The sequence below is a fragment of the Pedobacter terrestris genome (assembly GCF_052343045.1).
In the GTDB taxonomy this organism is placed as follows: Bacteria; Bacteroidota; Bacteroidia; order Sphingobacteriales; family Sphingobacteriaceae; genus Pedobacter.
The window spans coordinates 978,554-1,036,224 of sequence record NZ_CP180264.1; the positions used below are offsets into that span (position 1 = coordinate 978,554).

Below are 57,671 nucleotides of genomic sequence, written 5' to 3' on the forward strand. Positions count from 1 at the left end.
CACCTAAAGCCATACGCACATATTTACGACCCAGCGCCTTCGCGATAGATTTTCCTAATGAGGTTTTTCCTACGCCCGGAGGGCCAACCAAACATAAAATCGGTGCCTTCATATCGCGTTTTAATTTTAAAACGGCCAGATACTCAATAATACGTTGTTTCACTTTTTCTAATCCGAAATGGTCTTTATCTAAGATGCGTTGTGCACGTTTCAGATCAAAATTATCTTTAGTAAATTCACTCCAGGGCAAATCCAGCAATAATTCCAGGTAGTTTAATTGTACGGAATAATCTGGCGCCGCCGGGTTCATTCTTCCAAGTTTATCCAATTCCTTATCAAAGTGTGCAGCAACTTCTTTAGACCATTTTTTCTTTTTTGCTTTTTCCTGTAAAGCATCGAATTCTAAATCTGCAGAGCTTCCACCCAATTCTTCCTGAATGGTTTTTAATTGTTGATTCAGGAAATAATCGCGTTGTTGTTTATCCAAATCGGTACGAACCTTAGATTGAATTTGATTTCTCAATTCAAGCATTTGCAACTCGACCATCAAAAGTTCCATTACTTTCTGTGCTCGATCGGGCAAACTGTCCATTTCCAGGATTTTTTGCTTATCGGCCATTTCGGCATTCATATTTGAAGAAATAAAATTGATCAAAAATGAATTGCTTTCAATGTTTTTTAGCGCAATACTTGCCTCCGTAGGGATGTTTGGCGAAAGCTGAATAATCTGTGCAGACATTTCGCGTATAGACGCGATCAGGGTTTTAAAATCCTTATCTGTCTTGTGTTTTTGTTCCTCGAATTTTTTAACAATTGCTTTAATATAAGGTTCGTTCTGAACTTCTTCTACTAAACTAAAACGTTGCTTCCCTTGGATGATCACCGTTGTATTTCCATCGGGCATTTGCAACAACTTAACGATGTTTGCAATGGTTCCAACGGGGTTTAATTGCTCAAAAGTTGGATCTTCTATAGACACATCTCTCTGAGAAACTACGCCAATAATCTTATTGCCTTTGTAAGCTTCTTTGATCAGTTTGATTGATTTATCCCGTCCAACGGTAATTGGGATGACTACGCCGGGGAATAAAACGGTATTTCGCAAAGGCAGGATGGCCAAAATTTCGGGCGTTTCTTCATTGTTCATTTCGTCCTCATCTTGTTGAGACATCAATGGAAAAAATTCAGTATCCTCGTTTATAATTGGCATTGCAGAATTGAAATCAAATATATCTTGTTTACTCATTATCACATTTTCTCTAACGACAAACTGGCAGTATTATCGTACACACATTGTTTAAATTATAATTAAGGTAATAAATTCAACTCTTGTGCCAAAATGAAAATAATATAAACCTTATGTTAAAACGGCAGAAAGAATTTATTTTTAATGCCGCATCATAACTTTGATGTATTTACGTTTTAGCTATTGATTTCGTATGCATTAAACGCTCATATCGCCTAAATTGTAAACGGATTCTGACTTTTTTATATCAAAATGCATGAAAATCCAATTGATGTATTAGATTTGTTAAAACTTAATATTCATACATGAACTATTTTAAAAAATCCATTTTAGGATTAATCATTTTTTCATCTACCGGAAGTTTTGCTCAAAACAACTATGATAAGAGCATGGCGGCGATGATGAAAGGAGATTATAAAACTGCCGTGACCCAATTAGAAAAAGCTGATGCAAAAACTCGTGACGATGCTAAAGTTTTGAAAATGTTGGGCTACTCTTATTTCCAGAATGGCGATTTTGAAAAATGTATCAGTACCTATACCAGGTTGATTTCTCTCACTCCAAATGAAGTTTCAGCATATTATTACAGAGGAAAAGCCAGATTAAATGTGGCAAATGACCCTAAAGAATCTTTAAGTGATATGCGCGAAAATTTTTATACTTCGGCAATTAAAGATTTTACCAAAGCGATTGAAATAAGTGGAGATGAAGATACTCAGATGCTTCAAAACAGAGGTTTAGCCTACAAAGATTACGCAATATTTAAGTCGTATAAGGCAAAAAAAGGTGCGGAAAGAACTGCCTGCATCGCCTTGTTTAACAATTCAATAGCTGATTTCCAGAAATTACTAACCTTGCAGCCGGTGCGAAAAGATATTATCGATTGGATAACCTACGATAAAGCGCAGATTGCTACTTTAAAATAAAAAAACTCCCGAAATTATTCGGGAGTTTTTTTTATCACTTGATTTCTGCAGAAATAACATATTCTCGCGGTTTTAACAACCATATATTCTGTTGTTTCTTAATGCGGTAAAATTTTCCGGATGTATAACTCAATGTATCTGTGGAAGTATAAAGCAAATTTTTATTCTGGATAATCAATTGAATCCGATCTACGGTATCGTTGTTTACATGCACAAGAAGCTCGCGAACTGGAATTTTAATATTCTTGGTGCGATATACTATTGTAGAATCCGTTTTTGTAACTGAAAATTCTCCTTGCCAGGCGGTTTTGTTGATGTCGTTGTTGGAGAATGCACTTAATTCTTTTGTCCAATCCTGTACAACCAGTTCTTTTTTCTCTGTAGAACCATTCACAGATACAATTTTCACTACACTAACTTTTCGTTTGTTTAATGCGCGGCTTTGTTGGTCAAAGTAAGCTTTAACATTAAAATACGCAGGTTTTTCAGCAGACTTGTTATTGCCCGGATTAGGCGTACAAGACGCAGCAATCAGGGCAATACACAAAAACAAAATTGGTTTTTTACACATTATACCAAAATGTTTCCAGTCATTTCTTCAGGGATAGCAACGCCAAGCAATTTGAGAACGGTAGGTGCAATATCGCCTAGTTTTCCGTCTGCGATTGAAGAATAATCTTTATCAATCAAAATGCAAGGAACCAGATTGGTGGTGTGGGCTGTATTGGCAGAACCATCACCATTAACCATATATTCAGAGTTTCCATGATCTGCAAGAAGGATAAAAGAATATCCGTTTTCCAAACCTTTGGTTACAACAGTTTCAGCACATCTGTCTGCAGTTTCTACCGCTTTTATCACCGCAGAAAAAACGCCAGTATGGCCCACCATGTCTGGGTTTGCAAAATTTAAACAAATAAAATCTGCCCAACCGGTTTCCATCTCGGCGGTAATTGCATCTGTAATTCCCTGTGCACTCATTTCCGGTTGCAAATCATAAGTTGCAACTTTTGGAGAAGGAATTAAAATGCGTTTTTCATTCGCAAATTCCGCTTCGCGGCCTCCGGAGAAAAAGAAAGTTACATGAGGGTATTTTTCTGTTTCTGCAATGCGGATCTGATTTTTATTATTTGCAGCAAGAACTTCGCCTAAGGTTTGTGTTAAATCGTCTTTAGTGAAAATTACATTAACTTTTTCAAAATTTTCATCATAAGTAGTCATTGTAACGTAGTACAAAGGCAATTTATGCATGTCTTGTTCAGGGAAATCTTTTTGGGTCAAAGCAGTTGTTATTTCACGGCCTCTGTCGGTACGGAAATTAAAACAAATCACTACATCATCAGGCTGTATGGTAGCAATTGGCTCGCCGTTGCCATCGGTTACAACAACAGGATTTAAAAATTCATCTGTTATACCCTCATCGTAAGATTTTTGAATGGCTGCAATTGGATCAGTTGTTTTTTCTCCAACAGCTTTTACCATAACATCGTATGCCTGTTTAACACGTTCCCAACGGTTATCCCTGTCCATTGCATAATAACGGCCAACCAAAGTAGCCAGTTTTGTAGTAGAATGCTGAAGGTGATTTTGTAGATCGGTGATGAAACCCAACCCAGAATTTGGATCGGTATCACGGCCATCTAAAAAAGCGTGAATGTAGGAGTTGGAAACTTCTGCTTCATTCGCTGCATCGCATAATGCTTTTAAATGTTCAATATGTGCATGAACGCCACCGTTAGAAACTAAACCAATAAAATGTACGGATTTGTTGTTCTTTTTGGCGTAATCAAATGCATTTAATAAGATTGGATTGCGGTGCAATTCTCTATCGGTAATTGCTTTATTGATCCGGCCAAGTTCCTGATAAACGACGCGTCCGGCGCCCAAATTCATGTGGCCCACTTCAGAGTTTCCCATCTGTCCGGCAGGTAAACCCACAGCTTCTCCAGATGCTTCCAATTTTGAGTTTGGATATTTTTCCAATAGGGAATCGAAAAAAGGTGTATTTGCTGCAAAGGCGGCATCAGACTGATCCTGTTTACCATAACCCCAGCCATCTAAAATTAGGAGTGCTACTTTTTTATCGTTTATCATGTTGTAAAACTAAATTTATTCAAACAGCCAAAACATTTTTGGGATTTTGCCTGTTCTGTTCATCGATTAAGCAAATATAGGCGAATTGAAGTTTATACAAATTAAGATTTCCTTTTTTTGATAACCTAATGGCATAATTTGTGTTGGTGATTGTTTGTTAAAAAGCAAAAATGATCCGTAGCCTATTTCTACTTGTTGTCAGTTTTTCGTCGATTCTTCCGTATAAAGCCTTTCAGGCCGATATTATCGATGATTTATCCTCTTATTTTCGTGCAGGAAATGCAAAAGAAATTGCCAAAAACTTTTCGTCATCTATAGAACTGATCATTATTGACGAAGAAGATGTCTACTCAAAGGCACAAGGAGAACAAATTTTGAGAGATTTTTTTGTTAAACATCCACCAATTAAAACCAGTATTTTTCATAAAATAAATGCCAATCCCAATTATCGTTTTGGGGTTGTGTTAATGAGCACGGCTAAAGAGACTTTTCGTGTTTCCATTACGATGAAAAAAAACAACAATCTTTTCCAGATTACGGAACTTCGGATAGAAAACGCTAAAGAGTAAACCGATATAGATTTGCCTTATGGTACAATACAATTGTCAGCTCGTAAATAATTGTTATTTTTGGAGCAAATTCATGCCGTTTTGAACATAGAACTTATAGATCAATTTATAAAAAATGCCCTTGCCGAGGATCTAGGCGATGGTGATCACACCTCATTATCTACAATTCCGGCCGATACGAAAGGAAAAGCACAACTCATCATTAAAGAAGATGGAATCCTTGCCGGTGTAGAGCTGGCGATTGAAATTTTTAAAGTTGTGGATGAAAACCTTGTGGTAGACGTATTACTTTCAGATGGAACAGCCGTGAAAATAGGGGACGTTGCACTGAAAGTTTCAGGTTCTACACATTCTATTTTAATTGCAGAACGCTTGGTGCTAAATTGTATGCAAAGGATGAGTGGAATTGCGACAAAAACCAATTATATTGTTGCTCAGTTGTCCGGCTATAAAACACAGATACTTGATACCAGAAAAACAACACCTGGTTTACGTTATCTTGAAAAATGGGCCGTAAGAATTGGTGGAGGTGTAAATCATCGTATTGGGTTGTATGACATGATTTTGATTAAAGATAACCATGTTGATTATGCGGGAGGAATTGCGAATGCCATTCTTTCGGCGCAAAAATATCTTGCCGTTCAAAATAAAAATCTTCAGATTGAAATAGAAGTTAGAAATCTGAAAGAACTTAATCAAGTACTCGAAATCGGAGGTGTAGACCGCATTATGCTGGATAACTTTAGTTTTCCAATGCTTCGCGAGGCAATACAACTGATTGCTGGGAGATTTCTTACAGAAGCATCAGGCGGAATTACGGAAGAAAATGTTGCAGAATATGCTGCTTGCGGGGTAGACTTTATATCTATGGGTGCCTTAACCCACTCTGTTAAAAGCTTAGATATGAGCTTAAAAGCATTCTAACTGAATTTTCTCTTAAAAATGAAAGCTTATTTTTTGTATCATTGTAGGCTATGGTCACGGTTTATTCTTTAAGCGCTTTACTGCTCGCTTACCTTTTTGGATCAATTCCAACGGCCGTTTGGCTTGGCCAGGCTTTTTACGGTATTGATGTAAGAGAATACGGTAGCGGAAATGCCGGCGCAACCAACACCTTTAGGGTCTTGGGTAAGAAAGCCGGAATAACTGTAATGGTTATTGATATTGCCAAAGGATATACAGCCACAACTCTGGCTGCCTTTATTGGATTATCTGTCACCGGCCCACAGAATTCTGCACAATTTGTAAATTATGAGCTGGCTCTGGGCGTAACAGCAGTAATGGGCCATCTTTTTCCGGTATTTGCCGGCTTTAGAGGCGGGAAAGGCGTTGCAACGCTGTTTGGGATGATTTTGGCCGTTAACTTCCCAGCCTCCATGCTTTGTGTACTGGTCTTTGTAGTCGTGTTACTCATTACCAAATATGTGTCGCTCAGTTCTATTTGCGCAGGTTTCACTTTTCCACTCAGCATCGTTTTCATCTTTCATTCTTCCATAAAATCAGAAGTATTGTACGGCATGTGTGTATGTGTTTTAATTTTAGTGACGCATCAGAAAAACCTGGAACGTTTGCTAAAAGGCAAAGAATCTAAAGTCTATCTGTTTAAACGCAAAGACAAAACGCAGTAAAATAACACATCTAAAAACATATCTTTCTGTACGCTGTTTACTCTTCAGTTTGATATACCGATTACTAATCTATTAATTAATTTTATATGAAAAAGGTTCTTTTTACAGCCAGTTTAGCCGCTGTTTTACTGTTTAATTCATGCTCTACTGTTCCCTTAACAGGCAGAAGCCGACTGGATTTGGTTAGCAATGATCAGGTTTTGCCCATGGCTTTTCAGGCGTATGATACCTTTTTAACAGAAAATAAAACGGCTGTTTTGCCTGCATCAAATGCTCAGGCATTAAAGGTTAAAACGATTGGAAGCAGATTGATCACAGCGGTAAAATCTTATATGAACCAAAACAATTATGCAAATCTGATTGCGGATTACCAATGGGAAGTTAACGTGGTTCAAAATAATGAAAAAAATGCCTGGTGTATGCCAGGAGGGAAAATTGTAGTGTACACCGGAATTTTGCCTGTAACCCAAGATGATGCAGGTTTAGCCACTGTGATGGGGCACGAAATTGCACATGCTATCGCCGGTCACTCCGCAGAGCGCATGTCGCAAGAAATGGTTGCTCAAGGTATTGGCGCAGCCGGCGGTGTTGCATTATCCAAAAATCCAAAAGCGCAAGGGGTGTTTAACACGCTTTACGGTGTTGGAAGTCCAGTTGCGATGCTAAAATTTAGTCGCAACCAAGAATTGGAAGCCGATCGATTGGGTTTGATTTTTATGGCAATGGCTGGTTATGATCCTGCAACATCAGTAAATTTCTGGAATAGAATGGCTTCTGCATCTGCAGGTGCACAAAAACCAGCAGAGTTTTTAAGTACACACCCGAGTGATGCTACCCGAATTGCTCAAATACAGAAATATTTACCAGAAGCAACACAATACTATAAAAAGTAAGGTTTAGGTTTGTGGTTCAGAGGTGTAAAGTTATGCATTATGCAAAAGCTTTACACCTTTTCTATTTACCAGGAAATAGAAAACTTAAACAAATGGTCATTACTTCGTATCAACTATAGTAGCATTTTTGGAAAACTATCTATGCGCACAGAAGTTTTTATTAATGAGCTAACACTTGCATAATTGCACTCGCTTTAACCAAACATTCATCATATTCTTTCTCTGCGTCGCAAGCATATGTTATTGCTCCACCTACCTGAAACGACAAGTATTTTGCATGTTCATTATATAAAATACTTCTGATAATTACATTGAAATCGAAATCTCCCTCCGGAGTGATGCACCCAAAAGAGCCGGAATACACACCTCGTTTGCTGGCTTCATATTCTTCAATTAACTGCATTGCCCGTAATTTTGGCGCGCCAGTCATTGAACCCATAGGAAAACAATTTTTTATAGCATCTATGAAATGAATTTCGGGATTGATTGTACAGGAAACCGTAGAAATAAGTTGATGCACCTGAGGGAAACTATATACGCCAAAAAGTTCGTCTACTTTTACGGTGCCTTTCAGGGCGGATTTTGTTAAATCGTGGCGAACCAAATCTACAATCATTACATTTTCTGACTGCTCTTTTGGATCATTTCTAAGTTCTTCTTTTACACGCTCATCGTCTTTTGCGTTATAACCTCGTTTAATTGTTCCCTTGATGGGTTGCGAAATTAACTTTTCTCCTCTTTTACAAATAAACCGTTCTGGTGTGGCCGAGAGTATGTATTTGTGGTTAATTTTAAAATATCCCGAAAATGGCGTAGGGGAAAGCGCATTTAAAGCTTCATAAGTGGCCAATGGATTGATGTTTGCGTGCTCTGCAAAAAACTCCTGGCAGAAATTTACTTCATAAATATCCCCTTTTAAAATATGGGCCTTGAGTTGATTAACACAGTTTATATAATTGGTTTTGGATAATCGCTGCTGTACATTAACCGGTTTGTGTTCTTCAACTTGTTGAATTTTTGTTGATCTGATTTCGTCCAAAATGGAATTATTTCCCTTCAGGATGTTTACTTCATCATTTTTGATCGCAATAACATATTTAGGCGAAAAAAAATAGAGATCTGGAAAGTTGAGGTGATCCCGATTTCCGGAGGTGAGTGCTTCTGTTTCATTTTTCAGGTCGTAACCCATAAAGCCAAAAATCCAGGTTTGCTGCGCATGATAAAAAGCTTTGAGCTCTTCAAAAGCACGGCCGGAATTGCTGCGGAGCTCTGCAGATACGCCAGCTGCAATCAAATAATCATAACTGGAATATGGATCGTTATAACTGTTAGAATCTAAAATGCAGCAGACTTCAAATTGATTTGCCCAAGCTATAGCCTGCTTTTTAAATGTCTGTATTGATGCTGGTTTTTCCAAGAGGCTGCAAATGTAAATAAAGCTTAGCTCATACGAAAGTCAAAACGTAGAAGCTTTGCAGTGCTTCTTTTGTTTTTAGTAAGAAGTGAAGTCATTTAACCCCGACATACGCGGAAACCCGCCGGTTTTTTCCGGCGCTTACAACATTGCGGGACTACCATTTCACATTTCCATTACTTTTGTTTTTCAAATTTTAACCTAAGAAATTCTGATCACAAAAAAAAAGCAACCCAAATTGGATTGCTTTTTCACTTGATTATGCATGTAAACACACTTAAATTAATTCAATTCTAGAGTTTGTGCACGATCTGGTCCTACAGAGAGGAAACGGATTGGAACTTCCAATTCTTGCTCCAGATACTCGATATATTCTTGCAGTTTTGCCGGAATCTGATCTACACCAGTAATTTTTGTTACATCTGTATTCCAACCTTCAAACGATTTTAAAACCGGTTTTGGCTGGATTGAAATAATGTCGTAAGGCATATAATCGATAGTTTCTCCATCATATTCGTAATGCGTACAAACGTTTATGGTGTCAAATGCATCAAGAACATCTGCTTTCATCATAATTAATTCTGTAACACCATTTAACATAATGGCATATTTCAATGCTGGAAGATCAATCCATCCGGTACGACGGGCACGGCCAGTTGTTGCACCAAATTCGTGTCCAACTTTACGTAAAGTTTCACCAGTTTCATCGTCTAGTTCTGTTGGGAAAGGTCCGCCACCAACACGTGTGCAATAAGCTTTGAAAATACCATAAACTGCACCAACTTTATTTGGGGCAATGCCTAAACCTGTGCAGGCGCCGGCAGTTGTCGTATTGCTTGAAGTCACAAAAGGATAAGATCCAAAATCTACATCTAACAATGTACCTTGCGCACCTTCTGCCAGTACTTTTTTGCCTTCTTTTAAATATCCGTTTACGAAATGCTCGCTATCTACGTGTGGGATGGTTTTAATAAATTCAATGGCTTCAAAAAATGCAGCTTCCTTTTCAGAAAGATCATATTCAAACTCGTAATGAGAAAGAATTTCAGTGTGTTTTTCTACCAATTTAGCGTAACGTTCCTTAAAATCCGGAAGTGTAGTGTCGCCAACACGTAAGCCATTACGGCCAGTTTTGTCCATATAAGTTGGTCCGATACCTTTTAAAGTAGAACCAATTTTATTTTTACCCATTCTGGCCTCATTTGCAGCATCAAGCAATTGATGTGTAGGCAAAATAAGGTGTGCTTTGCGGGCAATAACGAGTTTGCCGGCAGCAATTGGATCGTGCCCGGCATTTTTAAGATTGTCTAGCTCTCGTTTTAAAATAATGGGATCTATTACTACACCATTACCGATAAGGTTCATGGTTTTTTCATTAAAAATTCCCGATGGAATAGTATTTAATACAAATTTTTTGCCGTCAAATTCTAAAGTGTGACCAGCATTCGGGCCACCTTGAAAACGGGCAATAAGGTCATATTTTGGACTCAGAACATCAACGATTTTTCCCTTTCCTTCATCGCCCCATTGCAGGCCGAGAAGTACATCTACTTGCGTCATTATTAAAAAATTGGCTGGTTTTATTGTTATAGATTTAATTTGCTTCTAGCTTTTGTGCTGCACTTTCGTGTACTTTACGGGCAACGCTGCAATCTGAGCAGAAACCGTAAAGGTTTAAAGAATGGTGTTTGATATCGAATTTCAGTAAATCGCCAACCATTGTTTGGATTTGGTGAATGCGCGGATCGCAAAATTCTACCACTTTACCACACTCTATACAGATCACGTGATCGTGTTGGCGGTAACCGTAAGACTTTTCAAATTGCGCCATATTTTTTCCAAACTGGTGTTTGGTAACCAAATCGCAAGATACCAGTAGCTCTAACGTATTGTATACGGTTGCTCTACTTACACGATATTTTTGGTTTTTCATATGGATATATAAGGTTTCCACATCAAAGTGATCATTCCTTGAATATATTTCTTCCAAAATTGCGAAACGCTCCGGTGTTTTTCTGAGGTTTTTATTTTCTAAATAAGCTTCAAAAATCTTGCGGACGAGCTCATTTGTTTTTTGTTCTGACATAGCTTTTAAACTCCTTTCAAAGGTATGTAAATTGTTTGATTCTTATACTGTTCAATTGTTTAAATGTTGTAATAAGTCGGAAAGTCTGAAGTTGGAAGTCAGAACTACGATGCTTAATCGCTTACGTATTAAGCTTGAAATCCTGAGGTCCGACTTCGGATTATGGAGTTTCCGACTACTTTATGCATCAAAACGGGTAACACCGGTTACGCCCCGAACTTTTAGTAAATTGTTGACCAGATTTTCTAAGTGTTCCGTGTCATTTACAAATATCATGATAGAACCTTCAAAAATTCCTTCGTTTGTATCTACAGTGATTGACCGCATATTCACTTTAAAATCATTAGAAATTACCTTTGTAAGGTTGTTTATCAATCCAACATCGTCAATACCTACTATGCGGAGACCGGTTAAGAAAGTCAGTTCTTTTTGTTTGTTCCATTTTGCCTTCACTACGCGATAACCATAATTGGCCATTAATTGCGTGGCGTTAGGACAATTTGTACGGTGAATTTTTATGCCGTCGCTAACTGTGATAAAACCGAAAACATCATCGCCAGGAATTGGATTACAGCATGCGGCCAGCGTGTAATCAATTTTCTGCATATCTTCTCCAATCAGCAAAATATCCGATTCGGAACCTTTAATTTTGCTTTTGATTCCGTCTACAGAATTATCCGGACGTTCGAGAACTCTGTTTTCTACTTCTTTCTCTGCAGATAAATATTCTTTAATATCCTTTAGCTCAATTTTGCCAAGTGCAACGTTGATGAAGAGTTCTTGTGTAGAAGGCAGCTTGAAATAGTAGCTAATTTTGTTCAGATTATCGGTGTTGTATGTAATTTTTAGCGATTTAAGCTTACGCTCTAAAATCTCTTTGCCAGTTTCGGCTATTTTTCTCTTTTCTTCTTTTAAAGACGATTTAATTTTTGATTTGGCTTTCGCCGTAACGACAATATTTAACCAATCTTCTTTAGGCGTTTGTTTGTTAGAGGTGATGATTTCTACCTGATCGCCGTTTTGAAGTTTGTATGAAATTGGTACCAGTTTGTGGTTTACTTTCGCACCAATACAGGTGGCCCCAACATCTGTATGAATTTCGAAAGCAAAATCTAAAGCAGTAGCGCCCAAAGGCAATTGTATAAGCGCACCTTTTGGTGTGAAAATGAAAATCTCATCAGAGAAAAGGTTCATTTTAAAATCGTCCAGAAAATCCAATGCGTTGGCTTCCGGATTGTTCAGCATATCGCGCACTTTGTGTATCCATTGATCCAGACCATTATCGTTGCTCGATTCTTTGTATTTCCAATGCGCAGCGAAACCTTTTTCTGCAATTTCATTCATCCTTTGCGTACGGATTTGTACTTCTACCCATTGTCCGCGCGGGCCCATCACGGTGGTATGTAAACTCTCATAGCCGTTACCTTTTGGTGATGAAACCCAATCCCGTAAACGATCGGGATTTGGTCGGTATAAATCCGTTACAATAGAGTAAGCTTTCCAACAATCTGCTTTTTCATTTTCAGGAGGACTGTCCAGAATAATCCGGATGGCAAAAAGATCGTACACCTCTTCAAAAGGAATATTTTTCTTTTTCATTTTGTTCCAGATGGAATGGATGGATTTTGGCCGGCCATACACATCAGCAACCAAACCTTGCTCATGAACAATTTCGTCTATAGGTTCTACAAATTTTTTGATAAACAAATTCCGCTCTGCCTTTTTCTCATTTAGTTTTTTTGCAATAAATTTATAGGTATCGGGTTCCAGATATTTCATAGAAAGATCTTCCAATTCTGATTTTATTGCATATAAACCCAATCTATGAGCCAGCGGAGCGTAAAGATAAATCGTTTCTGAGGCGATTTTCAATTGTTTGTGGCGCGGCATAAAATCCATCGTCCGCATATTGTGTAAACGATCGGCCAGTTTAATCAAAATTACCCTAACATCATCTGCCAGGGTAAGTAGCATTTTTCTGAAATTTTCTGCCTGAAGTGAACTGTTGGTGTCAAAAACACCAGAAATTTTAGTTAATCCATCAATAATTTTGGCAGTTTTTTTGCCAAATTCGCGTTCTATATCTTCTAAAGTAATGTCAGTATCTTCTACAACATCATGAAGCAATGCACACACAATTGAGGTTGTGCCCAAACCAATTTCTTCTGCAGCAATTTGTGCAACGGCAATGGGATGGTATATATACGGTTCGCCGGACTTGCGGCGCATATCTTTATGGCTTTCCAAAGCCATGTCAAATGCTTTACGAATTTCTTTTTTATCGCCTTTCTGCAAGGTCGATTTGCTGGCCCGCAATAAAGCCCGGTATCGTTTCAGTATTTCCTGCTTTTCCGCCTCTAAATCAATCACTAACTCTGTTTTCATTTGTTTTTTTTGCGTAAAAAATTGCGTGTTTTGTCGTAATTAAACCTATATTAGATTTGTTGAATGACTAATATATGAATTAACACCTAACTTTGTAAATTATAAATTTATGAAAATTAAAGGGCTCTTTTTTCTGTGTATTGTAATGATTTTTGCAGTAAAAGCAAAATCACAGGAAGTTGTTGGCCCTGTTTTTCCTAAACTGGGAAAGGCGGATACCATTCGAGTTGCTTCAACAAATGATCACGGTGAAATGATTCCTTGGATGCAGCTGAGCGATGTTACCATTAATGCACCACACTTATTCAAATCGCCTGCAGAAAGAGCAGCATTTAACCGTTTGCGCTATAATGTTTTAAAAGTTATGCCTTATGCTTTATTTGCCAAACGTAGATATGAAAAATTGGAGCAGGATTTAGCATTGACACCAGAAAAGAAACAACAAAAAGCATTGGTTAAAGAATGTGATCGCGAAATTAAAGACATGTTTAACCGCGAAATTAAAGAACTGACCATTACACAAGGTCAAATATTAACAAAATTGATTGACCGCGAGGTTGGACGTACCACATATGATATCGTTAAACAAACTAAAGGGGGTTTCACAGCCTTCTCTTTACAGATTGTTGCACGTGTTGTAGGCCATAATTTAAAAAGTACTTACGATCCGAATCAGGATAGGGACATAGAATCCATTATCCGTACTTCGGGATATTACCAATAAAAATGCAGGAAACGATTCCTAACATCTATCCGTTTAAAGTAAAAAAAGTAAATGGAGAGGAGCAGCCTTTGTCGGCATACAGAAATAAAGTTTTATTAATTGTTAATACAGCTTCAGAATGTGGTTTTACACCGCAACTGAAAGAATTGCAGCAATTGAAAGAGGAAATTAACCATCCGGATTTCGAAATTTTGGGTTTTCCAAGTAACGACTTTGGAAAACAGGAACCGCTGGAAGGTTCTGATATTCAGCAGTTCTGCGAAATCAATTACGGCGTAGAATTTCCGGTTTTTGGAAAAATTATGGTCCGCGGTGCACATACGCATCCATTATATCAGTTTTTGAGCGAGAAAAAGCAAAATGGAAAACTCAATTCCAAACCCAAATGGAATTTTCACAAATATCTGCTCAACAGAAAAGGCGAACTTCAGGATTTCTTTTATCCTTTTACCAAACCTCTAAATTCCAGAATCAAAAAAAACATTCAGCGTTTGCTGAATGAACATGCACAATAAACACAAATGAAATTAGATATTTTAGTGATCGCGGTTCATCCCGACGATGCTGAGCTTTGTTGTTCAGGAACAATTTTGAAACATATTGCTCAAGGTAAAAGGGTTGGAATTGTAGATCTCACGCGTGGCGAACTGGGTACGAGAGGTACAGCGGAAACCCGCGATGTTGAAGCCGCAGATGCCGCGACAATTTTAGGTTTGTCTGCCCGTGAAAACTTAGGCATGAGAGATGGCTTTTTCCAAAATGACGAACAACATCGCCTCGCAGTGATTAAGGCTATTCGTAAATATCAACCAGAAATTATTCTAAGTAACGCGCTTTATGATCGACATCCAGATCATGGTAGGGCAGGCGATCTGGTAAATGATTCTGTTTTTTTATCTGGTTTACCCAAAATTGTAACGGAAGTAAATGGAGAAATTCAGCAAGCCCATCGTCCGCGATTGCTGTTGCAGTTTATTCAGGATTCTTACATTAAGCCAGATATAATTGTAGACATTACAGATCACATGGAAACTAAAATTGCATCCATAAAAGCGTATAGAACTCAGTTCTATAATCCAGATGTAGAAGGGCAGCAAACCTATATCTCTTCGCCAGAATTTTTTGAATCTGTGATTGGGAGATCGCGCGAATTTGGTAAAAGCATCGGTGCAAAATATGGTGAAGGTTTTACCTCACGGAAATTGCTGGGTGTAGACAGTTTATTTGATCTTCGTTAATTCAGCTTGTAGCCTGAATATTTTGAATACAATCTTCGTATTGTAAACAGTAAATGCATGTTAGGCGTTTTAGATGGCGAAATTATATCAATCGTCTAAGACGCCTGAGTGTTTTCGTTTTGTTTTCTCCGTTTTTATTATCGAAGCAAATTTAATCCAGGTGTTTTGAGTACTCAGAATCGGTTAATTGCCTGAATACGTAAAACGAACAAAAACACGCCTGATTTGTTACTCTCCAAACGAATAATAATGGCGAGTATATTTTCTTCTCTTAAAAATGCATACAACTTATTTAAACATGTAGATTTTGATAAGTTAGAAGCCCTGTCTAAAAAGGTTGATCTTCCTAAGATGGTTGAAACCATTTCTAATCTGGATGAAAAGCAAATCAACGGAATGATGAAAATGATGGGCGGATCAGGTAAAAAGAAAGAGCTTCCTCCGATAGAAGGGGATTTTTATCATCTTGGTGATGAGGCGTTAAGTGAAGAAGATCGTGATCTTCAGCTTAAAGTACGTGCTTTCTTAGAAAAAGAGGTGAAGCCAATCGTCAATCACTATTGGAACCGGGCAGAATTTCCCTTCGAGATTATTCCTAAACTTGCTGAATTGAACATCTGCGGATTAACCTATAAAGGTTATGGTTGTCCGGGTAAATCAAATTTGATGGAAGGGATTTTAGCTATGGAAATGGCGAGAATAGATACATCTTTGTCTACCTTTTTTGGTGTTCAAAGCGGTTTGGCCATGGGGTCTATTTACATTTGCGGATCTGAAGAACAGAAACAACAATGGCTGCCTTTAATGCAACAATTTAAAATTATTGGTGCTTTTGGCTTAACAGAACCTGAAGTAGGATCTGCTGCTGCCGGGGGATTAACAACTACCTGTAAAAAGATAGGCGATAAGTGGATATTGAACGGACAGAAAAAGTGGATTGGAAATGCCACTTTCGCAGATATTCTCGTGATTTGGGCACGCGATGAAGACAGTAACGAAGTGAAAGGATTTATCGTTAAAAAAGACAATCCGGGTTTTGCTGTAGAGAAAATGGAAGATAAAATGGCGCTCAGAATTGTTCAAAATGGTTTGATTACCTTAACGAACTGTGAAATTGAAGAATCAGACCGATTGCAAAATGCTAATTCATTTAAAGATACTGCCAAGGTATTGCAAATGACAAGAGCTGGTGTTGCCTGGCAAGCGGTTGGCTGCGCGCGTGGCGCTTATGAAAATGCATTGGATTATACGCGTACACGCAAACAATTCGGCAAACCAATTGCTTCTTTCCAATTGATTCAAAATCATTTGGTAGAGATGTTATCCAATTTAACCGCAATGCAAACGCTTTGTTATCGTTTATCGCAATTACAGGATCAGGGCTTATTGAAAGACGAACACGCATCTTTAGCTAAGGTATTTTGCTCTTTACGCACGCGCGATGTGGTGAGCAAAGCAAGAGAAGTAATGGGTGGAAACGGTATATTATTGGAATACAATGTAGCGCGTTTTGTTGCAGACGCAGAAGCCATTTATTCTTATGAGGGTACTAAAGAAATCAATACACTAATAGTTGGAAGGGCGATTACCGGATTTTCAGCATTTGTTTAATTAATTATTGATTCATTCGTAAATTGGTTCATTTGTCATTAGTTCATTTGCTCTTCACTAATGACAAAAGAACATTTTTTCACCAGTTTTGAAATAATGAACCAATTCCCTAATGAACTAATGAACAATTCTGGAAGTCTAGAGAAAATGAACTAACGGCTTGCGAAGACTTTTTTATTAAAGGCAACCTGACTCATCGCACTTTTTTCATACAAGGCAATGCAGGATGAATTGAAGCTCGGATCGAAATTTACATCACCGGGCTGTAAATTGGTAGGTACGCTTTTTCCTTCCATAAAGAAATAGACTTTTGTATTTCCATATTTTGTATGCGGCATTAAATTGCCATAAGCTTCAATTTCCGGCCAAACAGAATCTTTAACGGTTACTATATAAATTCTTTGTACCGGGCCAGTATTATTGGCATTGCGGTATTTTGCTACCTCTTTAAAACCAGCTTTCATATCGCTTACAGACGTTTGATTGAAAGAACTTCTGATCATAAAAAATACTAGCACTAAAACTGCCACAAGACCAATATAGAAGACAGGTTTTTTATTCATGCCTACAATAAAGGCAATATTTTTTCCATAACCGTCAATCCCTCGTCAATATGTTTTTGTTCTATACAAAGCGCTGGGCGGAAACGTATTGTGTGGGCGCCACAGCCTAAAAACATTACGTTTTCTGATAAGCCTTTGTCTATAAATGCATTGCGCATCTGCGTTGTAGGGAAATCAAACGAACAGAGAAGTCCTCTTCCGCGTACATTGGTCATTTGATCAAACCGCAAACTCAGTTGGTGCAGATTGTCTTGCAGGTATTGGCCAACCTGTGCGGCATTTTGGCAAAGGGCATCTTCTTCAATAATCTGCAGAATCTGTGTTGCACGAACCATATCCACTAAATTTCCTCCCCAGGTAGAGTTGATTCTGCTGGGAACTTTAAATACATTTTTTTCAATTTGATTCACTTTATCACCAACCAGAATGCCACAAACTTGCATTTTCTTTCCAAAAGCCAAAATATCTGGGCGAGCTTTTTCACTAAAATGCTGATGACACCAAAATTTTCCGGTTAAGCCAACTCCCGTTTGTACTTCATCATAAATTAAAAAAGCATCATTCTCATCTGCAATAGATTTCAGCTGGATTAAAAACTCTTCCCTTAAATGATTGTCGCCACCTTCAGATTGTATCGGCTCAATAATTATGGCGCAAATATCATCTTTATGCTCAGCAAAAGCCTGTTTAACCTGCGCGATAGAAATTTCTTCTGTAGAGATTGCTTCACTCAGATTTTCTCCTTCCAACGGAAATTTTATCCTCGGAACGCTTACTCTCGGCCAATCAAATTTTGCAAACCATTTTGTTTTGTCTGGCGAAGTATTGGTTAAACTAAGCGTATAACCCGAACGACCGTGAAAGGCTTTTTCAAAATGCAATACTTTAAAACCTTTTTCTTCTGTATATCCTTTTTCAAAGTTTTTCTGCACTTTCCAATCCATCGCTACTTTCAATGCATTTTCTATTGCGAGGGTTCCACCAGCAATAAAGAATGCATGTTGCATATAATCTGGCATACCAAAATTTGCAAAGTTATCTACAAACTGAGCATATTGTTGGGTATATACATCAGAGTTTGATGGATTTGCCATTGCCGCCAAGAGTAGGTTTTTTTTAAATCCTTCATCGTTGATCATTTTCGGATGATTGTAGCCCAATGGAACCGACGCGAAACAGGTAAAGAAATCAAGCAAAGTACGGTTGTATTTAGAATCGTAAATATATGCACCGTTACTTTTTTCGATATCATAGGTGAGGTCGAATCCATCAGCCAAAACATGTTTACTTAAAGAGGCCTTAACTTGATTTGCGGGTATGTTTAATTGATACATAAACTCGGATTTGGTATAAATCAAATTTAATAAAATTGCCCTAATTTTAAAATTTAAGCGGTTTTTGTACTGATCAAGGGTAAAATATAGGTTTAAACTGTTTAAAGCTATATTTCACTTTTTTTACTGTATTTAGGCTTTAATGAATCTCTTTGTTTTCTGGATAATATTTTAATCGAGCGTAATAACTTGTCTTGTAATGGTATATTCTGAGTGTTTTGCATTCCCGAAAATTCAGATGTTGTCCCTAAGCATTTTGTCTGTCTTATGGTTATAGTAAAACGCAGTTTTTTTGTGTAAACAATTCTATACTGTACAATATATTTGTGGGTTTGAGAACACAAATATTTGAGGTCCCAAATGGACGCGCACCGGCAATTGGTGGAATGGTTATATCCAGCTAAAAAGGGTATTCAGAACATAGCTCCGCTTATTTTAAAATGGAATTGGTAGTGGCAAAGCGCAAATTCTGTTCAGATTTGATCCAATATCACAATTTATAAAAGCTTTATCAAACTCGATTTTCTAATCTGGTTGCGCATATTGAAAATATGATTTTGTTAAAAATTGTAGAAATGTAATCTTATGTAAATCAACCCGGTACATCGATGTTGAGGTTGAATCTAAAATATTCTTTTTTATTCCAATGATTACGGATAACCGATATTTTCTAAGACAGGAAAAATCAATTTTGCTTAACAATTCTCCGCTTTTTTTAGTTTTAGGACAGTTACCTATCTACTTTTCTTTGTCAATAGCGCTTTATGCCCAAATTAGTCCTTTTGAGGCAAAAAACAGTTGGTTTTGACTTTTATCAAGACCAAAAAAATGTACCCATATACATAAGCGACAAAAAAAGATAATTTTGCACTGTTCTAAAATATTAGAGTCTATTTCTATAAGTATAAGTAGGTTTTGGTTGCGGTGCGTAGCCTGAAACGACTGAGGGTAAACATGAATTTGTTTGCCCTTTTTTTGTATCTTGTAAAAAAAAATATTATGTTATTATTTGCTGCACCTCTGTATTTTGTTGCTTTTGTTGGATGGTTACTATATTCTGCACTGATTAAGAAAAACCTAAAAAGCAATATGCAAATGGTTTATTTCGGCTCAGCTTTTAGTGTAATTTGGTTGGTTATTTTGGCTATATCAATATTGTAATTCCTTTGATACATCTTGTTTTGGAGTTTGGTATACTTGCTTAATGCAGTTATTTTTTAGCAATTCTGAGTTTGGCTGTTGTAGACAGATGCTGAATATTTCAAAACATTGATTGCAAATTCTGGTTATTTCTGTATCAATTAAAAAGCCATTTTACAGGCTTTTGATTGGCAATCATTCACCAGAAAAAACAAAACAATGAAACATTATGATGCGGTAATTATTGGAGCAGGCCAGGCTGGCGTTCCTTTGGCAAAAAAACTTGCCGAGTCCGGGAAAAAAACCGCTATTATAGAAAAACGTCAGATTGGAGGCACTTGCATTAATGATGGTTGTACGCCCACCAAAACCATGATTGCTGCTGCGCGCAAAGCATATCAAGCCGCAAATTCTGCAGATTTGGGCATAGAAGTAGACCAGATTCGGATCAATTTCAAAAAAATAAAAAAACGTAAAGATGATATCGTAGAAAAATTTAGAGCCTCGGCAGAAAAGGGTTTGAAAGAAACCAAAGGTTTGCACGTTTATATGGGAACGGCCAGCTTCAGCGGGAAAAAGGAACTGTTGGTTGTGGATGAAGAGGGGGCAGAAACCCAACTGAGTGCAGATCTGATTTTCATCAATACAGGAGCAGAAACAATAATTCCTGAAATAGAAGGTATCGAAAAAATCAACTATTTAACATCTACCAGCATTCTGGAACTTAACGAAGTACCTAAACATTTGCTAGTTGTTGGCGGCAATTACATCGGATTGGAATTTGGTCAAATGTTTAGCCGCTTTGGAAGTCAGGTTAGTATTCTCGAAAAATCATCGCGCATTGTTGCGAAAGAAGATGAAGATGTTTCCGCATCTTTAACCGATATTCTAAAAGAAGAAAAAATAGAAATCCTGACGGGTGTAGAGATCAAAAGTGTAAAGCAATCAGGTGATCATAAACTGAGTCTGGAATACACCTCGAAAGAGAAAACAACTGAGATACAAGCCAGTCATATTCTGCTTGCCGTTGGCCGAAAACCGCAAACAGCGCATTTGGGATTGCAGAACTGCGGCGTTAAGACCGATGATCACGGACATGTTTTGGTAAATGACCGGTTGGAAACAAATGTAAAAGGCATTTATGCATTGGGCGATGTTAAAGGTGGCCCAGCTTTTACCCATATTGCTTACAACGACTATACTATTGTATACAGAAATTTGATAGAAGGTAAAAATTATTCTATTCATGATCGGCCGGTTCCATATTGTATGTTTACCGATCCGCAATTGGGCAGAATTGGTCTGTCTGAAACCGAAGCTAAAGCGCAGAAAATAAAATATAAAGTAGCTGTTTTACCGATGGAAAATGTAGCCAGAGGTATTGAAACAGGCGAAACAAAAGGCTTAATGAAGGCGATTGTAGATCCCGAAAGCAAAAAAATACTGGGCGCTGCGGTTCTTGCTGCCGAAGGCGGAGAGGTGATGTCAGTTTTACAAATGGCAATGGAAGGTGGTATCACTTACGATCGGATTCGGTATTGCGTTTTTGCTCATCCTACATTTTCCGAATCGCTGAACAATTTGTTCATGTCAATCGAAGATTAATTTATGATTCAACTTGAAGAAGTTTCTAAACATTTTGGACAAATTAAAGCAGTAAACAACGTTTCGTTTACGGTTGGCCGTGGCGAAACACTTGCTTTACTTGGCACCAGCGGATGCGGTAAAACCACAACCTTAAAAATGATTAACAAACTTATCGAAGCAGATAAAGGGGAAATTTATATCGATGGGGAAAATACCAATACCCGAAATGTATACGAATTGCGCAAAGCGATTGGTTACGTAATGCAGGGCGTGGGTTTGTTTCCTCATTACAACATTGCAGAAAATATTGCCGCGGTAGCGAAGCTTTACAAATGGGAGAAAACGAAAATTGCCAACAGAACCCACGAGTTGATGCACAAGTTACGCCTTCCAGAAAATTACCTTACACTTTATCCAAACCAATTAAGCGGCGGGCAACAACAACGCGTTGGATTGGCCAGAGCGTTGATGGTGAATCCGCCAATACTTTTAATGGATGAACCCTTTGGCGCACTCGATAATGTTACGCGCGCTAATATTCATGCAGAATTTAAAGCTTTGGAGGAATTGAGACAGAAAACCATTGTAATGGTTACGCATGATGTTCAGGAAGCTTTTGAACTTGCCGATAGGATTTGCTTAATGGATAAAGGCCAGGTTGTACAAATTGGTACGCCAAAAGAGCTGCTGTACCAACCAGAAAATGATTTTGCGCGGCAGTTTTTAGACAATCAGCGTTTATCGCTTGAATTTAAAATTATCCGCCTTGCGGATATCTGGCCGTTTTTAGAAGTGCCGGCACATCATAATTATACTGAAATAAGCTTAGGGGGCGAAGACAGTGTTTGGGATGTATTGGAGCAATTGAGAGCATCTCAAAACCCCGAACTTACCGCAGTTGATGCTTTTGGTGCAAAACGAATGATCTCATTTTCTACCATTGCAAATGCCTTTAACACTTATCAAACCCAGATGAAAGATGAATGAGAGCAGCCAATCTTTGTGGGCTTTTATGGAAAGCCAGTCTGATAAGCTGATCAATCAAACTTTACAGCATATCGGGCTTACTTTTATTTCGCTGCTTTTTGCTGTGGCCATTGGTTTGCCTTTAGGTATTTTAATTGCCCGCCGTAAAAAACTGGCTGGCGTTGTACTTGGTTTTGCTGGTGTATTACAAACCATTCCGAGTATTGCATTACTAGGCTTTATGATTCCGGTGTTGGGCATTGGCGCTAAACCCGCAATAGTTGCATTACTAATTTATGCGTTGTTGCCCATTATCCGCAATACGTTTACGGGTATAACCGGGATAGATCCAACCATTATTGAAGCTGCAAAAGCATTGGGAATGAACCGTTGGCAGGTATTGTTAAAGGTTGAAATACCCATTGCTATGCCGGTTTTATTGGCCGGTATAAGAACAGCAACAGTAATTAATGTAGGCGTTGCAACACTGGCATCTTACATTGCTGCGGGTGGTTTAGGCGAATTTATTTTCGGTGGCATTTCACTCAATAATACCAATATGATTTTGGCCGGTGCAATTCCGGCGGCATTGTTGGCCGTAATTCTCGATGCGCTTTTGGGTTTTATTCAGAAAATGGATTTCAAAAAGCTTAGAAAAATACTATTTGCGTTACCTGTTACATTATTGGTGTTTGGTGGGTTTTATCTCATTCCTGCAGCTTACCATTCTGGTCTTACTGCCGGTTTTACACCAGAATTTATGGGTAGACAAGATGGAGATTTGGGATTAAAATCCGTTTACGGATTAAAAATTAAAACCATCGTAATCAGCGATGCCGTGATGTATAAAGCAGCATACTTAAAAAAGCTAGACGTAATCAGCGGGTATTCTACAGATGGCCGCTTAAAAGCTTTCGATCTTACAATTTTAAAAGATGATAAAGGTATTTTTCCTCCGTATTATGCTGCACCAATTGTTCGCGAAGCAAGTCTTAAAAGATTCCCGAAGCTGGAAGGTATTCTGAATCAGCTGGCCGGAAAAATTACCGATTCAATAATGACAGATTTGAATTATCGTACAGATTATCTTCACCAAAATCCAGAGCGTGTTGCCATGGAATTTCTAAAAAATACAGGATTGTACAAAGCCAGTAAAAATGGTAAAGGCGCAATTGTACGCATTGGTTCAAAGATTTTTGGCGAACAATACATCCTTGCAGAAATATATAAAATGTTGATTTTGGGCAACTCAGATTATCAGGTATCTACAAAAACCGGGCTCGGCGGCACCAAAATTTGTTTTGATGCTTTAGTGAACGATCAGATTGATTTTTATCCTGAATATACGGGAACCGGCTTATTGGTGTTGCTAAAACCCAATCCGAAATTATCCGCTACTTTAGCGCACGATAAAAATAAAACGTACAGGTATGTATCTCAGGAATTTCGCAATAAGTTCAAAATCAAATGGTTGTTGCCAATCGGTTTTAATAATGCATATGCATTAATGATGCGCCGAAAACAATCAAAAGAACTAAATGTTAATACCATCACAGAACTTAAGAACCATCTAGATCAGAACTGATGAATCTCGCACAACAATACAAAACAATAAGAAAACATTCTGAAGAAATTTGCGCTCCTTTACAAACCGAAGACTATGTTGTGCAGCCGGTCGTAGATGTAAGTCCGCCGAAATGGCATTTAGGGCACACCACCTGGTTTTTTGAAACTTTTATTTTGCAACCTTACGCATTTGAATATCAGGTGTACAACGCAGATTACAGTTACGTTTTCAACAGCTATTATGAAGCGGTAGGCAATCGCGTAATCCGCACAGATCGGGGCAATTTAAGCCGTCCCAGTGTAAATGAAATTTACCAATACCGTGCGTATGTTGATGCAGCAATGCTCGCATTTCTGGAAGAAGAACCGGTTGATGATGTGCGCGAACTTTTAGTTCTTGGTTTCAATCACGAACAACAACATCAGGAATTGTTGTTAACTGATATAAAATATATTCTCGGCAATAATCCACTTTTTCCTGCATACGATGCATCATTTGCGGAAAATAAAAAAACTGAAGACCAGGAAAAAACAATGATTGCGGTTGATGAGGGCATTTATGAAATTGGTTATAACGGCAAAGATTTTTGTTTCGATAATGAATTAAACAGGCATAAAGTTTATCTACATGCATTTTCAATTTCCGCTTCTTTGGTAAGCAATGCAGAATTCGTCGCGTTTATTGAAGATGGCGGTTACCGCGATTTTAGCCTTTGGCATTCTGAAGGTTGGAGTTGGGTAAATGAAAATCAGATTGCTGCGCCTATGTATTGGTATAAAATTGATAATCAATGGTACCAATACACTTTTGCCGGTTTGCAGCCTGTGGCGCCAGAGCAAGCGCTTACGCACATCAGCTATTACGAAGCGTATGCATTTGCCTCGTGGAAAGGCATGCGTTTGCCTACAGAGTTTGAGTGGGAGGTTTCGGCAGAACGCTTTAATTGGGGTGAACGATGGGAGTGGACGGAAAGTGCTTATTTACCTTATCCGGGTTTTAACAAAGCGCCCGGTGCCATTGGCGAGTACAACGGAAAATTTATGGTCAACCAAAAAGTACTGCGCGGTGCTTCTGTTGCAACGTCCGCAGGACACAGCCGCAAAACATACAGAAATTTTTTCCATCCACAACTTAGATGGCAATATACAGGCATACGCCTCGCTAAATAACAAAACAAGATGAGCACCTTAATTACAGAAACGCCGGCAGATAACAAAACAAAATTTCTGGAAGATACCTTGCAGGGGTTGCGCGCTACGCCAAAAACAATGCAGTCTAAGTATTTTTATGACGAAAAAGGCGATCAGATTTTTCAGCAGATTATGGATATGGAAGAATATTACCTAACCAACTGCGAAATGGAAATTATGCAAAATCAAGCCGGTCATATTGCAGAAGTTATTGCAGCCAATGGCGATGCATTTGATCTGATTGAGCTTGGCGCGGGCGACGCAACAAAATCTGTTCATTTGCTAAAAGCACTGCTAGAAAAAAAAGTTCAATTTACGTATTTACCGATCGATATTTCTGCACATGTTATTTCAGATTTAGAAGTTACTTTGCCAAAACAACTGCCAGAACTGGATATTTTTGGCCTGAACGGCGATTACTTTGATATGCTGGAACAAGCCAACCTGCGATCTAACCGCCGTAAAGTAGTGTTGTTTATGGGCGCAAATATTGGAAATATGACTGTGGCAGAAGCCGAAGTCTTTTGCGAACAGTTGCGGGCTGCTTTATCTGTTAACGATACGCTTATTGTAGGTTTCGATCTGAAGAAAAATCCACAACAAATTTTGAATGCATACAACGATCAGAGAGGAATTACTCGTGCATTTAACCTCAATTTGTTGCAGCGCATGAACCGCGAACTGGAAGCCAATTTTGAACTGGAACATTTTGAACATTACGCGACTTACGATCCGGCTTCTGGTGCTTGCAAAAGTTACCTCATCAGTTTAAAACAGCAGACCGTAATAATTTCTGGCGAAGTGTTGCATTTTGCTGCGAATGAATATATATTCATGGAAATATCGCAAAAGTATGATCTGTCAGATATTGATGCGCTGGCCCAAAAATCGGGCTTTAAGCCAGCACGGCATTTTTTTGATCGCCGCAATTATTTCGTAGATGCCATTTGGGAGGTGCAATAAATTAGCACTTCCCGTCCAAAACATCAATCAATTTCTGTACGTCTGTATCTGTATTGTAGAAATGGAAAGAAAAACGTCTAAATTCTCCTCTCGGAGTATCTAAAATTTTGGCGCGTTGGATTTTTTCCACCATTTCCTGATTTAGCCTAATGCCCATGATCGCAGAATGTGCATCGCGCTTCAATACATAATCCGCAATATATCCTCTATCATTAAGCGCAATTCTCGCCGTTTTGGAAATCTCTTGCGTATGTGCTTCAATTTTATCCAGTCCAATCGCATTTAGGTAATTCAAACTTTGGTTTAAAGTACCATAATTTAAGGTATCCATGTGTCCGGGTTCAAAGCAAAGCGATAAAAATTCGCGACCAGCTAAAAATGGTGCAGAAGGCAAAGCATTATTTTTCTGGTTAGTATAAAGGTAATTTCTAATGCTGTCTGATATAAAAACATAGCCGTTTCCGTAACCACCAAGCAACCATTTATAGCTGCTGCCAACCAATGCATCTAAACCACTTTTTTCAAAATCAAAAGGGCAAGTACCAATAAGCTGTGTACCATCTGCAATGAGCAGTAATTCTGGGAAACTGGTTTTCAGTTGTTGAATAAAAGCCGGGCTAATCCGTATTCCACTGATGTATTGAACCATGCTGAAAGCAAAAATAGTCGGTTTGTATGTTTCAATGGCCGAAATGATATTGGTTTCCAATTGTTCATCAATATCAATCTCCTTAAAATTCAATCCCATACTGGTAATAGGAAAACTAAGTGACGGATAATCTTCTTTAAGAATTAAAAAACGATGGTTTTCTTCAAGTCCGTTAAGTAAGGCATTAAACCCAAAAGAAAAGTTGGGCACAAGAAACGTGTTTTGAATTTTTACATTAAATAATGACGAAATATTGATTCTTGTTTGTTGAATTTGCTGAGCGCAATCTAAACGGAAGATACTGGCTTGATTTAGAAATTCTGCATCATGTGCAGTTCTCCATTTCGCTATCGTATTGGATAACAGTCCGGAACTTGCGGTATTGAGGTAGGTATATTCTTTTAAAATTGGAAATTCATCAGTGTATTTCATGCCCAAAAGTAATAGAAATATCGATAAAGCTGCATCAGGGTTAGCAAACTTAACAGCAATTGAAGTGTTTAATCTAAAACGATTTAAAATCAAGCTATGAAAACATCCGCAGAATTATTGATTGCCGAATTAAAGAAATTACTAAATGGTGGCGGTGCGCACGTAGGTTTTAATGAGGCCGTAAGAGGTTTAACATTGGAACAGGTTGGGCAACAGGTTCACAATTTGCCATACAGCATCTGGCAATTGGCAGAACACATTCGTATTGCACAGTGGGATATGCTTGAGTTTAGTAAAGACGGAAATCACCAGTCGCCAGAATGGCCGGAAGGATATTGGCCAAAAGAGCTTGCCCCAGAAAATCAGGAAACCTGGGAAAAAACCTTAAAAGTGATTGATCAGGATCGAGCAGCATTTATTCATCTCTTGGAAACTTCTGATCTTTATGCAGAAATTCCGCATGGCAGCGGACAAACTATTTTGCGCGAAGCCCTGCAAATTGCCGATCACAATGCATACCATATTGCCGAAATTGTAGTTGCACGCAGGCTTTTGGGCATTTGGAAATCATAAATTCATTCTTAAATCAAAAACGTTATGTTAAACGAATCAAAAGTATTCAGCTCGTATTCTGTTGATGATATTCGGCAGGCTAAAGATTTTTATGGCCGTATATTGGGTTTAAATGTGCAAGATGATCCGATGGGTATTTTGCAAATTCATTTCGCCAATGGCGTAATTTTGATGATTTATCCAAAACCAGACCACATCGCGGCTACCTTTACAGTTTTCAACTTTCATGTAGAAAACATTGAAAACACGGTAAACGAATTGATTACTAAAGGAATTAAGTTTGAGCAATACAATAGCGAGTATATCAAAACTGATGAGAAAGGCATATCTCGCGGCGATCAAGGCCCAAATATCGCGTGGTTTAAAGATCCTGCAGGTAATATTTTGTCGGTTTTAGAAAGTAAATAATCCTAAAAAATTACGTTTGGCCATCAGAAAATTTCTGATGCTGGCTTTGCTATTATTTACTTTCTGTTTTTTTATCAAAAAAAATGAAAAGAAATTTGGCCTTTTTGAATTAAGAACTATATTTATGCAACCGTTTGCATAACCAAATATTTTTTACTTCATTTTATGTATTTATTAGGAATAGATGTTGGTACATCCTCCATTAAAGTTGCAGTTGTAGATGTCAGTACGCAAAAAAGTGTGGCTACAGCACATTATCCCGATCGGGAAGCGGAAATAAAATCATTGAAAAGTGGTTGGGCAGAACAATCGCCAGAAGATTGGTGGCACTCGGCACAACAAGCCATTTTAAAATTAAATGCATCTGGTAAGTTTGATCCCAAAGATATTTGTGCAATTGGAATTTCGTATCAAATGCATGGATTGGTTGTGGTAGATCAAAATCAGCATCCACTGCGCGATAGCATTATCTGGTGTGATAGCCGTGCGGTGAATATTGGACAGCAGGCATTTGAACAAATTGGAGCGCAGAAATGTCTGTCGCATTTACTCAATTCTCCGGGCAATTTCACTGCATCTAAACTGGCTTGGGTAAAACAGAATGAGCCAGACGTGTACCGAAAAATTGATAAAATAATGCTTCCTGGCGATTTTATTGCAATGAAACTGAGCGGATCTGTCACCACGAGTATTTCAGCACTTTCTGAAGGTATTTTCTGGGATTTCAAAAGCAATACAATTTCTGAAGATGTAATGAATTATTATGGATTGGATACCGCGCACATTCCCGAAATCAGACCTTTGTTTTCTGTTCACGGAGAACTGAAGTCAACGGTTGCCAATGCTTTAGGTTTAAATCCTGGTATTCCAATCGCATATAAATCTGGCGATCAGCCCAATAACGCACTTTCTTTAAATGTGTTAAAACCAGGTGAAGTGGCAGCAACCGCCGGAACATCTGGCGTAATTTACGGTGTGGGCAATACGCTGCTATGCGATCCGCAATCGCGCGTAAATACCTTTGCACACGTCAACTATACAGAAAAAAATCCATATACCGGCGTACTCTTGTGCATAAACGGAACCGGCAGCATGTACAGATGGGCCAAAAATAACTTTGCGCCAAATTTGTCTTATCAAGAAATTAATCAACTTTCTGCAAAAACAGTTTATGGCAGTAAAGGATTAAAAGTGCTGCCTTTTGGGAATGGCGCAGAACGCATGTTAAACAACCGGTTTACCGGTGCGCAATTGCTCGGTATAGATTTGAATGTACATCATCAGCCAGAAATTTTTAGAGCCATACAAGAGGGAATTGCATTTTCTTTTCGCTACGGACTGGATATTATGCGCGAAAATGGAATTGAACCGAAAGTAATCCGGGCCGGAAAAGCCAATTTGTTTTTGAGTGATGTGTTTGCGCAGACTTTTGTTGATGTAACAGGTGTGCCAGTAGAATTGTATGACAACGATGGCAGTATTGGAGCAGCAATTGGTGCCGGCATTGGTTCTGGTATTTTTAAAAATGCCGAAGAGGCTTTCTCTAGCCACGAAAAACGCGCTGAACTGGAACCAAAAACCGGAACCGGCTATGAAGAAATATACCAGGATTGGAAAAAAATATTGTTAAATGAATTAAGCTAAAACCATGACAAAAGTAACCACAGGTACAACAGAATTTTTTAAAGGAATTGATCAAATCCAGTATGAAGGAATAAAAAGCGATAATCCGCTGGCTTTTCGCTGGTATGATGCAGAGAAAATTGTGGCCGGAAAAACCATGAAAGAACATTTTAAATTTGCCTGTGCGTACTGGCATTCTTTTAATGCAAATGGAAGCGACCCTTTTGGCGGCGCAACGCATGTTTTCCCTTGGGATGAAAAAAAAGATGCCGTAGAACGCGCAAAAGATAAAATGGATGCTGCATTTGAATTTATGAGCAAAATGCAGTTGCCTTACTATTGTTTTCATGATGTGGATGTGGTGGATTATACAGATGATATTCATGAAAATGAAAAAAGATTGGCAACACTGGTTGCATATGCCCAACAGAAGCAGGCTGAAAGTGGAATTAAATTGCTTTGGGGTACTGCCAATCTTTTTAGCCATAAACGGTATATGAATGGTGCGGCCACAAATCCAGATTTTCATGTATTGGCGCACGGTGCGGCACAAGTTAAAGCTGCGCTTGATGCAACAATTGCACTTGGTGGAGAAAATTATGTTTTCTGGGGTGGACGAGAAGGCTATATGAGTTTGCTCAATACAAACATGAAACGCGAACAAGAGCATTTGGCCAAGTTTCTGCACACTGCAAAAGATTACGCCCGCAAACAAGGCTTTAAAGGTACTTTTTTCATTGAACCAAAACCTTGCGAACCTACAAAACACCAGTATGATTATGATGCCGCAACAGTTAAAGGGTTTTTGCAACAATTTGACTTGTTAGATGATTTTAAACTTAACCTGGAAGTAAACCACGCCACTTTAGCCGGCCATACGTTTCAGCATGAACTGCAGGTGGCAGTAGATAACGGGTTACTGGGTTCTATTGATGCAAACAGAGGAGATTATCAAAACGGATGGGATACAGATCAGTTCCCGAATGATATTAATGAACTTACAGAAACCATGTTGATTATACTTGAAGGCGGCGGATTTAAAGGCGGAGGCGTAAATTTTGATGCCAAAATCAGAAGAAATTCTACAGATCCGGCAGATTTGTTTTATGCCCACATTGGTGGGATGGATATTTTTGCACGTGCCTTAATTACTGCCGATGCTATTCTGCAGCAGTCTGATTACAAAAAGATAAGAACGGATAGATATGCTTCTTTCGACACCGGAAAAGGTGCCGAATTTGAACAAGGGAAACTTAGTTTAGAAGATCTTCGCAATTACGCAGCGGAAAAAGGTGAGCCAGCTGTAATGAGCGGGAAACAGGAATATTTAGAAAATCTTATCAACAGGTATATTTAGTGAATTAAAAATCATCCGGCAGGATAAAAATCACCGGATGATTTTTATATTATTGCAGCTCATAACCGTCGCTTCTTGAAGAAAAAAACTACCATATATGATATTGCGCAAGAACTTAATGTTACTGTTTCTACAGTTTCCCGTGCGTTAAGTGGTTTTCCGGCCATAAGCGCGGCCACACGCAGCGCAGTTTTTGAAGCCGCAAAAAGATTAAATTATAGTCCGAATAAACTGGCGTCTGCGTTAAAATCTGGTAAAACATATACCATTGGTGTTATTGTTCCGTCGGTAGAGGCGCACTTCTTTGCATCCATTATTCACAGTATTGAAGAAACATTGAAAATTAACGGTTATCGGATAATTCTATATCAATCTAAAGAATTGTTAGAAAATGAAATTAATGGAGTAAAGACACTTATGGAGGCGCAAGTAGACGGAATTATGGCTTCTATGTCATTACAAACCGATGATGTTGCACATTTTCAGGAAGTGATTGATGCGCAAAAACCATTAATCTTGTTCGATCGTATTAACCAAACGTTACAAGCGCCAACCGTTACGTTGAACGATTACAGTGCTGGTTATCTGGCTGCAGAGCATTTAATAAATAGAGGTTACAAAAATATTGCCTTGTTAACCACCAAAAACCAGATCCGGGTTTTTGCCGAACGTTTACGCGGATTTAAAGACGCTTTGCTGAACAACCATTTAGTTTTAAATCAAGATTGTGTTGTTTTTGAAGGTCTTTCTATTGAAGATGGTATGCATCAAACTGAAAAACTTCTGAAAAATAATCCAGAAGTAGATGCCATTGTTGCCGCCGATGATTTTACAGCGCTTGGCGCCATTAAAAAATTACGCGAATTAAAAAAATTGCCGCCAGAAATTGCCGTGATTGGTTTCGCAAATGAAGCCTTCGCCGAGCACATTACACCAGATTTATCTACGATAAACCAATTTCCGGCCCAAATTGGCGAGGCCTGTGCCGAAATGTTTATGAATATGATTACAAGTGAAAAGCCATATGAACAGATTCGCCACATCGTCATTGAACCGCAGGTAATTGCCAGAGGTTCAACCAATGGAAAGCCTGGTTAATTTCCTTGTTTTGCAGCTTCTCCAAGCGTAACAAAGTGCTTTTCATTAAACTCAAATGTGGGATCAAAGAAATTTAATCTGGTTTTTAAATGGCTTTTAGTGCCCAGGTTTCTCTAACTTTCCCAGTACTTTGAATTTGTTTCATCCACTTTTTCAGCATTTCTGGATGCACATACTTTAAAGACGACAGCTGGTGCCAAACCGATGTTGCTTTGGTTACCAGTTTAAAACCTTGTTCAAGAAAGAACTGTTCAGCTGCTTCAAAACTGTCAAATTTATTTTCTTCAACGTGATGATTGGCCAGGAATTGGTTAAAACTGTCGGGAATCCGGCTTTCGTAAATCTCTTTCTTTATGTAAATGTCCGCTGTAATCCAATAGCCATTTCTTTGCTTCAATTCCTGATGAATAATTGCGCACAGCTCCTTTTTTTCTTCCAGATTTAAGTACATCAGTAAACCTTCGTTAATAATGCTCAAGCGTCCGGCGGGCATTAAACGCACCGCTTCAGCAAAAGCATTTTTATCCAATGCATTTAAAGCTTGTGTTTCAAGTATACCTTTAAGATGAAGATGTTCCTGTTGGATGAAGTTTTGGATTAAATGGCTTTTATCGGCAATTACGGGTGGAAGATCGGTGTCGAGGTAAAAAATATTCGGATTATTTATGGCCATGTTAAGTCCGCGGAAAGAGAAACCAGAGGATATTTCAAGAATATTCAGGCTTCCTGAAGCAAATAAAACACTATCGAGCGATAGATATCGGCTTTCAAAATGGATCAGACGTTTTAGAAACAACTCATCAAATGGCTCATTTTTCAGATCAATTTCGCCAAATATTATCCGGGCAGCATCTGCCATAAACGGAATATTGGTTAACGCTTTTGTTAATAAAAGAGCCTTCGCCGAAGGACTGATCGAACTAAAATCCCGATTCATGTTTGTTGTTAATCCATCAAAAGTAATATAAACTCAATAAAAGCAAAATACGGGATAAAATTTGTACATACTTTTTAATTTAATATTTTGAATATATAGCTTAATTCTGCTTAGTCGAATATTCCTAGCTTAACAATATCAAAAATTGGTTTATCGGTTTGATCAATAGGTATTGAATTGTACCCAGTTGCTAACTTCGGATTTGTTCATCCCAAAAACAAAGTCTAAGAAGTACAATTCTGCGCTTTGCAAATCATGATCGCTAATGGTGCGCAGCATCATTTATGCGCATGAGGCTTACATCCCCAAAAAATTATAAATGTTGGATATTAAATTCAGAAACTTATGCTTAAATAAATTTTTTGTTTGCTCAATTTCAATGCGCACAGTTAATAGGGGAAAATGATGTGTGTTTGGGCAAACGCCTGTTCAGGCTATAATCCCATCAACCAAAAATTTATCTACTCAAATGAAAAATATCAATACAAGAATACTTATCCTTCTATCGTGCATGTTTGTAATGGCCTGCGCACAACTTGGCTGCAAAAAGTCAGAAACTTCAGAAAGTTTGCCTTTAAACGGTGCAATAGCGGCAACGAATGCACAGTTAGTTGCATATAAAAATACACCACATCAACTTTCGGTAGGTTTTTACCGCACCTGGCGGGATAGAACGGTTTCTGGAAATGCAAACGACCCTATTATGTCTGAATTGCCTGATAGTTTGGATATTGCAATTGTATTTACGGCATATACGCCAGGTAATTCGCCGTACTGGACAGCCTTAAAAAATGAATATATTCCGGCATTACATGCCAAAGGGACCAAAGTAATTTATACCGGAAGTATAGGTTTGTTGGAAGGCGCAACCAGCGATTCTGCAGGTTATGCAGCAACGGCACAAGCCATTTTGGCCCGCGTAGCCGAATACAATTTCGATGGATTTGATATTGATATTGAACGGCAGGTTACAGGAACAGAATTGCAGGACTTGGCCGGCGTATATCACGAATTGTCAAAATACCTTGGGCCAAAATCTGGCACAAGTAAACTATTAACTTTTGATACCAACCAAAGTGGTACCAATAATCTGTTTAGGCAAATTAATACAGAGCTTAATTATGTATTTTTACAAGCTTACGGAAGAAATGTATCTTCGCTGCAAACCACCTGGGCAACATTTGCGCCTTACATCAGGGCTGATCAGTTCTTAATCGGCTTTTCTTTTTATGAAGAAAACGGCTACCCTAGCAATTATTGGAATGATGTGACTTATCCGCAAAACGGAACGGGAAGAGCGTATGATTATGCAAGATGGCAGCCCACAGGAAGTCGGAAAGGTGGCGTATTTAGTTATGCAATTGATCGCGATGCACCGCTTTCTTCATTCAATGACAATAACATTATTACACCAAATTTTCGGGTTACAAATGATTTGATTAAAGTTATGAATCCTTAATTATCCAATTTAAGGTATGCCGCAATGTTATTTGCCGCATACCTTAAATCTGGGCAAACTTTTCTTTCATCCCTAAAATTCCCATTAAGCCGCCGGTATGTATTGCCAGAATTTTAGCATCTGGTTTTAGAATTTTTTGCACTTGCAGGTCTGAAATGGCATAAAACATTTTCGCTGTATATACCGGATCAATTAGGACTCCGGTGGTTTTAGCAAAGTTTTTTATAAAAGCAATCAGCTCTTGAGTTGTTTTTGCATATCCTCCGAAATGATAATCCAGGTGCAGTTCAATATCGTCGCCTAAAGGCAAATACTTTTCTATTTCTTCGCCAATAAAAGAACCACCTTTTAATACAGGCACAACGTGCAATTTTGTTGACAATCGCTGGGTACGTATGCCAGCCAATAAACCTGCGGCAGTTGTACCGGTTCCGGCTGCGCAAAAGATGTGATCAAATACCTCTGGCAATTCTTCTATAATTTCTGCACAACCAACTGTAGCTTCAAAAGATGCGCCACCTTCATCAATAAAAAAAGTATCCGGATATTTGCCGAAACGATTGTTATAAAGTGCATGTTTATCGCGATAGCTGTCCCGATCAACAAAAATCAGTTCCATTCCAAAAATGCTGCACATGCTTAACATTTCATTTACAACGCTTTCGCCACGTATAAAAGCTGTTGCACGCAAACCGCTTTTACTGGCCGCCGCCGCAGTAGCAAGTACGTGATTGGAATATGCACCGCCAAATGTAACCAGATGTGTTTTTTTCTGTGCATTGGCAGCTGCCAGAAGATACTTCAACTTTCGCCATTTATTGCCAGAAATAAACGGATCTATAGTATCATCCCGTTTTACGAATAGGTTTGAAAAGGGCGAAATGATAAGTTGCTCAACAGCACTATTTAAATTTGTAAACACATCCAAAAATAAAAAACACTTGATAAAAACTGGTAAATAGTAAAACTTATTGTCCGGTGCCAAAGGCAATACCAGCGTTTACCAGATTGTATTTCGCTGCGGTATATGAACTATAAAATTTAAAAAAACCAAATTTTAGCTGGAAACCAATACTGGCGCGTACGCCATCTACGTCGGTTTGTTTTACCGAAATTGGATCTATGTACGTTGCGGAGGTTCCGTTACCGGTATCAAATCTGTAAGTGCCCAATGCGCGTAGATCGGTTTGTGCATTTTGATAGCCAATACTTGCAAAAGGTGTAAAAAAAGCAATTTGTTTAGATACAATTGCATCAACATTTACTCCATTAAATTTGGCGCTAATACGTTGATCGGAGTTTGCAGCATTATCAATATTGATCGGTAAATGGTATTTATATTGTGTAAAACCACCGGCAATGGCAATATCAACCGGCACCAATTTTTCTGTAGCACCTAAAATGAGTGGCAAAATTTCTACTTTAGCACCAACACCAATCATGGATAAATCGCCAAGATCGCTTCCTAGTTTTATCTTCGGCATTGCCCTTAAGGTAATATCTATATTTTTGGGTAAGCCAAGTGTTGCCTGTATTTGGGCAGAAGGCACAACATGAAAACCTAAACCTTGTGGTAAGTTAAAAAATGTTGTAGTAGGTAAGCCATTACTTGTATATACTTGCATGCGCGCGCCTTCTGTATCGTTGCCAAAAGCGGTTGGTCCAACAGAGCCAGAGCCTGTTGCCGGCCGTATATTTTGCAAACCCAATGTATTTACATCATAAGAACGGTTGCCTTGTGGTACAAATGCCGTTCCTGCAGAAACGCGAACCTCAAAACGCAGAAAACCTTTGGATTTTGCCGTATTGGTCCAGCCATCTGAAAGGCCGACGCCAAGTCCTTTATACAAAGGATCAAAGTAGGCATTGATTAATTTTGTGGCATCTTGCGGCCCGGATTTGAATAATGCACCTACATCGGTTTGTGCCATTACACCATTCGCTAATGTCAACATGCTGATCGTCAGTGTGGTGTTTAAGATCCTTTGATTTCTCATAGAAGTTAGATGTTGGATTAAAGAATATAAATAAATCGTTGCCTGGTAATTTAAAATGACAACAAAACATACATCTAAAAGTTTATTTTTGCAGCATGGAAAATGTGGTTGAATTGCAGGAATCGGAAGAGCAGGAATTGTATGAACATTTAAGGATCGTTGTAGATAAGGGGCAGTCATTACTCCGTATTGATAAGTTTCTGATGGTTCGGGTAGAAAATGCCTCGCGCAACCGCATTCAAAATGCAATTGATGCCGGTAATGTACTGGTAAACCAAAAACAAATTAAACCAAGTTATAAGGTTAAACCATTTGATGAAATTTCTGTGGTTTTGCCTCATCCGCCGCGCGATACCGAGGTTTATCCTGAAGATATCCCGCTGGATATTGTATACGAAGACAATGATTTGCTGGTGGTAAATAAAGTAGCCGGAATGGTGGTGCATCCTGGGTTTAACAACTATACCGGTACTTTGGTAAATGCATTGGCTTTCCATTTTGAGCAATTGCCACAGTTGCCCGGAAATGACGGTAGGCCAGGTTTGGTTCACCGTATCGATAAAGACACGTCTGGTTTGTTGCTCATCAGCAAAAACGAGAAATCTATTACCCATTTGGCAAAACAATTTTTTGACCACAGCATCACCCGTAAATACATTGCTTTGGTTTGGGGCGATATTGAAGACGGAGGTACGGTAAGCGGATACATTGGACGCAGTGCGAAAGACAGGCGCATAATGGATGTTTATGATGATGAAGAGAAAGGAAAATGGTCTGTAACACATTATACCGTTTTAGAACGATTGGGTTATGTAACCTTAATTAGCTGCCAGCTGGAAACCGGTCGCACACATCAAATCCGTGCGCACATGCAACACATTGGCCATCCACTTTTTAACGATGCCATGTACGGAGGAGACAAAATTCTAAAAGGAACTACCTTTAATAAATACAAACAGTTTGTAGACAATTGTTTTGAATTGTTGCCAAGGCAGGCGTTACATGCGCAAACGCTTGGTTTTATCCATCCTACGAGCAAAGAATACATGCACTTTGAATCTCCATTGCCCGAAGATTTTAAAGCTGCATTAACAAAATGGCAAAATTATACCGCTACCGTTTAATCTATGTCTCAACAATTTCTTTTGTTTAATGATGAGTTTCATGCGGTAGAATCGCCTCTGCTCCCGGCGTCTAACCGGGGTTTTAAATTCGGCGATGGTCTTTTTGAAAGTATGCGGATGATAAACCATAAATTACAGTTTGCAGATTTACATGCCGATCGCTTAATTGCTGGTATGAAAGCTTTAAAAATTGACGGACATGCGTTAATGGACGATTATTTTTTAAGGCAGAAAACTGCCGATCTGAATAAACGCAACCGCTGGAATGGAAATGTGCGTTTCAGGTTATCGGTTTACCGCGAAGGTTCCGGAGTATATACGCCAGAAATTAATAAAGCAGGCTATACACTTGAAGGTATTCCGTTAAAAAGCAACCAATATGATCTGAATAGTAAAGGATTAATTATAGATGTGTTTGATGAGATGACCAAACCTATCAATAAATTGGCCAACTATAAAACTTCTAACGCGTTACTTTATGTCATGGCAGGGCTTTTCAAAAGCCAGAACCGGTTAGATGAAGCCATGATTTTAAATCAAAATGGCTTTTTATGCGAAAGCATTAGTGCGAATGTTTTCGTGGTTTACGACAAAAAAGTATACACGCCAGCATTAACAGAAGGCTGTGTAAGCGGCGTAATGCGTACTGCTGTGATGCAATTGGCTAAAATGAACGATATTCCGCTGATAGAAGCGCAGATTAGTCCGGAGATTTTGAAAGAAGCAGAAGAAGTTTTCATTACAAATGCTACCCAAGGTATTCAATGGATTATGGGATATGGCCGTAAACGGTACTTCAATGAAATTTCTAAGTTTTTGAGCGAGAAACTAAATAGATTTTAACGTTACAAGTAATTTTTGCGGGGGTGGTTTATAAACGCACGCCCCGTAAAAAATCTTCTACAGACATTCTCTTTTTCCCTTCGTACTGGATATCTGTCAGTTTTAAAAAACCGTCTTTGGTTGCAAATTTTAAATAGGTTTTTCCATCAGTTAAAAAAGCACCCGGTGTAATTGCAGGTTCTTTATTTTCTATTTCTGCGGCAAAAATCTTCAGTATTTTTTCATTCAGCGTGGTAAAAGCAGTAGGGTACGGACTTAAACCTCTTATTTTGTTGTAAACGGTTTGGACAGACTGGTTCCAATCCAGTTTGCAATCTTCTTTAAATATTTTTGGAGCATGTTTAAGTGTATCGTTCATCGGCTGCGGCTGCTCATTTACAATACCAGTTTCTACAGCTTTCAAGGTGGTTACAATCAGCTGCGCACCAACATTCATTAACTTATCGTGTAATTCGCCGGCAGATTCATCATCGCCTATGGCTACTGTTTCACTTAGAATAATATTGCCGGTATCGATTTCATGTGTCAGAAAAAAAGTAGTTACACCGCTTTCTTTTTCCCCATTAATAATGGCATGGTTAATTGGTGCCGCACCGCGATATTGCGGCAATAAAGAGCCATGGAGATTTATCGTGCCCTTTGGTGGCATGTTCCAGACCAATTCTGGCAGCATTCTAAATGCAACCACTACTTGTACATCTGCGTGGTAAGATTTGAGCGTTTCCAGGAATTCTGGGTTTTTAAGTTTCTCAGGTTGTAATACCGGAATTTCATGCTCTACAGCGTATTTTTTAACTGCGCTCTCATTCAGTTTCTGTCCGCGGCCGGCAGGTTTATCCGGTGCAGTTACTACAGCGACAACATCAAAATTTGCTTTAATCAAAGCATCTAAACTGGCCACGGCAAAATCAGGCGTACCCATGAAAACTATTTTCATATAATTATGTTAGTTTCTAAACGATAAAAAAACAACGCGTTTAAACGCATTTGTGTTTTACAAAATAACTAAAAATAAATCATCCTTATAGGTTAAAATGGTACAGGGGAAAGAGGTTGTAAAGGCCAGCGGATTGGTATATGTTACCGATTCTATGCCAGGTATTTATAGAAATGGGAAGCCTGGAAAGTTTATTTATGTAGATAAAAGCGGCGAAAAAGTAAAAGATGAAAAGCAGCTTTTACGAATCAAATCGCTGGTTATCCCACCTGCTTGGCAAGATGTTTGGATTGCTACAAAACCCAATGCTTATTTACAAGTTACCGGAATAGATGCTGCCGGTAGAAAACAATACAAATATCATCCGAAATGGGTAAGCAGACGATCAGAAGATAAATATTTCCGTTTATTTGAATTTGGCCAGGTTTTGCCACAAGCGAGGAAAAATTTACTGAAAGATTTAAAACGAAAAGAAATGGACGAACGTAAGGTTCTGGCCATTTGCGTTGATGTACTTCAGAAAACACTCATCCGCGTAGGTAACGAGAATTACAAACAATTATATGGCTCTTTCGGCTTAACAACCTTAAGGGATAAACATGTTAAAATTGAAGGCAGCAAGATAAAAATGGATTTTATCGGCAAAAAAGGCGTTAAACAAAGTGTTCAGTTGAACGACAGGTCTTTAGCCCGTTTAATAAAAAAATGCCGAGACATTCCGGGGCAGGAATTGTTTCAGTTTTATACCGATGGAAAAAACCATACAGGAGTAGATTCCGGAAAAATTAACCAGTATATTAAAGAAATAACCGGAAGCGATTTTACCGCAAAAGATTTCCGGACATGGGGTGGGACTTTGGAAGCACTAAGGCAGTTTGCAAATTGCAGTGTAGACGAAGGAGTGGCATTAAATACAAAAAAAATGGTTGTACAGGTTTTAGATTGCGTAGCAAAAAAACTGGGCAATACCAGAGCCGTTTGTAAAAGTTCTTACGTATATCCTTTACTGATCACAGCTTACGAAAATAACGATTTGGAGAAGTACCTTAAAAAGATGAATAAATCCAAAAAAATTGAAAATACTGGATTAGAAGCAGACGAAAAAATTTTGCTCTCATTTTTACGTGCTAGCGCTAAATAAGCTTTTATATTTGTTTAATTATGCAGAATACCGCGAACTTTGAGTCTACCGAAATCTTTAATATCGTTATAGAAGAATCACCAATGCCCATCGCTTTATACGTGGGTAAAGAGATGATTGTCCAGGTAGCCAACCGTGCAATTCTTTCTGCATGGGGAAAAGATGCGTCCGTAATTGGCTTGCCATTGGCAGAAGCCGTACCTGAACTGGACGGGCAGCCATTTCTGGAAATTTTAAACCAAGTTTTTACCACGGGCAAAGCCTATGAAGCCAAAGAAGATGCGGTGACTTTAAGCAAAGATGGTGTGCTGGTCAATTACTATTTCGATTTTACATATAAACCACTTAAAAATGCGCAAGGCGAAGTTTGGGCAATTTTAAATAATGCAACTGATGTGACGGATTTGGTGAACACACGGCTTCAGATTGAAGAAAGTGAAGAGCTTTTCCGTCAGATGATTCAAGGTGCACCTATTGCCATTGGCATTTTGCGCGGTCCCGAATTAAAAATTGAACAAGCCAATGATGAGCTTTTGCGCGTGTGGGGCAAAACAACTTCGGTACTTGGAATGCCACTTTTAGAAGCATTGCCGGAAATTGTAGGTCAGTCTTTTCCAGGTATTCTTCACCAGGTTTACGAAACTGGTATTGCGCATTACGATTCAGAAGCACTCGCAAAACTGGAACATCAAGGCTTGTTGAGCGACTACTATTTCAACTTTGTTTACGATCCATTACGCGATAAAAATGGCCAGGTTAGCGGAATTATGATTGTAGCAAGCGAAGTAACGCCACAAGTAAACTCAAGGCAGGAAATCGTTAAAAGCGAAGATCGATTTAAAAATCTTTTACTCGAAATGCCTATTGCAACGGCCTACTATGAAACAGAAGATATCATAATAAAACTTGCCAACGCAGAAATGTTAAAATTTTGGGGTCGCGGTACAGAAGTAATTGGTCATCCAATGGAAAAGGCAATTCCAGAGTTGGTGGAGCAACCATTTATAGATATTCTTAAAGAAGTCTTTCGCTCTGGTAAAGCCTATCATGCCGATCAACAATCGGCAGAATTGCTGGTAGATGGTAAGCTTAAAACTTCCTGGTTTAATTTTACCTATAAGCCTTTAAGAAATGCACAGGGCGAAGTTTATGCAATTTTGCATGCCGCAATGGATGTAACCAACCAGGTCATGTTGCAGAAACAAAAAGACAATTTCCTTGGTATTGCCAGTCATGAACTTAAAACACCCGTAACCAGTATTAAGGCATATGCGCAGGTTTTGGAGCGGATGATTAGAAATGATGGCGACGCAGGTAAGGCAGATATGGTCAAGAAAATGGATCTTCAGATTAACCGGTTGACAACCCTGATTGGCGATTTGCTTGATGTAACCAAAATTCAATCCGGAAGGATGGCATTTTCTCCTATACATTTTGAATTTGATGAACTTATCGGAGAAATTATTGAAGTCATTCAACACACAACCTCGCAGCATGAAATTATGGCCAGTTTGCAAACCGGCGCCACGTTATTTTACGATAAAGAGCGAATTGGCCAGGTTTTGATTAACTTTTTGTCTAATGCAATAAAATACTCAATAGATGCCAATCCCATTATAGTTAATGCCGTTGTAATTAATGATGAGGTGATTTTGAGTGTACAGGATTTTGGTGTTGGTATTGATACAGAATCTCAACCTTTTGTTTTCGATCAGTTTTATCGCGTAAGCGGAAACCTGCAACATACGTATTCTGGCCTTGGCCTCGGTTTATTCATTTCTGCAGAAATTATTAAACAAGAAGGCGGTAGAATCTGGCTAAATAGTGAAGAGGGGAAAGGTTCTACCTTTTATTTCGCCTTAAAAATCAACACATAAAAAAACCGATGACTTACATCGGTTATTGATCTTTGCTGGGTGCTTTCTTGATAGGTTGTACCGGTTGTTCTTCTTGCTCCCGTTGTTTTGCCGGCTCTTTTGTTTTAGGCGCTTTATTGGGTAAACTGTCGTTGGGTTTTCTAACCGTTTTATGGTCTACCGGTTCTCGTCCTTTCGGCACTTCTTCTTCGTAATTACTTCCGGGTTTATCGCTTTTTTCTTTTGGTCCAGTCATGATTGTATTCCTTTCTAAAAAGGTGAAGCAACGAACGTTTGTCCATTGCCCCACTGTTTTTTAATCCTGTTTATACAACACTACTTTTACCACATTGTTTATGGATACAATAAATATTTTTTACGCCTTTTTTTATAGGATTCTAATCCTGGCGCCCAGCTTGCTCTAATTTCAGCTTCAGATTTTCCATCAATTACTTGTTGCCTGAAATCTGCTACACCAACTAATCTTTCTATTACCCCCATTTCTTTACTCAGTTTGGTGTTGAAAAAGTCTTCTTTTTTCGGCGAGGCCTGATAAAGTTCTAATAACCAACTTAGATTGAGTTGTCTGGATTCACGCAGTTTTGCCACATCATATGTTCGCAAATCCAGTCCGTAACAAACCTGATTTTGAAACAATGGCGTTTCTGACATGCCTTTTATACTTTTCGGCGTAAAACTGAAATCGAATTTACCCTTTAGATAAGGCGCACCAACAATTGTAAATGGAAATAAGGTGCCACGTCCGTGGTTTAGGTAAGTTCCTTCAAACAAGCAAGTTGTTGGATAAAGCAATATGGCTTGCTGTGTATTTAGGTTAGGTGATGGTTTTACAGGCAACTCATACTCCATATCATGGTTGTAGTTTGCATTTTTGATCACCGTTATTTTGCATTTTATTTTGTCTTTCAACCAGCCTTCGCCGTTTAGCATTTGTGCATATTCACCAACGGTTAAACCATGCGCAATAGGAATAGGCTGAATACCAATACCCGATTTATATTTAGGATCTAATATTGGTCCGTCTATTAAATATCCATTGGGGTTCGGGCGATCCAGAATTAACACCTCTTTCTTATTTAATGCACAAGCCTCCATTACGTGTTGCAGCGTGTTAATATAAGTATAGAATCTTACGCCAACATCCTGAATATCAAATATCATAACGTCTATATCTGCCAGGTCTTCTGCAGTAGGCGTGCTGTGTTTGCCATATAATGAAATGGCTTTTATACCGGTTTTGGTATCAACAGCGTCATCAACATCTACGCCGGCACTTGCATTGCCGCGAAAGCCATGTTCTGGTCCAAAAATTTTCTGGATTTTAACGCCGCGTTTTAGCAAACTATCTACCGTTGTTTCTTTGCCAATAATAGATGTTGGATTTACAACCATACCTATGCGTTTTCCTTTCAGTAATGGCAGGTATTTTTCCGTTTGCTCTGCACCCGTACGGATGGCACCAACTGCGGGTACGTTGTTGTCAGATGTGTGGGTTGAATGTGGGGTTGTATTCGCCTTTTCGTTATCATCATTTGCTTTTGGCACTTGCCCGCAGGCGGTAAATGCAATTAAGCTCATCAAAACAAAACTTGTATATCTTTTCATGTGTTTTCTATCATTTATCTGTGAATTGATTTCCGGTTTCAACAACAAATTTCTTGAACAAATGGATTAATTTATAGAAGAATGCCTTTAATTAAATAGAATTAAGCATTTTTGCTAAGTTAGTAAAATTATCAAATTGAACTTCGAATATTTCATCGCCCGGCGGGTAGCCATAAAATCAGAACGTACATTCTCTAAGCTCATTGTACGGATTGCCATTGCAGGGGTTATGCTCAGTCTTGCGGTAATGATTTTGAGCGTGGCCATCATCAAAGGTTTTAAAACTGAAATTCAGGACAAAGTACGCGGTTATCTGGGCGATGTTCAAATTACCCGATACGATCTGAATAATTCATTTGAGCATACACCTTTCCGTTTGGATGAAGAAACCAGAAAGCAACTTCGAAGCAATAAAAACGTAGCGTATTTCTATCCTTTTGCTACAAAACCAGCCATACTTTCTGCTAATAAAGAAATTGAGGGAATTAATTTTAAAGGTGTGGATAAAGATTACCGGTGGGATTATATCCGTAAACATTTACTGAATGGCCGGGTAATAAACTTTGCCGATAGTACTGCCGCAATGCAAGAATTGTTGATTTCTGATTATACTGCCAAAAGATTAAAGCTGAAAAGCGGCGACGATTTTATCATGTACTTTGTACAAAATCAACTGAGGCCACGGAAATTTAAAATTGTTGGCGTGTATTCTATTGGTGTTGAAGATATTGATAAAGGTTTTGTGCTGGGCAATATCAACATTGTTAAAAGACTTAATAAGTGGGAAAACGGGGAAGTTGGCGGGATTGAAATCCGCATTAAAGATTTTAGTAAACTGGACGCCGTAGCACAGGGTATTTTTGAAAACCTGCCCAGAAACCTGCGTTCATATTCTATTAAAGAGAACTTCCCGAATATATTTACCTGGCTAGGTTTGCTGGATGTAAATACCCGCGTAATTTTAATTTTAATGTTGATTGTTGGTGTAATTAATATGATTACTGCATTGCTAATTATGATTCTTGAGCGTACCAATATGATCGGAATGCTTAAATCATTTGGTGCAAACAACTGGAGCATTATGAAAATTTTCCTCTATAATGCCGCGTATCTAATTGGAATTGGCCTGCTATTGGGGAATATTCTTGGTTTGGGGTTGGGTTTTCTGCAACAGCAAACACATATTTTTAAGCTCGATCAGTCTTCTTACTTTCTGGCTTATGCACCGGTAGAATTTCATGCAACTGATGTTATTTTCCTAAATCTTACAACGGCCATTTTGTGCTTAATTGTTTTGATTATTCCATCGTTACTTATCAGCAAAGTTTCTCCATTAAAAGCCATTCGGTTTAAGTAACTAAACCTCCAGCCAGTTGGTTCCTTGCATAGCTGTAAGAAACTCTGTACGCGGGGCAAGGTTAAGATATGGATAACTGACTTTAGAAAGGTATAGACCTGTAGCGTGCGCCGGATCTAAAGTTTTAGGCGTTTCTAAAGTAATCAGCAAATTTTCAAATTCATCAACACTCATTTCGCCTTTGCCAACTTTTAAGATTTTGCCCATCAAAATGCGAATCATTTTGCTTAAAAAACGATTACTGGCAATGTGAAAACGAATGCGGTCTGCTTTTGCATTTACAAACAAACCTGCTTCCATCACGTTGCAAATAGTATGTTCATATTTATTTGGCTGAGTACAAAAGGCGCGGTAATCTTTGTATTTCGGCAGGAGGGCAACAACAGCCTTCATTTGGGATAGATTCAGATCTGCATTGAGGTATAAAGAACTTTGCGTACTTAAAAAAGGATCTTTGTAAGTATGTAAGAAATAATCATACTGGCGTTGAACAGCTTCAAAACGGGCGTGTTGCTGGCCATCCATTTTAATGATGTCAAAAATTGCGATGTTTTGGGGCAAAGCTTTATTCATTCTGAAAGCGAGATCAAAATCAAAATCCTGCTCAATATCCGCATGGAAGAAAAACTGGCTGGCATGTACATGTGCATCTGTGCGCCCGCAACCATTAATTGGCGTTGGTACTTTAAGAATTTGCTGTAGAACCTGCTCCAGCGTGCCTTGAACACTAATGGCACTTGGATGTTTTTGCCAGCCATTGTAATGCTGACCTTGATAGGCGATGTGAAAAAAGTATCTCAAAATAAAAAATCTAAGCAAAGATACATAAATGATGCTTTATGCATTGGTTTAAGCCAATCCAGATAAAATTTAAAACGCATTAACTTTTTATTAACAATCTGCTGGCTACGCTTTTAATATATTTGAAGAAAAAGAACGATGTAAAAACTGTACCTAATTAGATTTAAAATAACGTATGGAAAATTACGATAATTTAATGTGGGCGCAGCAGTTGCATTGTCAGATTTCACTTCAGGTGGCGGCAGAAGAACTTTTCAATTCATTAGATGAAAGGTTAATGCCTAAGGTTTTCATTTTAGGGGTAAATATTGATCCGTCTTCAAAAGGCGCATTTGTTAATCTGGAATGTGAGGATTGCGGTTATTGTCCGCTTCATTTTTTACACATCAATAAAACTGTAGAAAGTTACCTGAAAATAATTGATGAATGGGCAGGTGTAGATACAGAATCGGATATTTTAGAAACACTAGGCAATTCTGTTTTAGCAGAAATTCAGAGAACCTTACGCAAGCAACCAAAAAATCTGTTGGTAGAAACTTTTGTATCATCACCAGCGCGGATCAATGGCTATCTTGTTTTTGTAATTACCGAGCTGAATAAAAAGGTGATGAATGGCTTTTATACTTTGAGCCAAAGCCAGAAATCAACCGTAGATGGTTTTAAAACAAGCCGTTCTTTTATTGAAAGCATTATTCAAACCTATCTTGATGCCAGCAACAATGCGCTAAAAGCCAAATCACAATTCGAGTTTAACATATTATCTAAAGGTAGAGATGAACTGGTGAATACTGCGGCCCATAATTTTATGACCACCATTTCTCTTGCTGGTAGAAATGCGCACAATCTACATGTTTTATATGAAGCCTGCAATAGCATTTCTTCTCTTAAATATGAAGGCGAAGAAGGATTAGGGAAAATGATTGTTGCCCACCGAGATCATCCAAATGTGAAACTTGCAATGGCTTTAGAAGAGCCCATTCATATTACAGATTTTAGAAAAGTACGTAAATTTCTGGAACTGGCCGATCATAAACACTGGCTCATTTCAGATTCGGTATTTATTTACGGACTGGGCAGATTGGTGGGCAAATACAATGCACATAACGAGTCTTTATTTGTTATTCATTTCACCAAACACTTTCATTGGGAGGCACTGCATAACGGGAAAATATTAATTTCTGTAGCCTTTCGTACGCCAAGTTTATACAACGAACAAATCAACAAAGAGCGCTTTTATTCTACTATTTCCAGAACCTTTCCGGAGATTGCACGTGAAAGGATTCATGCTCTTTGGGAGATTACATTAGAAGCAACTAAACAAAAACACGGCACTATTCTGGCCATTTCATCTGCAGCAGAGCAAGAAGCAGAACGCCTGAGCAAACAATCTTTCAAGATAAAACCTATTCAACTGAATAAAACCTTGGTTGGGCAACTAAGTTCAATTGATGGTGCAATTTTGTTAGACACCAATAGTATTTGTTACGGCATTGGTGTAATATTGGATGGAATTGCCAATCATTACGGAGATTCATCGCGCGGTGCGCGATTCAATTCGGCTTTACGGTATTATGAACATATGGAAAAAAAAGCGGGCATTGTGCTGGTTGTCCTTTCTGAAGATGGAATGATCAACTTAATACCCGAATTAAAAGACCAGGTAAACCATTCGGCGATTTTGGAAAAAATTAAAGAACTGGAAGTGCTTAGTATTTCTGAACCTAAAGATAGAAGCAAATACAACCGCGTGATGGCTTTTCTAAATCAGCATAGTTTTTATTTCAGTAAGGATGAATGTTTGGCAATTAACGGTTTGAAATCAAAAATTGAAAATAGTTATCGTTTTACAGATGGGATTAAAATGATTTACGATAATTTTGAACCTAATGCGAAAATGAACGCATCTTATTATTTTAAATAAATTTAAAACTGATCAAAATGGATTGTGCCTGCGGAAGCGGAAAACCTTATGCAGGTTGTTGTGCCCCTTATCACCTCAATAAAGAATATGCACCAACAGCAGAAGCGCTAATGCGCTCGCGTTACAGCGCTTTTGTTAAGCAGCAGGCAGATTATCTTTATGAAACCACAGATCCTTTAAAAAGAAACGGAAACAGTAAAAAAGCTTATCTGAAAAGCGCAAAAAATACCAAATGGGTAAAATTAGAAATTGTATTTGCTGTTGAAACTGTGGTGGAATTTAAGGCGTATTACCTGGGCAGAAATTTTAACTTGGAAGTTCTTCACGAAAGGTCAAATTTCCGGAAGGAAAACGGAAAATGGTTTTATGTTGATGGGGAATTTTATTGATTTGGCATTAACAAAAATTCTGTAAAAGTCTCCGGAGAAATGACTTTAGTTTGGACATTTTCATAGGCTTCTAAAAAACTTTTCGGAAATTTTACCTTGGTCTTCGCATTCCATTTAATTTCGTAGGCGGTCATTATTCCGTTTTTTTCCTCGATGTAATCTATTTCTTGCTGAGCGTGTGTACGCCAAAAATACTTATTGCAATTGATTTGCTCGTAGGCAAGCATCTTTTGTCGCTCACTAATCACAAAATTCTCCCATAATTGCCCGATGTCTTGTCTCAATGTTGCCGGACTAAATTGGTTAATGACCGCATTACGAATTCCATTGTCATAGAAATAGATTTTTCTACTTTTTTTTAATTCATTTCGAAGATTTCGGCTTAAAGAATTTAACCTGAAAATAATGAAAGCTTTTTCTAACAAATCGATATACTTTTCCGTAGTTTGATTATCCAGTCCTGTAATTTGTCCGAGTTCATGATAAGATACTTCACTGCCAACCTGAAAAGCAAGTGCCTGTACTAATTTTTCCATTTTATCTGGTTTCTGAATTTTATCCCATGCTAAAATATCTTTATATAAGTAGCTATTTGCAAGTTGCTTTAGTCTAATTTCTTCATGACCTAAATTGTTTACCACTTCTGGATAATAGCCATAAATTAACCTTTGATTAACCAGGCGGGTTTCTGTTAAAAACCCGTGCGTATTCACCATTTCTTGAAAAGAAAAGGGCAATAAATTATACTCCCATTTACGGCCGGTTAAAGGCTCATTAATTTGATTTGCCAATTCAAATGACGATGATCCCGTGGCAATTACTTTAATCTCAGGGATTTGGTCAACGATAATTTTTATAAGTAAACCAATGTTCTGAATTCGTTGCGCCTCATCAATAATCAGCGTTTTGGTTGCACCCAATAATGATCTGAGCAGTGTTGAATTTGGGTCGATTAACCAAGTACGAATATCGGCGTCGTCGCCATTCCAAATGGTTACTGGAGTATTAAAATTGCTAGAAATTTGCTGTGGCGCGGACCAAGTATCATGATTGATTTGCGGTCTTGCAGATTGGAAACAATCCACTTTGATAAAATTCTGTTTACCATAATCGCAAATTTAATATAAATTTTGCGATCTCATTCGCAAAATTTATATTAAATTTGCGATTTTAAAGTTTCTTGGCTTGGTTCCAGTATACGTCCATTTCTGCAAGTGTCATATCAGAAAGTGCTTTGCCATTTTCATTTGCTTTGTTTTCCAGATATTGAAAGCGTTTTATGAATTTTTTATTGGTTTTCTCCAGCGCATTTTCAGGGTTAATATTGATAAAACGTGCGTAATTTATCAATGAAAATAAAACATCGCCAAATTCTGCTTCTGCGCGTTCTGCATCAAAATCGCTATCATTTGCATTAAATTCAGCTTTAAATTCTTGTAATTCTTCTTCAACTTTTTCCCAAACCTGGCTTTTATTTTCCCAATCGAAACCCACTCCGCGTGCTTTTTCCTGAATGCGAGCGGCTTTAACCAATGCTGGTAACGATGCAGGAACACCCGCTAAAACAGATTTATTGCCTTCTTTAAGCTTAATCTGTTCCCAGTTTCGTTTTACATCTTCTTCATCCCGGACCTCAACATCACCATAAATGTGCGGATGGCGGTTTACGAGTTTATCGCAAACACCATTTAATACATCTGTAATGTTGAAATCACCATTTTCTGAAGCAATCCTGGAGTAAAAAACCAGATGCATCATGACATCGCCGAGCTCCTTTCTGATTTCTTCAATGTCGCCGTCTAAAATGGCGTCAGAAAGCTCGTAAGTTTCTTCAATGGTTAAGTGCCTAAGCGTTTCCATAGTTTGTTTTTTATCCCACGGACATTGCGTTCTCAGCGTATCTAAAACGGTAAGCAGTCTTAAAAATGCATCAGCTGGATTATTTGCGCTTGCAGGAATTGGATTGTTTGGCATAATAAAAGGTTTGTGTACAAATATCTAAAACTATGAAATCAATTTTCAACGTTATGGAAAATAAATGGAATGAAAATGAAGTGTATTTTTTATTTATCAGGTTTAAGGCAATTAATATAGTTGCAACAAAAAGCACAACCAATCCCGAAAAGAAATAATACCGGCTATTTTTCCAATCTTTTACTACCTGGTTTTTCGTGCTGCATGGAAAAGAACGAGAGCAGACAGCTGCCCATGAATAAAATTGCGGCAGCAAGTGCAAATTCGTCAATTAAAGAATCATCGTTTACATTTAACTTTTTAAGCGATATAAGAACAATAAAGGACAAGTTTAATAGACTTGCAGAAGTATTTAAAATATGGGCGATTGGTTTTTGGCCTTTAATCTTTTTCTTCCAGTTTAATCTTTTTTGTGATGTGGTAAACGCGTTTTTTCTTCACTGGTTTATGTTCTTCTCCCATTAAAATTCCCCAGGGCTGCAAAGCATCAATCCGGTCGAAAATAATTTTTAAAATGGCCAGGTAAGGAATGCATAGAAACATGCCCGAAATTCCCCATATCATTTCGCCCACTACAATGCCGATAAATGCAATAAGCGCATTGATTTTTACTTTTGAACCTACCACAAGTGGCATAAGGATATTTCCATCTACAGCGTGCACAGCTACAAACACAACTAAAATAAGCAAAACTTTTGCTGCACCTGCGGTTGCAAAGGTGATTAAGCAACTGATTATCAGTGCGAAAAATATGCCCAAATAAGGCACCACATTGAAAATTCCGGTAACTAACCCCAACAAAACGGCATATTTGACGCCGAGTATACTCAGTATCGTGATCATCAATAGCGTTACAATCAGCATCTGTAAAAACAAACCAATGATATATTTTTTGATGATGTATTGAATCTGGCTGGCAATTTCCGCAACCTTTTCTTTATGTTCTTCTTTAAAAACTGAGGTTAAAAAAGTAAACAATACACGACGATAATTGAGTATAAAAAACGTAAAAAGTAAAGTAAAACTCAAAAATAGGAGTGTAGAAGATAATGTAGCTAAAGTAGTAGCAACAATAGTAGCGCTTGTTGCCAGAGCTTTCTCTGTACTGTCGTTCAGGTAAGCCAGCTGTTTATGGGTATTAACACCAAAGGTATGCGAAATCCAAGCCTGCAAATCGTGATAAGATACATTCGCTTTTTCTTTTAACAATGGCCAGTCTGACCAGAGATCGCTTAATTGATTGCCGAAAAAATAGACAATGCTGCCAATTACAAAAATCATCAGCACAACTGAAAAAATTGTAGATAAACTCCTTTTAAACCTACATTTTCTTTCCATGAAATTCGCCGCAGGCAGCAGCAAAATTGCCATTAGAAAAGAAAACAGGAGCGGTGCCAACAACGATTGGCCGAGTACGGCAATGTACGTTAAACTGATCAAACAGAACAGTACAAGGGCAAGTTTTGGCAGAAAAGATAGTTTAATGTCTTTCATAGTGATTTTGTTCTGTTGATATACAAAATGCCCGATAAAAAGTTTTTATCGGGCACTTAAATATAACAGATAATTTTAATAGATACTGGCTTTATTCAGTAAAGAAATATCTGCCGGTGCCAATTGCAGATTTGCCGCCTCTGTAAAAGATTTGAGTTGCTCTAATCCGGTAACACTGGCAATTGGCGCAGTGATGGATGGATGATGGATTAACCAAGATAAAGCAACAGATGCCAGTGCAACATTATGCGCTTCGGCAACTTCTTCTAAAGCATTTAAAATTCTAAATCCACGTTCGTTCATATACTTTTTAACACCTCCGCCTCTTGCACTTTTTTTCAAATCTTCCTCGCTGCGGTATTTGCCTGTTAAGAAACCACTGGCCAGTGAATAATAAGACACAACGCCCATACCTTCTTCGAGGCAAATTTTTTCGTGTTCGGATTCAAATTCTTCCCGATCGAACAGATTATATCCTGGTTGATACACCTGGTATTTCGGTAGGTTATTTTGTGCGGAAGCAAGCAAAGATTCTTTTAAACGTGATGCAGAAAAGTTTGACGCACCAATCCACCGTACTTTTCCTTCTTTAACTAAAGTTTCATAAGCAGAGAGTGTTTCTTCTACAGGTGTGGATTCGTCATCAAAATGAGAAAAATATAAATCAATATAATCTGTTTTTAACCGGCTCAATGAATGTTCAACCTCATTGATTATGTAATCTTTTTTAAGCGATTTGCCGCTGCCCATATCAGAGCCAACTTTTGTAGCGATGACAACATCATGGCGCTTATTCCTTTTTTTAAGCCAGTTGCCAATAATTGTCTCAGATTCCCCACCCTGATTTCCTTCTTTCCATCTTGAGTATACATCTGCGGTATCTATAAAGTTAAATCCATCAGCAACAAACTGGTCTAAAATATCATGAGATTGTTGTTCATTTATCGTCCAGCCAAAAACATTGCCACCAAAAACAATTGGTGCCACGCTCAGGTCAGATTTTCCTAAGGTTCTTTTTTCCATAACTTAAAGTTTTTAAAACGTTTAATGCAAACACGCAACACTAAGGAAGAGTTTAATTAGATCGTCTTATTTCTGTAAGTTTTCGCTTATTTGATTTTTTGTGCATAAAAAAAGCTGCCGGTTTGGGCAGCTTTCATATGAAAATATTTTTACTTATACGTTAAATCTGAAGTGCATAATGTCTCCATCTTCAACGACATAGGTTTTACCTTCAACACCAAGTTTTCCGGCTTCTTTACATGCATTCTCTGAACCCAGTGTTACAAAATCTACGTATTTGATCACTTCGGCACGGATAAAGCCTTTTTCGAAATCGGTATGAATTACACCTGCAGCTTGTGGTGCTGTAAATCCTTTGGTTATTGTCCATGCGCGTACCTCTTGCACACCGGCGGTGAAGTACGTGTATAGATTCAATAATTTATATGCTGCCCGGATTAATTTATTTACACCGGATTCTTCAAGTCCAAGATCGGCTAAAAACTCTTGGCGTTCTTCATAACTTTCCAATTCTGCAATTTCTGATTCAATTTTTGCAGAGATAACCAATACCTCGGCATTTTCATCGGCTACGTTTGCTTTTACCAAATCAACATATTTGTTGCCGTTCACTACAGAAGCTTCATCTACGTTACATACGTACATTACTGGTTTTTGTGTAAGTAAGCCCAAATCAACAATAAAGTCGAAATCATCCTGAGGAAGTGCGGCAGTACGTACAGATTTTCCGCTTTCGAGATGTGTTTTTACAATGCTCAATATTTCATAAGTACGTTTTGCATCTTTATCCCCACCGGTTTTTGCCATTTTTTCTACCTTCTGGATCCGTTTATCAACGGTATCCAAATCTTTAAGCTGGAGTTCGGTGTCAATAATTTCGCGATCTCTAATCGGATCAACAGAACCATCAACGTGTATAACGTTGCCATCGTCAAAACAACGCAAAACATGGATGATTGCATTTGTTGCACGGATATTTCCCAAAAACTGGTTGCCTAAACCTTCACCTTTCGATGCGCCTTTAACCAAACCAGCAATATCAACAATCTCAATTGTATTGGGCTGTACCTTATTTGGTTTTACCAATTCTGCAAGTTTAGTTAACCGATCATCCGGCACGGTTATTACACCTACGTTAGGTTCAATTGTACAGAACGGAAAATTTGCCGCCTGTGCTTTTGCATTTGATAAACAGTTAAAAAGCGTTGATTTACCCACATTTGGTAAGCCAACAATACCACATTGTAATGCCATTTATAATCGTCTTAAATCGTTTGTCTTATATCTGCAGGAAACACTTGTATTCCGCCTAAAAATCGGGCAAAGATAAGCTTTTATAATCTTTATTTAAACTCTTCGGTTTGCAGCGAATGGATATTTTATCTATGTTTAACCAAAAATTAATGTTGATATATGGAAGAATCAGGATTTCAGGAAGCGCAAGAGGTTAAATTGGTGGTAACAGAAGAAATGCGCAGTTACATTTACGATGCAACGAAATGGGCAAGGTTTATGTCTGTTATAGGATTTGTTTTTTCGGCTTTTCTGATTATTGGATCTTTCGGGATCGGTGCTGCAATGCAGGCACAGCCAGAGTTAACCAAACAACTTGGGCCGGTTGCTGGCTTTGGCGCAATTGGAATTACAATATTTTATATTGTTTTAGCCTTGATTTTTTTCTACCCAAGTTTAATGCTGATGAGGTTTGCCAATAAAGGCCGTCAAGGTATATTATTCGGCGATCAGGAAGAGTTGAACGATTCTATGAGTAATGTAAAATCCCTTTTTAAATTCTTCGGAATTTTAACAATTGTTACCATTGTGAGTTACTTTTTGCTCTTTATGCTTATGGCAGCAAGTATGGCAGGAATGTAATTCTGCGTAATTTAATTTCTAAAATATTAGTTCAATAAAAAAGCCTTTGACTTTCTCAAAGGCTTTATTGAATTATATAACTTAAAAAGAAAAATCGTCATTCGATCTTGCTACCTGCTCTCCATTTTCAGAGTATTCATAGCGTTTTTCTACCACGTCTTGGTGAGATTTGATGTAATCAACAGTTTCATTTAAACCTTCGGCAAATTTTTCAAAGTCTTCTTTGTATAAAAAGATTTTATGTTTAACGAAAACACCGTCTTCTAATCTTTTTTTACTTTCTGTTACTGTAAGGTAATAATCACCTGAGCGAGTGGCCTTCACGTCGAAGAAATATGTTCTCTTACCTGCTCTTACTTTCTTTGAAAAAACTTCTTCTCTTTCCTTGTTGTCAAAATCTCCCATGGTTGGTATTGATGTGGTTTTTGGTTGCGGTAAATATAAAGCAAATATTTAAAGTTCAAAATACTATTTTGATAGATTTTAAATTGTTTGGCTTTCTTCTTCCAATAACTGGTTGTTGTAAAGCTCTGTATACGCTCCGTTTAACGCCAAAAGCTCGTTGTGTGTACCTTGTTCTACAATAATGCCATCATCCAGAACCAGAATTTTATCGGCATTTTTTATTGTAGAAATTCGATGCGCAATTAGAATACTGGTTTTTCCATGCATAATCTTACCCAGATTTTGCAAGATCTCTTCTTCTGTACGCGTATCAACAGCAGAGAGGCAATCGTCGAAAATTAAAATTTTAGGCGATTTAATCAGCGCACGCGCGATTGATACACGTTGTTTTTGTCCGCCAGATAAGGTAATGCCTCTTTCGCCAAGCATGGTTTCAAACTTCCCGTCAAAATCGATGATATTGCTATAAACAGAGGCATTTTTTGCCGCTTCATATACTTCTTCGTCTGTTGCAGTATCTAAACCAAAAGCAATGTTGTTTTTAATCGTATCCGAAAAAAGAAAAACTTCTTGCGGAACAAAGCCAACTTGACTTCTGTAACCTTGCAGATTCAAATCGCTCAGATTTTTGCCATCTACCAAAATATTTCCCTGTTCAACATCATACATGCGCATAATCAGGTTGGCAATAGTCGATTTTCCAGAACCGGTTTTGCCAATAATGGCTACAAATTCTCCGCTATTGATTTTGAAATCGACATTTTTCAATGCCTTTATTCCGGTATCCGCATAGGTAAAACTCACATTTTTGAAATGAATCTCTCCATGAATTTCTTCTATTCGATTGTTTTGAGATTGAATATCCGGAGGAATTTGTAAAAACTCGTTAATGCGTTTTTGCGAAGCCGCCGCCCGCTGGATAAGCGAAGTTACCCAACCCAACATGCTTACCGGAAAAGTAAGCTGATTGATATAGATGATAAATTCTGCAATACTGCCAGCTGTAATGCTGCCGTTTATAACCTGAATGCCACCAATATATATCGTAAGAATTGTACTTAAACCAATAAGCAAGAGCATGGTTGGAAAAAATAAAGCCGATACTTGTACCAAACCCATTGATTCTCGTTTGTACTCATTGCTTTGTGTCTGGAATAATGCTCTGGTATAATCTTCGCGAACGTAAGATTTTATGATTCGGATGCCAGAAAATCTCTCCTGAACAAAAGAAGAAAGCGTAGATAGCCGTTCTTGTATTTTTCCACTTTTTTTGAAGATCAGCGTGTTTACATAATATATAATGATGACCAAAAAAGGGAGTGGAGAAAGGCAATAAATGGCAAGTGTACGGTTTACATCAAACATCGAGTAGATGATGAGAATAGAGAGTACGAAGGTATTTGCCGTATACATAATTGCAGGACCAACATACATTCTTACCCGATTTACATCTTCTGTAGCACGGTTCATTAAATCGCCTGTATTGTTTCTTCTATAAAAACCTAAGCTCAGTTTTTGATAATGTTCATAAATTTCGTTTTTCATATCGAACTCGATATGGCGCGACATTAAAATAATGGTTTGGCGCATGAAAAAAAGAAACAAACCACGGAGGATATACAAAGCAATAATTAGCGCGCCAAAATACAAGAGGCTTACACTAAAAATATCATATATAACTTGCTGGCGGTCAAAACCTTCAAAAAGCTGAAAAACCTGAATGTTTTCTGTAATGAGATCAAATGCAAAGCGAACCACCTGAGCAGGAACAACCCCAAAAATATTAGAAATTACGACGAAGAAAATTCCGGGAATTATCCACCATTTATATTTTAGGAAATACTTGTTGAGATGTTTTAAGTGTTTCATGCCGGGCAAACTTAGATCAAAATTAAGCAAAGGCCAAGTAAATTTGTTATAGTTTCGTTAAATGCGTGTAATAATGGTTTTTTATTTTAATTTTGCAGCAGGTTAGCCGTACGTACATTATGCCAGCAAATTCTCCTATCGAAACATCCATATTAGATCAATTAAGTGCTTACGGGCACAAGAAACTGGTTTTTTGTAATGATGCAGATACTGGATTAAAAGCCATAATTGCCATTCACGATACTACTTTAGGGCCAGCATTGGGCGGAACACGGATGTGGAGCTACGCTACAGAAGGCGAAGCCCTGGAAGATGCACTTCGTTTATCACGAGGAATGACCTATAAAGCTGCAATAACAGGATTGAATATTGGAGGCGG

General features: G+C 38.2%; 54 protein-coding genes (2 of these 54 running past the window's edge). 30 read left to right on the plus strand and 24 right to left on the minus strand.

What is annotated here, in order from left to right; translation table 11 throughout:
- Positions 1 to 1,246, minus strand: the 5' portion of a protein-coding gene (gene lon, locus ACJVDH_RS04205; RefSeq protein WP_443946321.1) for an endopeptidase La. 1,226 nt of this gene lie to the left of the window's left edge; the window shows 1,246 of its 2,472 coding nt (coding positions 1-1,246); its start codon is at positions 1,244 to 1,246; the stop codon falls past the left edge of the window.
- Positions 1,247 to 1,551: 305 nt separating this feature from the next.
- Between lon and ACJVDH_RS04210 the strand changes: the two genes are divergently transcribed.
- On the plus strand, positions 1,552 to 2,172 hold the full coding sequence (locus ACJVDH_RS04210) for a tetratricopeptide repeat protein (RefSeq protein WP_443946322.1): 621 nt from the start codon (positions 1,552 to 1,554) through the stop codon (positions 2,170 to 2,172).
- Positions 2,173 to 2,206: 34 nt separating this feature from the next.
- Here the strand turns inward: ACJVDH_RS04210 and ACJVDH_RS04215 are convergent, their stop codons facing one another.
- Positions 2,207 to 2,743: a hypothetical protein gene (locus ACJVDH_RS04215; protein ID WP_443946323.1), complete on the minus strand. Its 537-nt coding sequence runs from the start codon at positions 2,741 to 2,743 to the stop codon at positions 2,207 to 2,209.
- Positions 2,743 to 4,266: a 2,3-bisphosphoglycerate-independent phosphoglycerate mutase gene (gpmI, locus tag ACJVDH_RS04220; RefSeq protein ID WP_443946324.1), complete on the minus strand. Its 1,524-nt coding sequence runs from the start codon at positions 4,264 to 4,266 to the stop codon at positions 2,743 to 2,745. Before gpmI ends, ACJVDH_RS04215 begins: the two co-directional genes overlap by 1 nt.
- Before the next feature lie 170 nt (positions 4,267 to 4,436).
- On the opposite strand from gpmI, the gene ACJVDH_RS04225 reads away from it, so the two are divergent.
- From ACJVDH_RS04225 to ACJVDH_RS04240, 4 genes are all read left to right on the plus strand, one after another.
- Positions 4,437 to 4,835, plus strand: a complete 399-nt coding sequence (locus ACJVDH_RS04225) for a DUF4783 domain-containing protein (RefSeq protein WP_443946325.1) — start codon at positions 4,437 to 4,439, stop codon at positions 4,833 to 4,835.
- Positions 4,836 to 4,916: 81 nt separating this feature from the next.
- The gene (nadC, locus tag ACJVDH_RS04230) at positions 4,917 to 5,759 is read left to right on the plus strand and encodes a carboxylating nicotinate-nucleotide diphosphorylase (RefSeq protein ID WP_443946326.1); all 843 of its coding nucleotides are present in this window, start codon (positions 4,917 to 4,919) and stop codon (positions 5,757 to 5,759) included.
- Positions 5,760 to 5,809: 50 nt separating this feature from the next.
- Positions 5,810 to 6,463, plus strand: a complete 654-nt coding sequence (gene plsY / locus ACJVDH_RS04235; RefSeq protein ID WP_443946327.1) for a glycerol-3-phosphate 1-O-acyltransferase PlsY — start codon at positions 5,810 to 5,812, stop codon at positions 6,461 to 6,463.
- Between the two features lie 86 nt (positions 6,464 to 6,549).
- On the plus strand, positions 6,550 to 7,356 hold the full coding sequence (locus ACJVDH_RS04240) for a M48 family metallopeptidase (protein WP_443946328.1): 807 nt from the start codon (positions 6,550 to 6,552) through the stop codon (positions 7,354 to 7,356).
- A 160-nt stretch (positions 7,357 to 7,516) separates the two neighbouring features.
- Here the strand turns inward: ACJVDH_RS04240 and ACJVDH_RS04245 are convergent, their stop codons facing one another.
- From ACJVDH_RS04245 to ACJVDH_RS04260, 4 genes are all read right to left on the minus strand, one after another.
- Positions 7,517 to 8,773, minus strand: coding sequence for an anthranilate synthase component I family protein (locus ACJVDH_RS04245; RefSeq protein WP_443946329.1), 1,257 nt, complete (start codon positions 8,771 to 8,773; stop codon positions 7,517 to 7,519).
- Positions 8,774 to 9,052: 279 nt separating this feature from the next.
- Positions 9,053 to 10,330, minus strand: a complete 1,278-nt coding sequence (locus ACJVDH_RS04250; RefSeq protein WP_443946330.1) for an adenylosuccinate synthase — start codon at positions 10,328 to 10,330, stop codon at positions 9,053 to 9,055.
- Between the two features lie 34 nt (positions 10,331 to 10,364).
- The gene (locus tag ACJVDH_RS04255; protein ID WP_443946331.1) at positions 10,365 to 10,856 is read right to left on the minus strand and encodes a Fur family transcriptional regulator; all 492 of its coding nucleotides are present in this window, start codon (positions 10,854 to 10,856) and stop codon (positions 10,365 to 10,367) included.
- 180 nt (positions 10,857 to 11,036) lie between these two features.
- Positions 11,037 to 13,241 (minus strand): RelA/SpoT family protein, encoded by a 2,205-nt coding sequence (locus tag ACJVDH_RS04260; protein WP_443946332.1) that lies wholly within the window; start codon positions 13,239 to 13,241, stop codon positions 11,037 to 11,039.
- 109 nt (positions 13,242 to 13,350) lie between these two features.
- Here ACJVDH_RS04260 and ACJVDH_RS04265 point away from each other — a divergent pair, with 109 nt between their 5' ends.
- The 4 genes from ACJVDH_RS04265 to ACJVDH_RS04280 all read left to right on the plus strand — a co-directional run bounded on the left by ACJVDH_RS04265 (position 13,351) and on the right by ACJVDH_RS04280 (position 16,814).
- Positions 13,351 to 13,965, plus strand: coding sequence for a DUF4294 domain-containing protein (locus ACJVDH_RS04265; protein ID WP_443946333.1), 615 nt, complete (start codon positions 13,351 to 13,353; stop codon positions 13,963 to 13,965).
- A gap of 2 nt (positions 13,966 to 13,967) precedes the next feature.
- The gene (locus ACJVDH_RS04270) at positions 13,968 to 14,480 is read left to right on the plus strand and encodes a glutathione peroxidase (protein WP_443946334.1); all 513 of its coding nucleotides are present in this window, start codon (positions 13,968 to 13,970) and stop codon (positions 14,478 to 14,480) included.
- A gap of 6 nt (positions 14,481 to 14,486) precedes the next feature.
- A complete protein-coding gene (gene bshB1, locus ACJVDH_RS04275) occupies positions 14,487 to 15,203 on the plus strand; it encodes a bacillithiol biosynthesis deacetylase BshB1 (RefSeq protein WP_443946335.1) in 717 nt (238 codons plus the stop codon).
- A 249-nt stretch (positions 15,204 to 15,452) separates the two neighbouring features.
- A complete protein-coding gene (locus ACJVDH_RS04280) occupies positions 15,453 to 16,814 on the plus strand; it encodes an acyl-CoA dehydrogenase family protein (protein WP_443946336.1) in 1,362 nt (453 codons plus the stop codon).
- A gap of 152 nt (positions 16,815 to 16,966) precedes the next feature.
- Here ACJVDH_RS04280 and ACJVDH_RS04285 read toward each other — a convergent pair whose 3' ends face one another.
- Both ACJVDH_RS04285 and lat read right to left on the minus strand, forming a co-directional pair.
- Positions 16,967 to 17,377 carry a hypothetical protein gene (locus ACJVDH_RS04285; protein WP_443946337.1) on the minus strand — a complete coding sequence of 137 codons (411 nt, stop codon included), beginning with the start codon at positions 17,375 to 17,377 and terminating at the stop codon, positions 16,967 to 16,969.
- 2 nt (positions 17,378 to 17,379) lie between these two features.
- Positions 17,380 to 18,711 (minus strand): L-lysine 6-transaminase, encoded by a 1,332-nt coding sequence (gene lat, locus ACJVDH_RS04290; RefSeq protein ID WP_443946338.1) that lies wholly within the window; start codon positions 18,709 to 18,711, stop codon positions 17,380 to 17,382.
- 1,359 nt (positions 18,712 to 20,070) lie between these two features.
- Between lat and ACJVDH_RS04295 the strand changes: the two genes are divergently transcribed.
- From ACJVDH_RS04295 to ACJVDH_RS04315, 5 genes are read left to right on the plus strand one after another with little or no spacing between them, the layout of a single operon-like run.
- Positions 20,071 to 21,456: a mercuric reductase gene (locus ACJVDH_RS04295; protein ID WP_443946339.1), complete on the plus strand. Its 1,386-nt coding sequence runs from the start codon at positions 20,071 to 20,073 to the stop codon at positions 21,454 to 21,456.
- A 3-nt stretch (positions 21,457 to 21,459) separates the two neighbouring features.
- On the plus strand, positions 21,460 to 22,425 hold the full coding sequence (locus ACJVDH_RS04300; RefSeq protein ID WP_443946340.1) for an ABC transporter ATP-binding protein: 966 nt from the start codon (positions 21,460 to 21,462) through the stop codon (positions 22,423 to 22,425).
- On the plus strand, positions 22,418 to 23,989 hold the full coding sequence (locus ACJVDH_RS04305) for an ABC transporter permease/substrate-binding protein (RefSeq protein WP_443946341.1): 1,572 nt from the start codon (positions 22,418 to 22,420) through the stop codon (positions 23,987 to 23,989). The genes ACJVDH_RS04300 and ACJVDH_RS04305 overlap by 8 nt, the downstream gene beginning before the upstream one ends.
- Positions 23,989 to 25,140, plus strand: coding sequence for an ergothioneine biosynthesis protein EgtB (gene egtB / locus ACJVDH_RS04310; protein ID WP_443946342.1), 1,152 nt, complete (start codon positions 23,989 to 23,991; stop codon positions 25,138 to 25,140). The genes ACJVDH_RS04305 and egtB overlap by 1 nt, the downstream gene beginning before the upstream one ends.
- A gap of 9 nt (positions 25,141 to 25,149) precedes the next feature.
- Positions 25,150 to 26,124 (plus strand): L-histidine N(alpha)-methyltransferase, encoded by a 975-nt coding sequence (locus ACJVDH_RS04315; RefSeq protein ID WP_443946343.1) that lies wholly within the window; start codon positions 25,150 to 25,152, stop codon positions 26,122 to 26,124.
- Position 26,125: 1 nt separating this feature from the next.
- Here ACJVDH_RS04315 and ACJVDH_RS04320 read toward each other — a convergent pair whose 3' ends face one another.
- A complete protein-coding gene (locus ACJVDH_RS04320; RefSeq protein ID WP_443946344.1) occupies positions 26,126 to 27,205 on the minus strand; it encodes an aminotransferase class V-fold PLP-dependent enzyme in 1,080 nt (359 codons plus the stop codon).
- Between the two features lie 96 nt (positions 27,206 to 27,301).
- On the opposite strand from ACJVDH_RS04320, the gene ACJVDH_RS04325 reads away from it, so the two are divergent.
- The 5 genes from ACJVDH_RS04325 to ACJVDH_RS04345 all read left to right on the plus strand — a co-directional run bounded on the left by ACJVDH_RS04325 (position 27,302) and on the right by ACJVDH_RS04345 (position 32,264).
- Complete coding sequence (locus tag ACJVDH_RS04325; protein ID WP_443946345.1) at positions 27,302 to 27,778, plus strand: DinB family protein; 477 nt, start codon at positions 27,302 to 27,304, stop codon at positions 27,776 to 27,778.
- 24 nt (positions 27,779 to 27,802) lie between these two features.
- The gene (locus ACJVDH_RS04330) at positions 27,803 to 28,186 is read left to right on the plus strand and encodes a VOC family protein (RefSeq protein ID WP_443946346.1); all 384 of its coding nucleotides are present in this window, start codon (positions 27,803 to 27,805) and stop codon (positions 28,184 to 28,186) included.
- A 165-nt stretch (positions 28,187 to 28,351) separates the two neighbouring features.
- On the plus strand, positions 28,352 to 29,830 hold the full coding sequence (locus ACJVDH_RS04335; protein ID WP_443946347.1) for a xylulokinase: 1,479 nt from the start codon (positions 28,352 to 28,354) through the stop codon (positions 29,828 to 29,830).
- Between the two features lie 4 nt (positions 29,831 to 29,834).
- Positions 29,835 to 31,166 (plus strand): xylose isomerase, encoded by a 1,332-nt coding sequence (xylA, locus tag ACJVDH_RS04340; protein ID WP_443946348.1) that lies wholly within the window; start codon positions 29,835 to 29,837, stop codon positions 31,164 to 31,166.
- 75 nt (positions 31,167 to 31,241) lie between these two features.
- The gene (locus ACJVDH_RS04345; protein ID WP_443946349.1) at positions 31,242 to 32,264 is read left to right on the plus strand and encodes a LacI family DNA-binding transcriptional regulator; all 1,023 of its coding nucleotides are present in this window, start codon (positions 31,242 to 31,244) and stop codon (positions 32,262 to 32,264) included.
- Positions 32,265 to 32,349: 85 nt separating this feature from the next.
- Here the strand turns inward: ACJVDH_RS04345 and ACJVDH_RS04350 are convergent, their stop codons facing one another.
- Positions 32,350 to 33,201, minus strand: a complete 852-nt coding sequence (locus tag ACJVDH_RS04350; RefSeq protein WP_443946350.1) for a hypothetical protein — start codon at positions 33,199 to 33,201, stop codon at positions 32,350 to 32,352.
- A 469-nt stretch (positions 33,202 to 33,670) separates the two neighbouring features.
- On the opposite strand from ACJVDH_RS04350, the gene ACJVDH_RS04355 reads away from it, so the two are divergent.
- Positions 33,671 to 34,660, plus strand: coding sequence for an EndoS/ChiA family endoglycosidase (locus ACJVDH_RS04355; protein ID WP_443946351.1), 990 nt, complete (start codon positions 33,671 to 33,673; stop codon positions 34,658 to 34,660).
- Positions 34,661 to 34,703: 43 nt separating this feature from the next.
- Here ACJVDH_RS04355 and ACJVDH_RS04360 read toward each other — a convergent pair whose 3' ends face one another.
- Both ACJVDH_RS04360 and ACJVDH_RS04365 read right to left on the minus strand, forming a co-directional pair.
- Positions 34,704 to 35,582, minus strand: coding sequence for a 1-aminocyclopropane-1-carboxylate deaminase/D-cysteine desulfhydrase (locus ACJVDH_RS04360; protein WP_443946352.1), 879 nt, complete (start codon positions 35,580 to 35,582; stop codon positions 34,704 to 34,706).
- A gap of 46 nt (positions 35,583 to 35,628) precedes the next feature.
- The gene (locus ACJVDH_RS04365) at positions 35,629 to 36,657 is read right to left on the minus strand and encodes a DUF6588 family protein (protein WP_443946353.1); all 1,029 of its coding nucleotides are present in this window, start codon (positions 36,655 to 36,657) and stop codon (positions 35,629 to 35,631) included.
- Positions 36,658 to 36,752: 95 nt separating this feature from the next.
- Between ACJVDH_RS04365 and ACJVDH_RS04370 the strand changes: the two genes are divergently transcribed.
- Both ACJVDH_RS04370 and ACJVDH_RS04375 read left to right on the plus strand, forming a co-directional pair.
- Positions 36,753 to 37,781, plus strand: coding sequence for an RluA family pseudouridine synthase (locus ACJVDH_RS04370; RefSeq protein ID WP_443946354.1), 1,029 nt, complete (start codon positions 36,753 to 36,755; stop codon positions 37,779 to 37,781).
- A gap of 3 nt (positions 37,782 to 37,784) precedes the next feature.
- Complete coding sequence (locus ACJVDH_RS04375; RefSeq protein ID WP_443946355.1) at positions 37,785 to 38,624, plus strand: aminotransferase class IV; 840 nt, start codon at positions 37,785 to 37,787, stop codon at positions 38,622 to 38,624.
- Positions 38,625 to 38,652: 28 nt separating this feature from the next.
- Here ACJVDH_RS04375 and fmt read toward each other — a convergent pair whose 3' ends face one another.
- The gene (gene fmt / locus ACJVDH_RS04380; RefSeq protein WP_443946356.1) at positions 38,653 to 39,561 is read right to left on the minus strand and encodes a methionyl-tRNA formyltransferase; all 909 of its coding nucleotides are present in this window, start codon (positions 39,559 to 39,561) and stop codon (positions 38,653 to 38,655) included.
- A 97-nt stretch (positions 39,562 to 39,658) separates the two neighbouring features.
- On the opposite strand from fmt, the gene ACJVDH_RS04385 reads away from it, so the two are divergent.
- On the plus strand, positions 39,659 to 40,702 hold the full coding sequence (locus tag ACJVDH_RS04385; protein ID WP_443946357.1) for a DNA topoisomerase IB: 1,044 nt from the start codon (positions 39,659 to 39,661) through the stop codon (positions 40,700 to 40,702).
- A gap of 20 nt (positions 40,703 to 40,722) precedes the next feature.
- Entirely contained in the window at positions 40,723 to 42,579 is a 1,857-nt protein-coding gene (locus ACJVDH_RS04390; protein ID WP_443946358.1) for a PAS domain-containing sensor histidine kinase, read from the plus strand.
- Between the two features lie 22 nt (positions 42,580 to 42,601).
- Here ACJVDH_RS04390 and ACJVDH_RS04395 read toward each other — a convergent pair whose 3' ends face one another.
- Positions 42,602 to 42,814 (minus strand): hypothetical protein, encoded by a 213-nt coding sequence (locus ACJVDH_RS04395; protein ID WP_443946359.1) that lies wholly within the window; start codon positions 42,812 to 42,814, stop codon positions 42,602 to 42,604.
- 98 nt (positions 42,815 to 42,912) lie between these two features.
- Positions 42,913 to 44,184, minus strand: coding sequence for an exo-beta-N-acetylmuramidase NamZ family protein (locus tag ACJVDH_RS04400; protein ID WP_443946360.1), 1,272 nt, complete (start codon positions 44,182 to 44,184; stop codon positions 42,913 to 42,915).
- Positions 44,185 to 44,320: 136 nt separating this feature from the next.
- On the opposite strand from ACJVDH_RS04400, the gene ACJVDH_RS04405 reads away from it, so the two are divergent.
- Positions 44,321 to 45,541 (plus strand): ABC transporter permease, encoded by a 1,221-nt coding sequence (locus tag ACJVDH_RS04405; RefSeq protein WP_443946361.1) that lies wholly within the window; start codon positions 44,321 to 44,323, stop codon positions 45,539 to 45,541.
- Here ACJVDH_RS04405 and ACJVDH_RS04410 read toward each other — a convergent pair whose 3' ends face one another.
- Positions 45,542 to 46,342 (minus strand): tRNA pseudouridine synthase A, encoded by an 801-nt coding sequence (locus ACJVDH_RS04410; RefSeq protein WP_443946362.1) that lies wholly within the window; start codon positions 46,340 to 46,342, stop codon positions 45,542 to 45,544.
- A 175-nt stretch (positions 46,343 to 46,517) separates the two neighbouring features.
- On the opposite strand from ACJVDH_RS04410, the gene ACJVDH_RS04415 reads away from it, so the two are divergent.
- Both ACJVDH_RS04415 and ACJVDH_RS04420 read left to right on the plus strand, forming a co-directional pair.
- Positions 46,518 to 48,263, plus strand: coding sequence for a diadenylate cyclase (locus ACJVDH_RS04415; RefSeq protein ID WP_443946363.1), 1,746 nt, complete (start codon positions 46,518 to 46,520; stop codon positions 48,261 to 48,263).
- Between the two features lie 17 nt (positions 48,264 to 48,280).
- On the plus strand, positions 48,281 to 48,652 hold the full coding sequence (locus tag ACJVDH_RS04420; protein WP_443946364.1) for a YchJ family protein: 372 nt from the start codon (positions 48,281 to 48,283) through the stop codon (positions 48,650 to 48,652).
- Here ACJVDH_RS04420 and ACJVDH_RS04425 read toward each other — a convergent pair.
- On the minus strand, positions 48,646 to 49,737 hold the full coding sequence (locus ACJVDH_RS04425; protein WP_443946365.1) for an ATP-binding protein: 1,092 nt from the start codon (positions 49,735 to 49,737) through the stop codon (positions 48,646 to 48,648). The genes ACJVDH_RS04420 and ACJVDH_RS04425 overlap by 7 nt on opposite strands.
- A gap of 85 nt (positions 49,738 to 49,822) precedes the next feature.
- The gene (gene mazG, locus ACJVDH_RS04430) at positions 49,823 to 50,626 is read right to left on the minus strand and encodes a nucleoside triphosphate pyrophosphohydrolase (protein ID WP_443946366.1); all 804 of its coding nucleotides are present in this window, start codon (positions 50,624 to 50,626) and stop codon (positions 49,823 to 49,825) included.
- A gap of 32 nt (positions 50,627 to 50,658) precedes the next feature.
- On the opposite strand from mazG, the gene ACJVDH_RS04435 reads away from it, so the two are divergent.
- Positions 50,659 to 50,784, plus strand: coding sequence for a hypothetical protein (locus ACJVDH_RS04435; RefSeq protein WP_443946367.1), 126 nt, complete (start codon positions 50,659 to 50,661; stop codon positions 50,782 to 50,784).
- Positions 50,785 to 51,007: 223 nt separating this feature from the next.
- On the opposite strand, the gene ACJVDH_RS04440 is transcribed toward ACJVDH_RS04435, so the two are convergent.
- The 3 genes from ACJVDH_RS04440 to ychF all read right to left on the minus strand — a co-directional run bounded on the left by ACJVDH_RS04440 (position 51,008) and on the right by ychF (position 54,397).
- On the minus strand, positions 51,008 to 52,120 hold the full coding sequence (locus ACJVDH_RS04440) for an AI-2E family transporter (RefSeq protein ID WP_443946368.1): 1,113 nt from the start codon (positions 52,118 to 52,120) through the stop codon (positions 51,008 to 51,010).
- Positions 52,121 to 52,195: 75 nt separating this feature from the next.
- A complete protein-coding gene (locus ACJVDH_RS04445) occupies positions 52,196 to 53,143 on the minus strand; it encodes an aldo/keto reductase (protein ID WP_443946369.1) in 948 nt (315 codons plus the stop codon).
- Positions 53,144 to 53,296: 153 nt separating this feature from the next.
- Complete coding sequence (gene ychF / locus ACJVDH_RS04450; protein ID WP_443946370.1) at positions 53,297 to 54,397, minus strand: redox-regulated ATPase YchF; 1,101 nt, start codon at positions 54,395 to 54,397, stop codon at positions 53,297 to 53,299.
- Between the two features lie 159 nt (positions 54,398 to 54,556).
- On the opposite strand from ychF, the gene ACJVDH_RS04455 reads away from it, so the two are divergent.
- Positions 54,557 to 55,018, plus strand: coding sequence for a hypothetical protein (locus tag ACJVDH_RS04455; RefSeq protein WP_443946371.1), 462 nt, complete (start codon positions 54,557 to 54,559; stop codon positions 55,016 to 55,018).
- Between the two features lie 81 nt (positions 55,019 to 55,099).
- Here ACJVDH_RS04455 and ACJVDH_RS04460 read toward each other — a convergent pair whose 3' ends face one another.
- Positions 55,100 to 55,423, minus strand: a complete 324-nt coding sequence (locus ACJVDH_RS04460) for a DUF3276 family protein (RefSeq protein WP_443946372.1) — start codon at positions 55,421 to 55,423, stop codon at positions 55,100 to 55,102.
- Between the two features lie 78 nt (positions 55,424 to 55,501).
- Positions 55,502 to 57,292, minus strand: a complete 1,791-nt coding sequence (locus tag ACJVDH_RS04465) for an ABC transporter ATP-binding protein (protein WP_443946373.1) — start codon at positions 57,290 to 57,292, stop codon at positions 55,502 to 55,504.
- 119 nt (positions 57,293 to 57,411) lie between these two features.
- Here ACJVDH_RS04465 and ACJVDH_RS04470 point away from each other — a divergent pair, with 119 nt between their 5' ends.
- Positions 57,412 to 57,671 carry the beginning of a Glu/Leu/Phe/Val family dehydrogenase gene (locus ACJVDH_RS04470; protein ID WP_443946374.1) on the plus strand. The gene runs 829 nt beyond the window's last position, so 260 of the gene's 1,089 nt are visible here — the first part of the coding sequence; its start codon is at positions 57,412 to 57,414; its stop codon lies off the right edge, out of view.

What these genes read in the sequence shown, in the direction of transcription:
- ACJVDH_RS04400 (WP_443946360.1), bottom strand. Translation starts at nt 44,184, where the DNA reads ATGAAAAGATATACAAGTTTTGTTTTGATGAGCTTAATTGCATTTACC.
- ACJVDH_RS04260 (WP_443946332.1), bottom strand. Translation starts at nt 13,241, where the DNA reads ATGAAAACAGAGTTAGTGATTGATTTAGAGGCGGAAAAGCAGGAAATA.
- ACJVDH_RS04265 (WP_443946333.1), top strand. Translation starts at nt 13,351, where the DNA reads ATGAAAATTAAAGGGCTCTTTTTTCTGTGTATTGTAATGATTTTTGCA.
- ACJVDH_RS04300 (WP_443946340.1), top strand. Translation starts at nt 21,460, where the DNA reads ATGATTCAACTTGAAGAAGTTTCTAAACATTTTGGACAAATTAAAGCA.
- ACJVDH_RS04370 (WP_443946354.1), top strand. Translation starts at nt 36,753, where the DNA reads ATGGAAAATGTGGTTGAATTGCAGGAATCGGAAGAGCAGGAATTGTAT.
- ACJVDH_RS04315 (WP_443946343.1), top strand. Translation starts at nt 25,150, where the DNA reads ATGAGCACCTTAATTACAGAAACGCCGGCAGATAACAAAACAAAATTT.
- ACJVDH_RS04375 (WP_443946355.1), top strand. Translation starts at nt 37,785, where the DNA reads ATGTCTCAACAATTTCTTTTGTTTAATGATGAGTTTCATGCGGTAGAA.
- xylA (WP_443946348.1), top strand. Translation starts at nt 29,835, where the DNA reads ATGACAAAAGTAACCACAGGTACAACAGAATTTTTTAAAGGAATTGAT.
- gpmI (WP_443946324.1), bottom strand. Translation starts at nt 4,266, where the DNA reads ATGATAAACGATAAAAAAGTAGCACTCCTAATTTTAGATGGCTGGGGT.
- ACJVDH_RS04330 (WP_443946346.1), top strand. Translation starts at nt 27,803, where the DNA reads ATGTTAAACGAATCAAAAGTATTCAGCTCGTATTCTGTTGATGATATT.
- ACJVDH_RS04435 (WP_443946367.1), top strand. Translation starts at nt 50,659, where the DNA reads ATGAAATCAATTTTCAACGTTATGGAAAATAAATGGAATGAAAATGAA.
- ACJVDH_RS04355 (WP_443946351.1), top strand. Translation starts at nt 33,671, where the DNA reads ATGAAAAATATCAATACAAGAATACTTATCCTTCTATCGTGCATGTTT.
- ACJVDH_RS04455 (WP_443946371.1), top strand. Translation starts at nt 54,557, where the DNA reads ATGGAAGAATCAGGATTTCAGGAAGCGCAAGAGGTTAAATTGGTGGTA.
- ACJVDH_RS04390 (WP_443946358.1), top strand. Translation starts at nt 40,723, where the DNA reads ATGCAGAATACCGCGAACTTTGAGTCTACCGAAATCTTTAATATCGTT.
- ACJVDH_RS04295 (WP_443946339.1), top strand. Translation starts at nt 20,071, where the DNA reads ATGAAACATTATGATGCGGTAATTATTGGAGCAGGCCAGGCTGGCGTT.
- ACJVDH_RS04325 (WP_443946345.1), top strand. Translation starts at nt 27,302, where the DNA reads ATGAAAACATCCGCAGAATTATTGATTGCCGAATTAAAGAAATTACTA.
- ACJVDH_RS04385 (WP_443946357.1), top strand. Translation starts at nt 39,659, where the DNA reads ATGGTACAGGGGAAAGAGGTTGTAAAGGCCAGCGGATTGGTATATGTT.
- ACJVDH_RS04210 (WP_443946322.1), top strand. Translation starts at nt 1,552, where the DNA reads ATGAACTATTTTAAAAAATCCATTTTAGGATTAATCATTTTTTCATCT.
- ACJVDH_RS04225 (WP_443946325.1), top strand. Translation starts at nt 4,437, where the DNA reads ATGATCCGTAGCCTATTTCTACTTGTTGTCAGTTTTTCGTCGATTCTT.
- ACJVDH_RS04395 (WP_443946359.1), bottom strand. Translation starts at nt 42,814, where the DNA reads ATGACTGGACCAAAAGAAAAAAGCGATAAACCCGGAAGTAATTACGAA.
- ACJVDH_RS04305 (WP_443946341.1), top strand. Translation starts at nt 22,418, where the DNA reads ATGAATGAGAGCAGCCAATCTTTGTGGGCTTTTATGGAAAGCCAGTCT.
- ACJVDH_RS04215 (WP_443946323.1), bottom strand. Translation starts at nt 2,743, where the DNA reads ATGTGTAAAAAACCAATTTTGTTTTTGTGTATTGCCCTGATTGCTGCG.
- ACJVDH_RS04460 (WP_443946372.1), bottom strand. Translation starts at nt 55,423, where the DNA reads ATGGGAGATTTTGACAACAAGGAAAGAGAAGAAGTTTTTTCAAAGAAA.
- ACJVDH_RS04250 (WP_443946330.1), bottom strand. Translation starts at nt 10,330, where the DNA reads ATGACGCAAGTAGATGTACTTCTCGGCCTGCAATGGGGCGATGAAGGA.
- egtB (WP_443946342.1), top strand. Translation starts at nt 23,989, where the DNA reads ATGAATCTCGCACAACAATACAAAACAATAAGAAAACATTCTGAAGAA.
- ACJVDH_RS04320 (WP_443946344.1), bottom strand. Translation starts at nt 27,205, where the DNA reads ATGAAATACACTGATGAATTTCCAATTTTAAAAGAATATACCTACCTC.
- ACJVDH_RS04420 (WP_443946364.1), top strand. Translation starts at nt 48,281, where the DNA reads ATGGATTGTGCCTGCGGAAGCGGAAAACCTTATGCAGGTTGTTGTGCC.
- ACJVDH_RS04445 (WP_443946369.1), bottom strand. Translation starts at nt 53,143, where the DNA reads ATGGAAAAAAGAACCTTAGGAAAATCTGACCTGAGCGTGGCACCAATT.
- ACJVDH_RS04255 (WP_443946331.1), bottom strand. Translation starts at nt 10,856, where the DNA reads ATGTCAGAACAAAAAACAAATGAGCTCGTCCGCAAGATTTTTGAAGCT.
- ACJVDH_RS04365 (WP_443946353.1), bottom strand. Translation starts at nt 36,657, where the DNA reads ATGAGAAATCAAAGGATCTTAAACACCACACTGACGATCAGCATGTTG.
- ychF (WP_443946370.1), bottom strand. Translation starts at nt 54,397, where the DNA reads ATGGCATTACAATGTGGTATTGTTGGCTTACCAAATGTGGGTAAATCA.
- ACJVDH_RS04465 (WP_443946373.1), bottom strand. Translation starts at nt 57,292, where the DNA reads ATGAAACACTTAAAACATCTCAACAAGTATTTCCTAAAATATAAATGG.
- ACJVDH_RS04280 (WP_443946336.1), top strand. Translation starts at nt 15,453, where the DNA reads ATGGCGAGTATATTTTCTTCTCTTAAAAATGCATACAACTTATTTAAA.
- plsY (WP_443946327.1), top strand. Translation starts at nt 5,810, where the DNA reads ATGGTCACGGTTTATTCTTTAAGCGCTTTACTGCTCGCTTACCTTTTT.
- ACJVDH_RS04285 (WP_443946337.1), bottom strand. Translation starts at nt 17,377, where the DNA reads ATGAATAAAAAACCTGTCTTCTATATTGGTCTTGTGGCAGTTTTAGTG.
- ACJVDH_RS04415 (WP_443946363.1), top strand. Translation starts at nt 46,518, where the DNA reads ATGGAAAATTACGATAATTTAATGTGGGCGCAGCAGTTGCATTGTCAG.
- lat (WP_443946338.1), bottom strand. Translation starts at nt 18,711, where the DNA reads ATGTATCAATTAAACATACCCGCAAATCAAGTTAAGGCCTCTTTAAGT.
- ACJVDH_RS04240 (WP_443946328.1), top strand. Translation starts at nt 6,550, where the DNA reads ATGAAAAAGGTTCTTTTTACAGCCAGTTTAGCCGCTGTTTTACTGTTT.
- ACJVDH_RS04335 (WP_443946347.1), top strand. Translation starts at nt 28,352, where the DNA reads ATGTATTTATTAGGAATAGATGTTGGTACATCCTCCATTAAAGTTGCA.
- mazG (WP_443946366.1), bottom strand. Translation starts at nt 50,626, where the DNA reads ATGCCAAACAATCCAATTCCTGCAAGCGCAAATAATCCAGCTGATGCA.
- ACJVDH_RS04270 (WP_443946334.1), top strand. Translation starts at nt 13,968, where the DNA reads ATGCAGGAAACGATTCCTAACATCTATCCGTTTAAAGTAAAAAAAGTA.
- ACJVDH_RS04350 (WP_443946350.1), bottom strand. Translation starts at nt 33,201, where the DNA reads ATGAATCGGGATTTTAGTTCGATCAGTCCTTCGGCGAAGGCTCTTTTA.
- ACJVDH_RS04440 (WP_443946368.1), bottom strand. Translation starts at nt 52,120, where the DNA reads ATGAAAGACATTAAACTATCTTTTCTGCCAAAACTTGCCCTTGTACTG.
- fmt (WP_443946356.1), bottom strand. Translation starts at nt 39,561, where the DNA reads ATGAAAATAGTTTTCATGGGTACGCCTGATTTTGCCGTGGCCAGTTTA.
- bshB1 (WP_443946335.1), top strand. Translation starts at nt 14,487, where the DNA reads ATGAAATTAGATATTTTAGTGATCGCGGTTCATCCCGACGATGCTGAG.